General features: G+C 60.6%; 44 protein-coding genes, 1 tRNA gene and 3 pseudogenes (2 of these 48 cut by a window edge). 29 read left to right on the top strand and 19 right to left on the bottom strand.

The features are described from left to right. Positions 1-1,210, bottom strand: the 5' portion of a protein-coding gene (locus tag SO156_RS17210; RefSeq protein WP_458148114.1) for a sugar ABC transporter ATP-binding protein. 425 nt of this gene lie to the left of the window's left edge; the window shows 1,210 of its 1,635 coding nt (coding positions 1-1,210); its start codon is at positions 1,208-1,210; the stop codon falls past the left edge of the window. Positions 1,211-1,382: 172 nt separating this feature from the next. Here SO156_RS17210 and SO156_RS17205 point away from each other — a divergent pair, with 172 nt between their 5' ends. Further along, the gene (locus SO156_RS17205) at positions 1,383-2,096 is read left to right on the top strand and encodes a GntR family transcriptional regulator (protein WP_498535616.1); all 714 of its coding nucleotides are present in this window, start codon (positions 1,383-1,385) and stop codon (positions 2,094-2,096) included. Positions 2,097-2,141: 45 nt separating this feature from the next. Here SO156_RS17205 and pxpB read toward each other — a convergent pair whose 3' ends face one another. Further along, positions 2,142-2,882 carry a 5-oxoprolinase subunit PxpB gene (gene pxpB, locus SO156_RS17200; RefSeq protein ID WP_498535615.1) on the bottom strand — a complete coding sequence of 247 codons (741 nt, stop codon included), beginning with the start codon at positions 2,880-2,882 and terminating at the stop codon, positions 2,142-2,144. 144 nt (positions 2,883-3,026) lie between these two features. Here pxpB and SO156_RS17195 point away from each other — a divergent pair, with 144 nt between their 5' ends. The 7 genes from SO156_RS17195 to SO156_RS17165 all read left to right on the top strand — a co-directional run bounded on the left by SO156_RS17195 (position 3,027) and on the right by SO156_RS17165 (position 11,557). After that, the gene (locus SO156_RS17195) at positions 3,027-3,803 is read left to right on the top strand and encodes a LamB/YcsF family protein (protein WP_458148117.1); all 777 of its coding nucleotides are present in this window, start codon (positions 3,027-3,029) and stop codon (positions 3,801-3,803) included. Between the two features lie 112 nt (positions 3,804-3,915). After that, a complete protein-coding gene (gene xylB / locus SO156_RS17190; RefSeq protein WP_498535614.1) occupies positions 3,916-5,361 on the top strand; it encodes a xylulokinase in 1,446 nt (481 codons plus the stop codon). A 141-nt stretch (positions 5,362-5,502) separates the two neighbouring features. Next, positions 5,503-7,026: a sugar ABC transporter ATP-binding protein gene (locus tag SO156_RS17185; protein WP_498535613.1), complete on the top strand. Its 1,524-nt coding sequence runs from the start codon at positions 5,503-5,505 to the stop codon at positions 7,024-7,026. Next, positions 7,019-8,059 (top strand): ABC transporter permease subunit, encoded by a 1,041-nt coding sequence (locus SO156_RS17180; protein ID WP_027524527.1) that lies wholly within the window; start codon positions 7,019-7,021, stop codon positions 8,057-8,059. Before SO156_RS17185 ends, SO156_RS17180 begins: the two co-directional genes overlap by 8 nt. Positions 8,060-8,157: 98 nt before the next feature. After that, positions 8,158-9,105 (top strand): ABC transporter substrate-binding protein, encoded by a 948-nt coding sequence (locus SO156_RS17175; protein WP_458148120.1) that lies wholly within the window; start codon positions 8,158-8,160, stop codon positions 9,103-9,105. 122 nt (positions 9,106-9,227) lie between these two features. Further along, positions 9,228-10,064, top strand: a complete 837-nt coding sequence (locus SO156_RS17170) for an SDR family oxidoreductase (protein WP_458148121.1) — start codon at positions 9,228-9,230, stop codon at positions 10,062-10,064. Between the two features lie 182 nt (positions 10,065-10,246). Next, on the top strand, positions 10,247-11,557 hold the full coding sequence (locus SO156_RS17165; RefSeq protein ID WP_458148122.1) for a solute carrier family 23 protein: 1,311 nt from the start codon (positions 10,247-10,249) through the stop codon (positions 11,555-11,557). A gap of 33 nt (positions 11,558-11,590) precedes the next feature. Here SO156_RS17165 and SO156_RS17160 read toward each other — a convergent pair whose 3' ends face one another. Next, positions 11,591-11,830, bottom strand: a complete 240-nt coding sequence (locus SO156_RS17160) for a hypothetical protein (protein ID WP_498535612.1) — start codon at positions 11,828-11,830, stop codon at positions 11,591-11,593. A gap of 21 nt (positions 11,831-11,851) precedes the next feature. Further along, entirely contained in the window at positions 11,852-12,031 is a 180-nt protein-coding gene (locus SO156_RS17155) for a hypothetical protein (RefSeq protein ID WP_458148124.1), read from the bottom strand. Here SO156_RS17155 and SO156_RS17150 point away from each other — a divergent pair. From SO156_RS17150 to SO156_RS17130, 5 genes are all read left to right on the top strand, one after another. Continuing rightward, positions 12,030-13,118 (top strand): hypothetical protein, encoded by a 1,089-nt coding sequence (locus SO156_RS17150; protein WP_458148125.1) that lies wholly within the window; start codon positions 12,030-12,032, stop codon positions 13,116-13,118. The genes SO156_RS17155 and SO156_RS17150 overlap by 2 nt on opposite strands. Before the next feature lie 427 nt (positions 13,119-13,545). Continuing rightward, complete coding sequence (locus SO156_RS17145; protein ID WP_498535611.1) at positions 13,546-15,108, top strand: 2-isopropylmalate synthase; 1,563 nt, start codon at positions 13,546-13,548, stop codon at positions 15,106-15,108. A 181-nt stretch (positions 15,109-15,289) separates the two neighbouring features. Beyond that, the gene (locus SO156_RS17140) at positions 15,290-16,291 is read left to right on the top strand and encodes a TRAP transporter substrate-binding protein (protein WP_498535610.1); all 1,002 of its coding nucleotides are present in this window, start codon (positions 15,290-15,292) and stop codon (positions 16,289-16,291) included. Between the two features lie 198 nt (positions 16,292-16,489). Then, positions 16,490-17,059, top strand: coding sequence for a Spy/CpxP family protein refolding chaperone (locus SO156_RS17135; protein ID WP_458148128.1), 570 nt, complete (start codon positions 16,490-16,492; stop codon positions 17,057-17,059). Between the two features lie 164 nt (positions 17,060-17,223). Further along, a tRNA-Lys gene (locus tag SO156_RS17130) sits at positions 17,224-17,299 on the top strand. A 313-nt stretch (positions 17,300-17,612) separates the two neighbouring features. Here SO156_RS17130 and SO156_RS17125 read toward each other — a convergent pair. Further along, positions 17,613-19,139: a site-specific integrase gene (locus tag SO156_RS17125; RefSeq protein ID WP_498535609.1), complete on the bottom strand. Its 1,527-nt coding sequence runs from the start codon at positions 19,137-19,139 to the stop codon at positions 17,613-17,615. A 970-nt stretch (positions 19,140-20,109) separates the two neighbouring features. Here SO156_RS17125 and tenA point away from each other — a divergent pair. Next, complete coding sequence (gene tenA, locus SO156_RS17120; RefSeq protein ID WP_498535608.1) at positions 20,110-20,784, top strand: thiaminase II; 675 nt, start codon at positions 20,110-20,112, stop codon at positions 20,782-20,784. A gap of 482 nt (positions 20,785-21,266) precedes the next feature. On the opposite strand, the gene SO156_RS17115 is transcribed toward tenA, so the two are convergent. Then, a complete protein-coding gene (locus SO156_RS17115) occupies positions 21,267-21,644 on the bottom strand; it encodes a winged helix-turn-helix transcriptional regulator (RefSeq protein WP_498535607.1) in 378 nt (125 codons plus the stop codon). An 83-nt stretch (positions 21,645-21,727) separates the two neighbouring features. Here SO156_RS17115 and SO156_RS17110 point away from each other — a divergent pair, with 83 nt between their 5' ends. The 3 genes from SO156_RS17110 to SO156_RS17100 all read left to right on the top strand — a co-directional run bounded on the left by SO156_RS17110 (position 21,728) and on the right by SO156_RS17100 (position 25,507). Continuing rightward, positions 21,728-22,906 (top strand): alkene reductase, encoded by a 1,179-nt coding sequence (locus SO156_RS17110; RefSeq protein ID WP_498535606.1) that lies wholly within the window; start codon positions 21,728-21,730, stop codon positions 22,904-22,906. Positions 22,907-24,215: 1,309 nt separating this feature from the next. Further along, positions 24,216-25,001 carry an ATP-binding cassette domain-containing protein gene (locus tag SO156_RS17105; RefSeq protein ID WP_498535605.1) on the top strand — a complete coding sequence of 262 codons (786 nt, stop codon included), beginning with the start codon at positions 24,216-24,218 and terminating at the stop codon, positions 24,999-25,001. Between the two features lie 83 nt (positions 25,002-25,084). Further along, on the top strand, positions 25,085-25,507 hold the full coding sequence (locus SO156_RS17100) for an OsmC family protein (protein ID WP_458149358.1): 423 nt from the start codon (positions 25,085-25,087) through the stop codon (positions 25,505-25,507). Positions 25,508-26,530: 1,023 nt separating this feature from the next. Here the strand turns inward: SO156_RS17100 and SO156_RS17095 are convergent. The 4 genes and pseudogenes from SO156_RS17095 to SO156_RS17080 form a co-directional block, all read right to left on the bottom strand. Beyond that, positions 26,531-26,779, bottom strand: a pseudogene (locus SO156_RS17095) (GNAT family N-acetyltransferase); the annotation flags it as partial. Positions 26,780-26,830: 51 nt separating this feature from the next. After that, positions 26,831-27,478 (bottom strand): annotated as a pseudogene (locus tag SO156_RS17090) (transposase); the annotation flags it as partial. Positions 27,479-28,015: 537 nt separating this feature from the next. Then, positions 28,016-29,353, bottom strand: coding sequence for an ABC transporter substrate-binding protein (locus SO156_RS17085; RefSeq protein ID WP_498535630.1), 1,338 nt, complete (start codon positions 29,351-29,353; stop codon positions 28,016-28,018). 541 nt (positions 29,354-29,894) lie between these two features. Further along, the gene (locus SO156_RS17080; RefSeq protein ID WP_498535604.1) at positions 29,895-30,863 is read right to left on the bottom strand and encodes an amidohydrolase family protein; all 969 of its coding nucleotides are present in this window, start codon (positions 30,861-30,863) and stop codon (positions 29,895-29,897) included. A gap of 305 nt (positions 30,864-31,168) precedes the next feature. On the opposite strand from SO156_RS17080, the gene SO156_RS17075 reads away from it, so the two are divergent. From SO156_RS17075 to SO156_RS17065, 3 genes are all read left to right on the top strand, one after another. Next, positions 31,169-36,658: a trifunctional serine/threonine-protein kinase/ATP-binding protein/sensor histidine kinase gene (locus tag SO156_RS17075; RefSeq protein ID WP_498535603.1), complete on the top strand. Its 5,490-nt coding sequence runs from the start codon at positions 31,169-31,171 to the stop codon at positions 36,656-36,658. 402 nt (positions 36,659-37,060) lie between these two features. Beyond that, positions 37,061-37,222, top strand: a complete 162-nt coding sequence (locus SO156_RS17070; protein ID WP_498535602.1) for a hypothetical protein — start codon at positions 37,061-37,063, stop codon at positions 37,220-37,222. A gap of 263 nt (positions 37,223-37,485) precedes the next feature. Next, complete coding sequence (locus tag SO156_RS17065; RefSeq protein WP_498535601.1) at positions 37,486-37,848, top strand: hypothetical protein; 363 nt, start codon at positions 37,486-37,488, stop codon at positions 37,846-37,848. A gap of 440 nt (positions 37,849-38,288) precedes the next feature. Here the strand turns inward: SO156_RS17065 and SO156_RS17060 are convergent. The 4 genes and pseudogenes from SO156_RS17060 to SO156_RS17045 form a co-directional block, all read right to left on the bottom strand. Beyond that, a pseudogene (locus SO156_RS17060) lies at positions 38,289-38,417 on the bottom strand (alpha/beta fold hydrolase); the annotation flags it as partial. Between the two features lie 447 nt (positions 38,418-38,864). Continuing rightward, a complete protein-coding gene (locus SO156_RS17055; protein ID WP_498535600.1) occupies positions 38,865-39,311 on the bottom strand; it encodes a cupin domain-containing protein in 447 nt (148 codons plus the stop codon). Positions 39,312-40,742: 1,431 nt separating this feature from the next. Beyond that, positions 40,743-41,201, bottom strand: a complete 459-nt coding sequence (locus tag SO156_RS17050) for an ATP-dependent DNA ligase (protein ID WP_498535599.1) — start codon at positions 41,199-41,201, stop codon at positions 40,743-40,745. Between the two features lie 126 nt (positions 41,202-41,327). Further along, a complete protein-coding gene (locus SO156_RS17045) occupies positions 41,328-41,678 on the bottom strand; it encodes a hypothetical protein (protein WP_498535598.1) in 351 nt (116 codons plus the stop codon). Between the two features lie 68 nt (positions 41,679-41,746). Here SO156_RS17045 and SO156_RS17040 point away from each other — a divergent pair, with 68 nt between their 5' ends. Next, on the top strand, positions 41,747-41,962 hold the full coding sequence (locus SO156_RS17040; RefSeq protein WP_498535597.1) for a DUF3606 domain-containing protein: 216 nt from the start codon (positions 41,747-41,749) through the stop codon (positions 41,960-41,962). A 1,034-nt stretch (positions 41,963-42,996) separates the two neighbouring features. On the opposite strand, the gene SO156_RS17035 is transcribed toward SO156_RS17040, so the two are convergent. After that, a complete protein-coding gene (locus SO156_RS17035; protein WP_458151145.1) occupies positions 42,997-43,806 on the bottom strand; it encodes a substrate-binding domain-containing protein in 810 nt (269 codons plus the stop codon). Positions 43,807-44,486: 680 nt separating this feature from the next. On the opposite strand from SO156_RS17035, the gene SO156_RS17030 reads away from it, so the two are divergent. The 3 genes from SO156_RS17030 to SO156_RS17020 all read left to right on the top strand — a co-directional run bounded on the left by SO156_RS17030 (position 44,487) and on the right by SO156_RS17020 (position 50,111). After that, positions 44,487-45,479 carry a ketopantoate reductase family protein gene (locus tag SO156_RS17030; protein WP_458151144.1) on the top strand — a complete coding sequence of 331 codons (993 nt, stop codon included), beginning with the start codon at positions 44,487-44,489 and terminating at the stop codon, positions 45,477-45,479. A 626-nt stretch (positions 45,480-46,105) separates the two neighbouring features. Next, the gene (locus SO156_RS17025; RefSeq protein ID WP_498535596.1) at positions 46,106-48,505 is read left to right on the top strand and encodes a metallophosphoesterase; all 2,400 of its coding nucleotides are present in this window, start codon (positions 46,106-46,108) and stop codon (positions 48,503-48,505) included. 295 nt (positions 48,506-48,800) lie between these two features. Further along, entirely contained in the window at positions 48,801-50,111 is a 1,311-nt protein-coding gene (locus SO156_RS17020; protein ID WP_498535595.1) for an extracellular catalytic domain type 1 short-chain-length polyhydroxyalkanoate depolymerase, read from the top strand. Between the two features lie 196 nt (positions 50,112-50,307). On the opposite strand, the gene SO156_RS17015 is transcribed toward SO156_RS17020, so the two are convergent. Beyond that, the gene (locus SO156_RS17015) at positions 50,308-50,841 is read right to left on the bottom strand and encodes an Lrp/AsnC family transcriptional regulator (protein WP_458150890.1); all 534 of its coding nucleotides are present in this window, start codon (positions 50,839-50,841) and stop codon (positions 50,308-50,310) included. Positions 50,842-50,925: 84 nt separating this feature from the next. On the opposite strand from SO156_RS17015, the gene SO156_RS17010 reads away from it, so the two are divergent. From SO156_RS17010 to SO156_RS16995, 4 genes are all read left to right on the top strand, one after another. After that, a complete protein-coding gene (locus SO156_RS17010; protein WP_498535594.1) occupies positions 50,926-51,876 on the top strand; it encodes a DMT family transporter in 951 nt (316 codons plus the stop codon). Beyond that, on the top strand, positions 51,873-52,205 hold the full coding sequence (locus SO156_RS17005) for a hypothetical protein (RefSeq protein ID WP_498535593.1): 333 nt from the start codon (positions 51,873-51,875) through the stop codon (positions 52,203-52,205). The genes SO156_RS17010 and SO156_RS17005 overlap by 4 nt, the downstream gene beginning before the upstream one ends. A gap of 111 nt (positions 52,206-52,316) precedes the next feature. Next, positions 52,317-52,649, top strand: coding sequence for a hypothetical protein (locus SO156_RS17000; protein WP_498535592.1), 333 nt, complete (start codon positions 52,317-52,319; stop codon positions 52,647-52,649). Positions 52,650-53,499: 850 nt separating this feature from the next. Beyond that, the gene (locus SO156_RS16995) at positions 53,500-53,706 is read left to right on the top strand and encodes a hypothetical protein (protein WP_458150894.1); all 207 of its coding nucleotides are present in this window, start codon (positions 53,500-53,502) and stop codon (positions 53,704-53,706) included. A gap of 1,237 nt (positions 53,707-54,943) precedes the next feature. Here SO156_RS16995 and SO156_RS16990 read toward each other — a convergent pair. From SO156_RS16990 to SO156_RS16980, 3 genes are read right to left on the bottom strand one after another with little or no spacing between them, the layout of a single operon-like run. Next, positions 54,944-55,747 carry a hypothetical protein gene (locus SO156_RS16990; protein ID WP_498535591.1) on the bottom strand — a complete coding sequence of 268 codons (804 nt, stop codon included), beginning with the start codon at positions 55,745-55,747 and terminating at the stop codon, positions 54,944-54,946. 22 nt (positions 55,748-55,769) lie between these two features. Beyond that, positions 55,770-55,919 (bottom strand): hypothetical protein, encoded by a 150-nt coding sequence (locus tag SO156_RS16985; protein WP_498535590.1) that lies wholly within the window; start codon positions 55,917-55,919, stop codon positions 55,770-55,772. Between the two features lie 33 nt (positions 55,920-55,952). Beyond that, positions 55,953-57,242, bottom strand: coding sequence for a flavin-containing monooxygenase (locus SO156_RS16980; RefSeq protein WP_498535589.1), 1,290 nt, complete (start codon positions 57,240-57,242; stop codon positions 55,953-55,955). Positions 57,243-57,400: 158 nt separating this feature from the next. Here SO156_RS16980 and SO156_RS16975 point away from each other — a divergent pair, with 158 nt between their 5' ends. Next, on the top strand, positions 57,401-57,671 hold the start of the coding sequence (locus SO156_RS16975; protein WP_498535588.1) for a LysR family transcriptional regulator. 629 nt of this gene lie beyond the right edge of the window; only the first 271 of its 900 coding nucleotides appear in the window; the start codon lies at positions 57,401-57,403; the stop codon falls past the right edge of the window.

The following is a 57,671-nucleotide window of genomic DNA, read 5'->3' as shown; positions in this document are numbered from 1 at the left end:
CGAATTGCGACAGCACCCCGATCGACGGCAGCGCGATGTTGTCGCAGATCGATGCGGCCAGATGCAGGCCGCGCTCCTTGCGGTCCTCGCTGACGAGCGCGAGGCCAAGGCGATAGGCATCCGCGGGCGCGTTGATATCGGCGGTCTCACCGTCGATCGTGACAGCGCCGCCGCACCAGCCTCGCGCGACGCCGAAGATGGATTCCAGGATCTCGGTCCGTCCGGAGCCGAGCAGGCCGCCGATGCCCAAAATCTCTCCGCGCCTGAGCTCGAAGCTGACGCCGTGCAGCATCCGCCGCCATCCGCGCGGGCTGAGCGTGTCGAGCGTGAGGTCCTTGACCGACAGGATGACCGCGCCGTCCGCCGCTGCCGCACCGCGGTCGCTTGCGGCCATGTCGCGGCCGACCATCGCCGAGATGATCGCGCCGCGTGACAATTCGCCGATCGGGGCCGTGACCACCCGCCTGCCGTCGCGCAGCACGGTGACGCGGTCGGCGAGCTCGAGCACCTCCTCGATGCGGTGCGAAGTGTAGATGATCGCGACGCCTTCGGTCGCGAGCTGTCGTACGATCTTGAACAGCGTCTCGCACTCCGACGACGACAGCGCGGAGGTCGGCTCGTCCATGATGAGGATACGGGCATCGAGCGACAGCGCCTTGGCAATTTCCACCAATTGCTGCTCGCCGACGCGCAAGTCGGCGACGCGGCTCTCCGCGTCGAGCCTCACGCCCAGCCGCGCCAGCAGGCGCCCGGCCGCCTTGACCATGCGGCGGCGATCGATCAGCAGGCCCGCGATCAGCGGCTCGCGACCAAGAAAGATGTTGTCGGCCACGCTGAGCTCGGGAACGAGATTGAGCTCCTGGTGGATGATCGCGACGCCGGCTTCCTCGGCGTCGCGCACGCCGGCGAACGATATCGCCTGGCCTTCGACCTCGATGATGCCATCATAGCTCGTGTGCACGCCGGCGAGGATCTTCATCAGGGTGCTCTTGCCGGCGCCGTTCTCGCCCATCAGCGCGTGCACTTCGCCGGGGCGCAGATCGAAGTCGACGTTGTGGAGAGCCTTCACGCCGGCGAAGGATTTGGAGATCTGTTCGGCGGAGAGAGCGACGTGACCACCCGGCGCGCCGGCGCGGGCGCCAAGCTCGATCACGCGGGAGGACGCGCGTGATTCGTCCTGCGCTCCGAGAGCACCGCCGCGTGCTTCCATCGCTGCTCCTCCCAGCCCCCGACTCTTCAGTCTGAAGGACATTGAGCCGCTGGGGTGATGGTTGTTGTTTTGCTGATATGCTAGTTATATCAGTCGTCGTTCGTCAAGCCTTCGTCCGCGCAATTGGACTTCGCTAACCGAAAAAGTGAAAAATCAGCCGGGGGATCACAGCATGCATTCAATCGGCGGGCTCAGGGGCGGAACCGTTGCAGCGCGAGGTCGCAGGGCAGGCGGGTCGAAAGTCGACCAGGCGTACTTTGCGCTGAAGCGGGCCATCGTGTCGGGGCAGCTCGCGCCGGAAACCCCGATCGACAAGAACGAGTGGTGCGCCGCCTTCGACGTGTCGCGGCTGTCGATCACGACCGCGATCAACCGGCTCGCCTTCGAAGGCCTCGTCGTGGTCGAGCCGCAGCGGGGCTCCTATGTCGCGCGGATTCACCTCGAGGATGTGCGGCAATGGATGCTGATGCGTCGCGCGCTGGAGGTGGAGGTCGTCGAAGTCTGTGCCGCCGACATGTCGGACGAGGCGATCGCGGCGCTAGGTCAGAATCTCGCTTATCAGAAAGCGGCCATCGCCAGCGGTGATCTTGGAGGCTTCCACGAACTCGACACCAGGTTTCACCGCCAGATGACCGAGACCTTGAATCTTGCGCGGGTTGGCGAGGTGCTTGATCCAATCCGCACTCATCTTGAGCGCGTGCGCCGGACTCTGCTTCCCGAACCCGGGCGGCCCGAGGGGACGTTCCGCGAGCACGAAGCGATCTATCGTGCAATTGCCGCCCACAAGCCGGATCAGGCCAGGCGCGAAATGGCGGATCACCTTGACCGCGTCTCGCGCGAGCTGCAGTCCTTTGTCGCCAAGCATCCCGGCTTCTTCGACGAGTAGGGGCCGACCGATCATTCGAGCGCTGAAGCTGAGCGATGGCGCCGCTCAAACCTCAAACTCGGCGATGATTTCGCCTGCCTCCGAAGCGCGCTCGAGCGCGGCGCATTCGGCGCCATCGATCGGACGAAAGCACAAGAGATCGCCGGCGCGAAACAGGAAGGGTTCGGTTTTGCGGCGGGGATCGTAGGAGCGAACTGGCGTGCGCCCGAGCATATGCCAGCCGCTTGGCGCGGCGATCGGCGGAGAAATAGAAGCCTGCTGGCCACCGATGGAAACACTACTTGGAGGCACCACCAGCCTCGGCTCGGGGCGTCGGTCGACATGAAGCAAGGGATCGAGGCCGCCGAGATAGGTCAGCCCGGGCATGAAGCCGATCATGTAGACGCGATATTCGGCGGCGCTATGCCGAGCCACGATGTCGTCCGTCGTCGTATCGAGGCGTCGCGCAAGCCAGTCGAGATCCATGCCGTGATCGCCGCCATAGGCGACGGGAACAGTCCAGCGGCGGCGAATCCGTCGTTCGGGTGGCGTCGGCGGCCATAGCGCCATCACCTCGGCCTCGATTGCGTGTTGCGACAGCACGGTCGGATCGAAGCAGATGAGCAGCGTGCGGTAGGTCGGCACGATCTCCACGATGCCGGGCATCGCGCGCCCGGTTAGCGAGCGGTCGAGGTCGACGACTCGCGCATTGACGTCAGCATCGATGCCGTCTCCGACTTCGATCATCAGCGCTGCGTCGCCGGACCGGCGGAAACGCGGCAGGGCATAGAGAGCGTTGGATGTCATGCTGGTTGATCGCTCGTCATGAGATTGCCGGCCGCCTATGCTCTTCGAAAAGCGAGGCCGTCGCATGCAAGCCGCGCGCCGGATTGTTCGTGACCCGCGTCGCATGCCATGTCTATATCGCACAGGCGCGAAACGAGGGCTACGATGACTCTGATCGATATGAACTGCGACATGGGCGAGGGTTTTGGCGTCTACTCGCTCGGCGATGACGCCGAGATGCTGCGCACCGTCACCTCCGCCAACATCGCCTGCGGCTTTCATGCCGGCGATCCTCTGGTGATGCATCGCACCTTGACGGAGGCGAAGGCCAACGGCGTGCAGGCCGGTGCGCACCCCGGCTTCCTCGATCTCTGGGGTTTTGGCCGCAGGCCCATTCAGGGCGAGCGTCCCGCCGACATCGAGAAGATCGTTCTCTACCAGGTGGGCGCGTTGATGGCACTGGCATCCGACGTCGGTCACGCCATCCGCCACGTCAAGACCCATGGTGCGCTCGGCAACATCGCTGCCGAGGACCGCGATCTCGCCGAAGCCGTGGCGCGGGCGATACGCACCGTCGATCGCAACCTGATCTTCGTGGTGATGCCCGGCCAGGAGACCGAGCGTGCCGGCGAGAAATTCGGCCTGCCGCTAGTGCGCGAGATCTATGCCGACCGCGCCTATGCCGATAACGGCAATCTGGTGTCGCGTCGTCTTCCGGGTGCCGTGATTCATGATGCGCAGGTCGCTGCCGAGCGGGTCATTCGCATGATCGAGGATCGCGTCATCACCTGCCTGTCGGGAACACGTCTGCCGACTCGGATCGACAGCGTTTGCGTCCACGGCGATACGCCGGGCGCGGTCACGATGGCGCAGCGCCTGCGCGAGCGCCTCGCCTCAGCCGGCATCACTCTTGCACCAATGTCGAAGGTCATCGGCGCTTGATCCCTACGCGTGGGTTCCACGCACATTGAAAATTTCAGGCAGAGTATTATGCGTAAGCCCGACGCGATCGGCCGTCGAAGCTTGATGCCGACGGTGCCTGGCAAGGAGCATCATGTATCTCGGCATCGATCTGGGCACCTCCGCGGTCAAGACCGTCCTCGTCGACGACGCCCAGCGCTTGATCGCGAGCGCGAGCCGGCCGCTCGCGACAGCCTCGCCGCGCCCCGGTTTTTCCGAGCAGGATCCGCGGTATTGGATCGAGGCGGCGTTTGCGACGCTGGATGAGCTGAAGGCAGATCATCCGCGCGAGCTGGCCGGGGTCGAGGGCATCGGCCTATCCGGCCAGATGCACGGCGCGACGGTGCTCGACGCGAGCCTCAAGCCGCTCCGCCCCTGCATTCTCTGGAATGATGGCCGCTCTGCGGCCGAGTGCCGTCAACTCGAAGAGCGCTGGCCGGCTTTGCGCACCACGACCGGCAACAAGGCGATGCCCGGCTTCACCGCGCCGAAGCTTTTGTGGATCGCGGCGCACGAGCCCGAGATCTTTGCGGCGACAAAGCTCGTATTGCTGCCGAAGGCCTATCTTCGCTTGGTCCTGACCGGCGAGGCGATCGAGGATGTTTCCGACGCCTCGGGATCGCTATGGCTCGACGTCGCGCGGCGCGACTGGTCGGATGATGGCCTCGCCGCAACGGGCCTGTCACGCGCGCACATGCCGCGGCTGGTCGAAGGCTGCGCGCCTGCCGCGCGGCTGACGCATGAGCTCAGCGAGCGCTGGGGCATGGTGAAACGGCCGATGGTCGCGGGGGGCGCTGGCGATAACCCGGCCGGTGCCGTCGGCATCGGCGCGATCCACCCGGGAACCGCGTTCATCTCGCTGGGGACATCAGGCGCACTGTTGACGCCCACCGACAGGGTTGCTGCGAACCCGGATCGCGTCGTGCACACCTTCGCACATGCGATCCCCGAAATGTGGATTCAGGCCGGCGCGATTCTGTCGGCCGCGTCCTGCCTTGCCTGGGTCGCGCGACTGCTCGGCGCCCCGGAAGCCGAACTGCTGGCGCCGCTCGGTGCGCGCCCGCAGGCGCCGTCGTCCGTCAGTTTCCTGCCTTATCTTGCCGGTGAGCGGACGCCGCATGACGACCCCAATGTGCGCGGCATGCTCGATGGCCTGAGCCATGACACCGATCGCACGGCGATCGTGCAGGCCGTCCTCGAAGGCGTTGCCTTTGCGCTCGCCGATTGCCGCGACGCGCTCGCCGCCGCCGGCCTTGCAGTCGCAGAGGCCGATGCGATCGGTGGCGGATCGCGGTCCACTTTCTGGCTTGCAGTGCTGGCGAACGTGCTGAACATGCCGATCCACCGGTTTGCAGCAGGCGAGACGGGTGCCGCTTTCGGTGCAGCGAGATTGGGGCGCCTTGCTGTCACGGGTGAGGCGATCGCCGCCGTCTGCACGCCGCCGCGGCGCGTCGAGACTTTTGAACCCGAGCGGGCGCTCGCCAATGCCTACGCCGAACGCCTGCCCGCATGGCGCGAACTGTACCGACCGCGCCATTAGCGTCGTGCGTTCCGCATGTGCACCTCTTCGATATTGTCGGGTTCGGTATTGCCCTGCGCCGCCGCCTTTTGTTTAATGGTCGGACCGCGCTGACAACGAAAGAGACGCGGGTGGGAAACGCATTGTGCGCCGGGAGGCACGATGAACGATCCGATCCTCGAGATGCGCGGGGTCTCCAAATCCTTCTTCGGCATCAAGGCGCTGCGCGCCGTTGACCTCACCGTCTATGCTGGCGAGGTCCACGCCCTGATGGGCGAGAACGGCGCCGGCAAGTCGACTCTGATGAAAATTTTATCGGGTGCCTACCGGCCCGATCCCGGTGGCGAGATCCGCATCGAGGGCAAGCCGGTACGGATCGAAGGCCCGCTCGGCGGCCGCGCCGCCGGCATCTCGATCATCTACCAGGAACTGTCTTTAGCCCCCAACTTGAGCGTCGCGGAGAATATTTATCTCGGCCGCGAGGTCTCACGTTCGGGATTGCTCGCGCGCGGCGACATGCGCGTCGGTGTCGGCCCGATCCTCGAGCGGCTGGGCGCCGACTTCACCCCGTCGACGCTGGTGGCACATCTTTCCATGGGCCAGCGCCAGCTGGTCGAGATCGCGCGTGCGCTGCACGCGCGTTCCAAGATCCTGATCATGGATGAGCCTACTACTGCGCTGTCGGCCGGCGAGAGTGAGCGGCTGTTCGCACTGGTCCGGCAACTGCGCGCCGAGGGGCTTGCCATCATCTATATCTCGCATCGCATGGACGAGGTCTACGCGCTTGGCGATCGCGTCACGGTGCTGCGTGACGGGCGCCTGGTCGGCTCGCTCGACAAGTCCGACATCCGCGCCGACAGCATCGTCCGCATGATGGTCGGGCGCGACGTCTCGTCTTTCTACAAGAAGGACCACGATCCCGAGGCTGGAAAGGGGCATCCGGTGCTCACCGCGACCGATATGTCCGACGGGCAGCGCGTCAAAGGCTGCTCGTTGACCGTGCATGCGGGCGAGGTCGTGGGACTGGCCGGCCTGATCGGCGCGGGCCGCACCGAACTTGCACATCTGATCATCGGCGCCGCGCCGAAGATTTCCGGCCGTGTCGAGCTCGAAGGCCGCCCAATCGACATCCGCACGCCCGGCGAGGCGCTCGAGGCCGGCATCGCCTATCTCACCGAGGACCGCAAGGCGCTCGGCCTGTTCCTGGACATGTCGTGCCAGGATAACATCAACCTTGCCGTGCTTGGGCGCGATGCGAAGCTCGGCTGGTTCCTCGATCGCGAGAAGGCGCGTGAGCGCGCAGACAGGGCTTTCGCAGGGTTAAGTATCCGCGCCGCCAATGCCGGCGTCCCCGCGGGCGGCCTGTCCGGCGGTAACCAGCAGAAGGTGCTGCTCTCGCGGCTGCTTGCAATCGGACCGAAAGTCCTGATCCTTGACGAGCCGACGCGAGGCGTCGACGTCGGCGCCAAGTCCGAAATCTATTCGATCATCGACAATCTCGCCAAGGCCGGCACCGCGATCCTCATCATCTCGTCCGATCTGCCCGAAATTATCGGCATCTGCGACCGTGTCATCGTGATGCGCCTGGGGCACGTCGAAGGCGAGATCAGGCGCACCGCGACACAGCCGCTGACCGAGGAGGATATCATGGCACTTGCCACGGGGATGGAGCACCTCGATGCCTGATCAGGGATCTTCACCAGCAAAGGCGGCCACGGCAAACGGGCTTGCCGCTGCCCAGGAGACGAAACGCCAGCGGGTCAGGCTCCTGATCCAGGCGGCCGGCATGCTGCCGGTGCTGCTGCTCCTGTGCGCCGGCTTTCATTACCTGTCGGACGGGCGTTTCTTCACCGGCCAAAATCTCGGCATTGTGCTGCAGCAGGCTGCCGTCAACACCGTGCTCGCGGCGGGCATGACCTTCGTCATCCTCACCGGCGGCATCGATCTGTCGGTCGGCTCGATCCTGGCGGCATCCGCGATGGCCGGGCTGACGCTGTCAAAGCTGCCCGAGCTCGGGGCGCTGTGGCTGCCGGCCGCCGTCCTCACCGGGCTCGGTTTCGGCGTCGTCAATGGCGCGCTGATCGCGCTGCTGCGGCTGCCGCCCTTCATCGTTACGCTCGGCTCGCTCACCGCCGTGCGAGGTCTGGCGCGCCTGCTCGGCGCCGATACCACCGTGTTCAACCCTTCCATTCCCTATGCCTTCATCGGCAACGGCTCGCTCACCCTCATTCCCGGCGTGATCTCGATTCCCTGGCTGTCGGTGATCGCGCTGCTCGTGATCCTCGTTTCCTGGCTGGTGCTGCGCCGGACCGTGCTCGGCGTGCACATCTACGCGGTCGGCGGCAATGAGAGCGCGGCGCGGCTTGCCGGTATCAAGGTCTGGGCGGTGCTGATCTTCGTCTATGGCGTGTCAGGACTGTTTGCCGGCCTCGGCGGCGCGATGCAGGCGGCGCGACTCTACGCGGCCAACGGATTGCAGCTCGGACAAAGCTACGAGCTCGATGCGATCACCGCCGTGATCCTGGGGGGCACGTCCTTCGTCGGCGGTATCGGTTCGATCTGGGGAACTCTGGTCGGCGCGCTGATCATCGCCGTGCTGTCGAACGGCCTGATCCTGGTTGGGGTGTCCGACATCTGGCAATACGTCATCAAGGGTCTGGTGATCATCGGCGCCGTCGCGCTCGATCGTTACCGCCTGCAAGGCTCGGCGCGCACCTGACGATCGGGGCGCGAAAGTACAGCCACTCGCGCTGTGGGACTCCGTTGCGGCAACTGGTCAGCCGCGCGGGACATCAAATCAGACCAGGGAGGAAGCCAATGTTGAAGACGATCTCGCTTACCAGCGCCGCCGTGGCGCTTGCCCTGAGCTCCGCGCCGCTGCAGGCGAAGGAGCTCAAATCCATCGGCGTCTCGCTCGGTTCGCTCGGCAACCCGTTCTTCGTCGCGCTATCGAAGGGCGCCGAGTTCGAAGCCAAGAAAACCAATCCCAACGTCAAGGTCACGACCGTCGGCTTTGAATACGATCTCGGCAAGCAGGTGACCCAGATCGACAACTTCATCGCCGCAGGCGTCGACCTGATCCTGTTGAACCCCGGCGATCCCAAGGCGATTGGCCCGGCGATCAAGAAGGCGCAGGCCGCCGGCATCATCGTTGTCGCGGTTGACACCGCGGCCGAAGGCGCCGACGCCACGGTGACCACGAACAACGTCCAGGCCGGCGAGATCTCGTGCCAGTACATCATCGACAAGCTCGGCGGCAAAGGCGACGTGATCATCGAGAACGGCCCACAGGTCTCCGCGGTCATCGATCGCGTGAATGGCTGCAAGAGCGTGTTCGGCAAGAACCCCGGCATCAAGGTCCTGTCCAGCGACCAGGATGGCAAGGGCTCGCGCGAAGGCGGTCTCACGGTGGCACAGGGTTACCTGACCCGCTTCCCGAAGATCGACGCCATCTTCGCCATCAACGATCCGCAGGCGATTGGCACCGATCTGGCGGCGCGCCAGCAGGGCCGCTCCGGCATCATCATCACCGCCGTCGACGGTGCGCCCGACATCGAGGCTGCGCTGAAGGACCCGCAGTCGCCGCAGATCCAGGCCTCGGCCTCGCAGGATCCGTTCTTCATGGCGCGCCGCGCCGTGCAGGTCGGTGTCGGCATCCTGGGCGGGCAGAAGCCCGCCTCGACCGTCGAGCTGCTGCCGTCGAAGCTCGTAACGCGCGACAACGTCAAGGACTACAAGGGCTGGACCTCGGACCGCACGCAGTAAGCGGCATTGCGTTTGCCGGCGCCGCCCCCTTGCGGGCGGCGCTGGAACGCTGCAAGACGGGAGGCGTTTTGTGATCGACCGGCATGTGCCGTTCGACAGACCCCCCGTGAGTGGCGACGCCTATGCAGCAATCCGATCCGTCGACCTCGTTCGCATCCCGCCTCGTTGGACGATATGCACTCATAACCGGCGCGTCCCAAGGGATCGGGCGCGCGATCGCCGTTCGCTTCGCGCAGGAAGGGGCGACCGTCGCCATCAATTACCTGGAGCACCGTGCGGACGCCGAACAAACGCTTGCGTTGGCGCGAGCCGCCTCGCGCGAGCGCGGCCATGGCGACCGGGATCACGTCGTCGTCCAGGCCAATGTCGGCGCCGAGGCCGACATCGCGCGGATGTTCGAGACGATTTTGTCGCGCTGGCCGCGGCTCGATTGCCTCGTCAACAATGCCGGCTTCCAGAAGGAATCGCCCAGCGAGGCGCTCGACGTCGAGGCCTATCGGCGCATCATCGACGTCAATCTTAACGGCGCGGTGCTCTGTGCGCAAAAGGCGCTGGCGCATTTCGTCGGCCGCGAAGGCGGCGGCACTATCGTCAATTGCTCGAGCGTGCACCAGATCGTCCCAAAGCCAGGCTATCTCGCCTATTCGATCAGCAAGGGCGGCATGGCGAATTTGACTCGCACGCTGGCGCTCGAATTCGCCGGCCGTGGAATTCGCGTCAACGCCGTCGGGCCGGGCGCGATCGACACGCCGATCAACGCAGCCTGGACGGGGGATGCGAAGAAGCGCGCGGGGGTCGAGAGCCACATTCCGCTCGGCCGGGTCGGAACGGCCGAAGAGATCGCTGCAGTGTTCGCTTTCCTCGCCTCGGACGAGTCCAGCTACATCACCGGTCAGACAATCTACGCCTGCGGGGGTATTACGCTGTTCGGTGAATTCCGCGAGAACTGGGCGAGCTGATCGTCCTGTGTCATAACATTCCAACTCCTCATCCTGAGGATCTCGCCGGAGGCGGGCGTCTCGAAGGATGGCCGCGGTAATATCCGGGCCTGCATGGTTCGAGACGCGCGTTCCGCGCGCCTCACCATGAGGGGCTGACGATGCAATAAGACGCGCTCGCGCCAGAAACGGGGAGGGGGAACATGTCGACGACCACGGGCTCTGATGAGCAGGGAAGCAGCTACTTTCCACGCTGGAAGCTGAAGACGTCGGGCGTGATCTTGCCCGAGGAACGGCTGCCCTGGGGCCAGACCATCATCGCCAGCCTCCAGCACGGCGTCGCGATGTCGGGGGCCACGATCATCGCGCCGCTGTTGATGGGATTCGACCCAAATCTCGCGCTGTTCTTCTCCGGCGTCGGCACGCTGATCTTTTTTGTGGTCGTCGCCGGACGCGTGCCGAGCTATCTCGGCTCCAGCTTCGCCTTCATTGCCGTCGTCATCGCGGCGACCGGCTATTCCGGGCAGGGACCGAATCCCAATATCGGCGTAGCGCTCGGCGGCATCGTCGGCGCCGGCGTGCTCTACGGCATCATCGCGCTGATCGTGATGTGGGCCGGCGTCGGCTGGGTCGAGCGCCTGATGCCGCCGGTCGTCACGGGAGCGGTGGTCGCCGCGATCGGTCTCAATCTTGCGCCGGTAGCCGTGAAGGCGGTGAGCGCGAGCGCCTTCGACACTTGGGTCGGGCTCTTGACCGTGCTGATCATTGGCCTGACCGCCGTGGCAGCTCCGGGATTGTGGCGGCGGCTGCCGATCATCGTCGGTGCCGTCGGCGGCTATCTCCTTTATCTCCTGCTTGCCAATGGCCTGGGTCTCGGCAAACCGGTCGACTTCACCCAACTCTCCGCGGCGCCCTGGATTGGCCTGCCGAGATTCACGACGCCGACCTTTCATGCCGATGCGATCTTCCTCATCGCGCCGGTCGCGATCATTCTGGTTGCCGAGAATCTCGGCCACATCAAAGCCATCGGCGTGATGACCGGCCGAAGTCTTGACGGCTATCTCGGTCGTGCGTTCCTCGGCGACAGCCTTGCAACGATCGTCTCGGCCTGCGGCGGCGGCACCGGCGTCACCACCTATGCAGAAAACATCGGCGTCATGGCGGCGACGAAGGTCTATTCGACGCTGCTGTTCGCGGTGACGTCCGTGGTGTCGATCCTGCTTGGCTTCTCGCCGAAATTCGGCGCACTGATCCTGTCGATCCCCGGTCCCGTGATCGGCGGCCTCTCGATCGTGCTGTTCGGCCTGATCGCGGCGATGGCCGGGCGAATCTGGGTCGAGAACAAGGTCGACTTCTCCAACCCGCGCAACCTGATCACTGTCGCCGTTGCGCTCACCGCCGGCGCTGGCGATCTTACGCTCAAGTTCGGCGCCTTCACGATGGGCGGCATCGGCACCGCGACGTTCGGCGCGATTGTGCTCTATCAGATTTTGGCCACGAAGAACGCGGGGTAACTGATCAGCGGAAGCCGTGATACGCGGATTCCATCAGACCGCCGGCAGCTCGAGCGCGATCACGCCGTCGCCGCCATCTGCGGCCCTGACGCTATTGCGCGCCACCGATTCGATCGCGGGCCATCGTTCGCGGAATAGCGCCGATGCGTCGTGGAAGTTCGGGGCGTCGACCCTGACACAGCAGGCCCGCCGCTTGCCGCCATCCGCTATCTGAAATGAGAAGGTGAAGCCGACCCGCTCCGCATCGCCGTCGATCGCCCGCAGTTTTTGCATCAGTGTCCCCTGATGTTGCATTCACCAGCGCACCTTGCGTTTTCGATTTGGAAATTCCTGCGGCGCGATTGTGGCGCCGATCAAATAGGTTTGCAGTGTTGCAAACATCTGACACTTATCGTGAGGTAGAGCTTCCGGGCCTTGTTCCCGATGACTACGATTGAGGCAACCGGCCGAACGCATGAGCTCGATGGCGGACATGAGACGTCACATCATCGCAAGCGCAACGCTTGTTGTTGCAATCGCCTTGAGTGGGGCAGTGAATGTCGGCTCATCGGCGCGCGCGCAGCCAGCCGCGCTCAGCGCGAAGCAATCAGGGGCGCTCGAGGCCTACAATCGGGCCTTGAATGACTTCAAGGCGATCCTCAGCCAGCGCCGCCGCCAGATCGACGCGCATGAGCCGCTTCCGAACCAGCCAGGGCAAGCCCTTTACCTGGCGCGCGTCGACGTCATGAGCACCTACAAGGATCTCACCGATGCACTTCCGTCGCGGATCGGACGGCCCAACAAATATGAGGTTCCACCGGCCTATTTCGACGCCGATATCGAACCGTTGGTCGACGAGTACAGAAGTCTCTTCGACGTCATGGAGGCGCCGCCCGCGAATGCGCAGGCCTCGTCGACGCCGTTCAAGGACGTCGTCGATCTCGGTAGTGCGATCGCGCGCGCCAAGGGACTTGATGCCAAGGGCGTCGATGCGGCGGGCCGCATCAGCCTGGGGCTTTTCTTCGCCGAGACCAACGGCAAGCAGAATGTCGGCAACGGCCGCGCCAAGACCTATATCGGCAGTTTTCAGACCGGCCCGTCCGAGGACCGCAATGGCCATAAGCAGTGGCAGTCGATCAAGGCATCGATCGCCGCCTTCGATCCGCAACTGATCGCGCGCGACGACAGGGAGGAGGCCCGTGCCGCCGGCCTCGACCACCGGCTCAATCACTGGACCGCAGTGCGGGACGGCCTCATGAACGCGCATGCGGATCTCTTCGCGCAGATACCCGACATCGCCAGAACCCTGCCGGACCCCATCGACCAGATGAAACTCTTCGAGCTCATTCAGATCATCCCGACCGCGACGCGAGCCGCGCTGAAGTCGGGCAATTTACTTCAGAGCCGAGTCTCCGACCCGACGGTCATGAAATACTTGCGCAACAACAGCATTTTTGCCTATGGACGCGCCGACAGGGCAAGGACGTCGGCGAGCTTCCGCGAAGTCCTGGATGCGATGTGGCTGTTCAATCAGAAGTTCGCGCGGGCGCAGGCGGAGTTTGAACGCGTGCGGGCGCGCTGAGACGACGAGATTGCCGCCCGCGGGCAGGCCAGTTGCGCGAGTTGGCGCGTTGCTCAATCAGGTCAGCTACCCTGACCATCTTTTGGCGTTGCAGTTTCAGCCATTTCTCGTCTAGAAACGCCTCAACGGGCCTCCCGGCAACGAACCGTCAATGGTTTTGGCCGAGGATTTTGCGGCTCAAAGGGTCTGGCAATGCTGATTCGCGGCCAAAATGACGGGATTTCGGGGGAGGCGGCTCTGGCCGCCGGCACCGCCGCGTCCCGGCCCGCGATCCTGCCCACCCTCCTTCTTGGCGAGCTCCTTCTTACCTGCCCCTGAGGGCCGGCTGGGCGAACGCGCCTGGGCACTCAGGGGTTGTACGAGATCACCGGACACCTCAAGCGCTCGAGCCAACTGAAGGGCGCACCAGCTTAAAGGAAATTTCGAAATGGCCCCCGTGAATAAGTCCGAGAAGGACCGCGTCATCATTTTCGACACCACCCTACGCGACGGCGAGCAGTGCCCCGGCGCGACCATGACGTTCGAGGAGAAGCTCGAAGTTGCGGAGTTGCTCGACGATATGGGCGTCGACGTGATCGAAGCCGGCTTCCCCATCACCTCAGAAGGTGATTTCCAGGCAGTCAGCGAGATCGCCCGCCGCTCCAAGAATTCGGTGATCGCCGGCCTGTCGCGTGCGCATCCAGCGGACATCGATCGTTGCGCCGAAGCCGTCAAGTTCGCCAAGCGCGGCCGCGTCCACACCGTGATCGCGACTTCGCCGCTACATATGCGGGTGAAGTTGAACAAGACCCCGGAGCAGGTGATCGAGACCTCGGTTGCCATGGTCGCGCGCGCCCGCAATCTGATCGACGACGTCGAATGGTCGGCTGAGGACGGCACCCGCAGCGAGATGGACTTTCTCTGCCGCATCGTCGAGGCCGTCATCAAGGCCGGCGCAACCACGGTGAACATCCCCGACACCGTCGGCTACACCACGCCGGACGAGTACACCCACTTCATGAAAACGCTCATCGAGCGCGTGCCGAACTCGGACAAGGCGGTGTTCTCCGTGCACTGCCATAACGACCTCGGCATGGCCGTTGCGAATTCGCTGGCCGGCATCGTCGGCGGCGCGCGTCAGGTCGAGTGCACGATCAATGGCATCGGAGAGCGGGCGGGCAATGCCGCGCTCGAAGAGATCGTGATGGCGATCAATGTGCGCAACGACAAATTCCCGTACTGGAACAAGATCGACACCACGCAGCTCACCCGCGCTTCAAAGGTAGTGTCTGCGGCGACCTCGTTTCCGGTGCAGTACAACAAGGCGATCGTCGGCCGGAACGCCTTCGCGCATGAGAGCGGCATCCACCAGGACGGCGTGCTGAAGGACGCTTCGACCTACGAGATCATGCGGCCGGAAATGGTTGGTCTGAAGCAATCCTCGCTGGTGTTGGGCAAGCATTCCGGTCGTCATGCCTTCGTGCACAAGCTGGAGGAGATGGGCTACAAGCTCGGTCCGAACCAGCTGGAAGATGCATTCGCGCGGATGAAGGCGCTGGCCGATCGCAAGAAGGACATCTACGACGAGGACATCGAGGCGCTAGTCGACGAGGAAATGGCGGCCTCGCACGACCGCATCAAGCTGACCTCGCTCACCGTGATCGCGGGCACCCATGGTCCGCAGCGCGCGACCATGAAGCTCGATGTCGACGGCCAGACCAAGATTGAGGAAGCCGAGGGCAACGGTCCGGTCGATGCCGTCTTCAACTGCATCAAGGCGCTGGTGCCGCACGAGGCCAAGCTTGAGCTGTACCAGGTCCACGCGGTCACCGAAGGCACCGACGCGCAAGCCGAGGTGTCGGTCCGTCTGTCCCATGACGGCCGTTCGATGACGGCGCGCGCGGCGGATCCGGACACGCTGGTGGCTTCCGCCAAGGCCTATCTCGGCGCGCTCAACAAGATCGTCATGAAGCGCCAGCGCGATACGGTGCAGACGGCGGCGGCGAGCTGACAAATGAAGCTTGCCATTCCGGGTTCGGCTCTTCGAGCCTCCCCGGAATGGCAGTGTTAGTCATGAATAGCAGCCCTGCTAACGGCCAATAGCGCCTGTGCGCGCCGCCCTGTATGGATGCACCCGCTCGAGGAAGGCCGCCCGCGCGCCGGGCGGCCCAATCAATAACATGGGAGGCATCATGCGCATCTTCGCGATCGCGGCATCCGTCGCGGCTTTGGTTCTAGGGCTTGCCGGTTCGGCAGCCGCCGACCCGATCGTCATCAAATTCAGCCATGTCGTCGCGACCGATACGCCGAAGGGCAAGGCGGCGGAGAAGTTCAAGGAGCTCGCCGAGAAGTACACGGGCGGCAAGGTGAAGGTCGAGGTCTATCCGAATTCGACGCTCTACAAGGATAAAGAAGAGCTCGAGGCGCTCCAGCTCGGCAGCGTGCAGATGCTGGCGCCGTCGAACTCCAAGTTCGGCCCGCTCGGCATCCGCGAGTTCGAGGTGTTCGATCTGCCCTACATCCTTCCCGACCTGAAGACGCTGCGGAAGGTGACGGAGGGACCGCTCGGCGCGAAGTTGCTTAAGCTGCTGGACTCCAAGGGCATCACCGGCCTTGCCTATTGGGACAACGGCTTCAAGCAGATGAGTGCCAACAAGAAGCTCGTCACGCCGGCCGACTATCAGGGCGTGAAATTCCGTATCCAGTCCTCGCGCGTGCTTCAGGCGCAGTTCAAGGCGCTGGGATCGCTGCCGCAGGTGATGGCGTTCTCCGAGGTCTATCAGGCGCTCCAGACCGGCGTCGTCGACGGGCAGGAGAACACCTGGTCCAATATCTACACCCAGAAAATGCACGAGGTGCAGAAGTACATCACCCAGACCAATCACGGCTACATCGGCTACGTCGTGATCGTGAACAAGAAGTTCTGGGACGACCTTCCGGCCGATGTGCGCGACCAGCTTGCGAAGGCCATGAAGGAAGCGACCGATTTCAACAACGCGCAGTCGCAGAAGGAAAACGACGACGCGCTCGCCGAGATCAAGAAGAGCGGCAAGAGCGAGATCATCGCGCTGACTTCAGAACAGGACGAGGCGATGCGCAAGGCGATGGAGCCGGTCTACAAGGATGCCGCGAGCCGGGTCGGCCAGCCGTTGATCGACGAATTCCAGAAGGAAGCGAAGAGCGCGACGAACTGAGTTCGTGCGCCGTTGCGCCGCGAGAAGGGCTTCCGTTCGCTAGGCGGAAGCCCTTCTCTGTTTCAGCCATGTTGCGAATGATTTCAAAGTGCAGCCGCGGATTACATCTTGGTAAGACTGCTCTCTCTATCGAAGTTGTAAGTTGAACCGCGTGCAAATGGCGCCCATCTTCATGGAACCTTGCAAGAGGAGGTTCGTATGAGAAAGTTCGCCATCGCCGCCATCGCCGTGCTCAGTATCGCCGGCTCCGGCGCAGTCTACGCGCAATATCACCGCTTCTCCGACCACATGCGCCATATGCGCATGAATCCGGAAGACCGCGCCGCCTTCGTCGACGCGCGGATCGCGGCCGTGCATGCCGGCTTGAAGCTGAATGCCGACCAGGAGAAGCTGTGGCCGCCGGTCGAGGCCGCCGTGCGCGACTTAGCCAAGCTGCGCATCGATCGCGCCAACGCGCGGATGAACGCTGATCCCGGCGATGCCGACAAGCCGGATGATCCGGTCGCCCGCCTGCGCCAGCGCGCTGACGACATGGGGGCCACGTCCGCGGCGCTGAAGAAGATCGCCGATGCTGCAGACCCGCTCTACAAGACCCTGGATGAGGGCCAGAAGCGGCGCCTGGCCGTCCTGACCCGTCACCAAGGCCCGTTCGGCGGTGAAGGCGGCTGGCACCATCGCTTCATGGAGCGCGGCATGGACCGCATGATGGACCGTTTCCACGGTGGCGACCGAGATGGCGGACCGGATCGGGACGGCGGGCGCCTGTAAGGCCCCGCAAATCTCCGGGCATGGCGAGCGAAGCCGCTGGAATCCGGCGGCTTTTCCCTTTTTGAGACCCGGTCATGAAGACTTGGAAAACCTCGTCCACATCGCTTGCCTTCCCGGGATCGCTTTGCTAAACGACCGGCCTCGCAAGGCGTTACCCGCCTTTCGGGCGCATAGCTCAGTTGGTAGAGCAGCTGACTCTTAATCAGCGGGTCCCAGGTTCGAGCCCTGGTGCGCCCACCATCCTTAAGCGATTGGCCCGTAAGGGCTTTTTTAAATTGTTCTGCAGAACAAACCGGGTCTCGTGCGACGCTTTTAGTGGTCGTACGTCGCACGCCGTGCGACGAGCCGGATAATTTGGTAGGAATGTTCACCGGGCGCGGGCGGTCGTTGATGGCTCGTCCGCTTGTTCACGGATAACCCAGTGCCGAAGCGCTTGGCTTGTTCTAGGAATGACTTGAAACACAGAACGCGAGATTGGCGGCGCGTTGCGCGCCCTGGTTTCACCTGAGGGCTTAGGGCCGGAGCCCATGCAACGCTGAAACAAGCCAGCCATTCAGCCCTTCATACCTTCCTTCCGCACCTGCAATTCAAGCCTATCGATGCCGGAATCGGCGCGAGCCGCATTGCGGGCGCGGTAATGCTTCACGATGGTTTGCGCGCTTCGGTATGAATGCCCAGTGATGTCGCAGATCGTCAGCAAGTCGCAGCCAGCCCGATCGAGAAGCATGACGCAGGTATCACGTAGGTCTTGGTCGTGCTTTTGGTCGAGTTCGCCGGCGCCATTGACGAATACCAGACCGGGGCAAGGCTTCAGACGCCATGCTGTCTCATGGCCATTGCTGTCGCGTGCGGTCTGCGCATCCAGCCATTCCGCTAAAGCGCGCTTGCGCTGATCGACCGCTCGAGCGCGCTGCGCCTTATTCTCCTCATCGAGAGGGAAAGGGGCGAACAGCCTGTCGACATTTTTAATCAGCTCGGCGTTCAGTCGCTCGGCGCGGACAATTGCCTGGCGCGCGTTGTCGCGCGCGAGAAAGCCGAAGATAGCGACGGCCCGGGCAGTCGACACCCAATGGCGATAAGTACTCTCGTCATAAGGCTCACCATTGTCTTCGTTGACCACGAGCTCGGGTGGCACCTTATCCAACTGAAGCCGGAGCTTGAGTTCCTTTATTCGTGCACGCGAGGCATTTAGCCGTGCGCTCAGTTGTGGCGCCTCTTTGATGTCGACAAGCTCGCCGGTCTTGCTCTGTCGAAACGCGTGCCGGCCCTCAACGTCGCTCTCGTTGCGCATAATCAGACGGTCGGTCTGGCGCTGTCCGGTGAACAATGCCAGATGGAAGCTGTCGCCGACCGACGGCCGTTCGATCGCATCGGCTGCAGCGACCCAAGCGGAAAATTCGGACATCGCAACCTGTACGATGCGTCCGTCCGGGTGATCGAACTCCATGCCTTCTCGCGGGTTAGGTCCGAGACGCCACAAGATGCTTTCCTGTCCCCAGGTAAATGCCGCTGAGAGCGTGGCTATCATCGAGAGCGCCATATGATGGCCGCGAGCCGATTTCGCATAGTTATAGAAGGCTCGGAACTCTGGTTTGCCGATTGATGTCGGAGTTGCAGTTGCGATCGCCTCGAGTTCTCGGACTGGCTCTGCTACGCCGAGCAGTTTGGCGGCACGGATTTCGGCACGCATCTTCGCCGCAGATTCGCGTGATTGCGGTCGGTACAAGATAGCGGAGATGCATTTGCGATAGGAAGATTGCGAGGCGGACGACAACGCCTTGAACTCAACCGACTTGCTCCAATCGTCTAGAAGATCTTCGATCGTTGAACGCTTCCGGATCGTGATCTTTTTCGGTAGCTTGCCGGCGCGGCGCGCCGCCTCGATTTCCGACTTTCGCTTGTCTGAAAAATCTGAGGCTTCCTGAAGATTGAACCACGCACCGACCGGACGGCCTTTTTCATCATGCGGCGGATGGCGCAAGTCGGCGTCGACAAAGCCGAGTGCCCGGGCATAAGCGCCATGAGACGAGCGAGGACGGCCATCGCGCCACCTTACATGAGGAAATTTGGGATCGGCCATAAAGAGCCTCAGTGCCAGTAAGAGATGGCACCCATTGGAATCTAGCGCGATCTAGTCTGTCAAGCGGTGTGCTGGCCGTAGGCCCTCCGCAGCCGCTCGCGGTGTCCCTCGTCGCTTGCTGCTGGCGGCGGCGCGAATGCGTCATTAGCAATCGTCTTTGGGGGCATAGGATGATGTCGGGTAAGCCAAGCATCGAAGCCGGTGCGTTCCCATTTCAGCGGTCCTCGCTCGCTGATCGGCGAAGGCAAGCCGTCGCGCTCATGCCTGAGGCGGCGCGTACGATAGAATGTATCTAGCGAGATGCCAATCGCCGTGGCCACCTCGGTTGAAGAATAGGGTGGCTGCATGCTCTGGGGACGCAAACGCATAATGCCTCGCCACTCTTGGCTTTTTGAGCGAACAGTTGGTGAAGCAAAAGGAACAGATAAAGATACAGGCGGGAAGCACTTCCCACCGCCCGTAGGGAATTCGGCTTCTTTGGAGTACGAACAGGATACCCCGCCACTAACACGTTGGACATTCATTCGCCGCCCTTAAGGATTCACGATGGAGGCGTAACGGATGCGGTGAGCCCGCCACCGCTTCATGGGGCTGCAGATTTCACTGGCCGGTCAGTGAACTCGAAGATGCAACTAGACCGTTATGAGCGGCGGAATACTGATCAGCTTCGTTGATTTTCCTACGCTTTTCGTGGAATTCGACGAGTTCGCTGCGCCTCGTGCGGGTCGTTTCTGGTGCGAAACTGGTGCGGTTCGTCTGCAATCGAAACCTGGACTTAGGGCATGTGCCTTCTGTTCGTGATAACGTGAGAACACAAGTCAATCCCGGCGAACGACGGCAAGCGAATTCCCTACGCCATCGTACCGGCTGATCGCGGCGACCTGTCAAGGTCAGCGTTCACGCGGTTCGCAATGCGCTATCGGTAGCGAGCCGAGACGTTCATGGAAAAGCAAGCAAGGCGAAAAAAGTCGTGAGTTTCTTCGAGCGTCTAAAGATAGAAGCATCTGCTGAGTGGCGGGCCTACACCGAGCATCCCTTCACGAGCGGATTGGCAGACGGCTCGCTCCCCGAAGCGGCGTTTCGTCACTACCTCGCCCAGGACTACCTGTTCCTCATCGAGTTTGCTCGCGCCTACGCGCTCTCGGTCTACAAGTCGCCCAAACTTGCCGACATGCGCGAAGCAGTCGCCGGCCTCTCGGCCATCCTTGATGTCGAGATGAACCTGCATCTGAAGCTCTGTGCCGGTTGGGGTCTGTCCCCGAGCGACCTTGAGCAAACCCCTCCGGCGGTCGAGATGCTGGCCTATACACGCTACGTGCTCGACGCAGGAATGCGCGGCGATTTACTGGCACTCAAGGTGGCGCTTGCCCCCTGCGTGATCGGTTACGCGGAGATCGCAACGCGGCTCGCCTCGCGACCCACTGCGGACGCTGTGACGAACTCCTATCGCGTTTGGATCGCCGAGTACGCTGGCGTGCCGTATCAGGAGGTCGCGGCGAAAGCGCGAGCGCAACTGGAGCAGCTCGCTGACCTCTACGCCACGCCGGCCCGCGAGGCAGAGCTGATTGCGATCTTCAAGGAAGCCACCCGACTTGAGGCAGACTTCTGGGAGATGGGCTGGCGCGCGGGCCAGCGTGTTGAATAACCGTCGGGCATCTAAAGGGGGTACGAAACGATACCAAGGTTTATGGCGCTCGCGCCTAAAGCCACACTTTCCGCATAGGGTCAAAGCCCCGGTTTGACAGTTTACCCGTCATTTCTGGTCCATTTTGAACAGCAGACGTTGAGACCGGCCGTTGGCAGGTCTTCGAAAGGACGTCAAGCGACCTGCGTCGTTCGCCGTCAACGCCCCGCCTCGCGGCTAAACTGGTTCATGCTGTGCCAACGCGAAGCCGATAGCACCATCGGTTTCCGCGCGTTCAGGGTGCTTCGCGAGATGCAAGCGATGCCGTCGAAAAGGAAACCCACCCTGCGAGCGGCGGTGACGACGGTCTCCCGAGATTCCGACGACTCTGGCAGCAGGTATCAAAGGTTGCAGGCCTTCTTACCAAGGATAAAGCTTAGATATCCCACCGACTCGGAAGCTGCGACCATCGCAAGACTCTCGGACAGCGATAGCCAATAGGGTCAGGTAGTACGATCTCGAACGACAGCATCGCATGGCAGAAGCCTATGGACCTCATCGAGCTCCTTGGCGTGATGAACTCCCCATTCGATGAGGGAATCCAATACGGGCCGCAGGCTTTCGCCGAGCGGGGTGAGCAGATATTCGATCCCCTGACTATCGCCGGCGCTGGGCTGCCGGCTCACCATTCCATGTTCCTCGAGCGCTCGCAGCTGCTCGATCAACACCTTCTGCGAGATGCCGACAATGCGCTTTTCGAGCTCACATGTGCGTTGCGGGCCATCCAGCAACACATCGAGGATGACCGCCTTCCAGCGTCCCGAAAGGACGCCTAGCGCGCGCTCGACCGGTAAGCCCGGTAGTCTCTTGATGATCTTCATCCGCCACTGACCAAAGGGTTTGTAGATTGGAATGACTACCGAAGAATATAACCTTCGGCAGAAATCTGCTCGAAGGGTGATTTATGATCGACTTGTTCGGATCTCAACTGCTTGGCGGTGCCGTTCCGCTGAGGAACCGCATCGTCATGCCGCCCATGACCCGCACGCGAACGTCCGAAGGCGACCTCCCGACCGATGGTGACCTCCCGAACGAGCTTATCGCCACCTATTACGGCCAGCGGGCCAGTGCCGGCCTGATCATTACCGAGGCCACCGACGTGGATCAGTCCAGCCACGGTTACGCGAGGACACCCGGAATCCACTCGGAAGCCCAAATGCAGGGCTGGCGTCTGGTGACCGATGAGGTTCGCCGTCATGGCGGCACGATCTTTCTGCAGTTGTGGCACGTCGGCAGGATGGCTCATTCCTCGATTCTGCCGAACGGCCAGGCCCCGGTGGGCGTAACCGAGCAACGGGCAGAGGGCTCATCGGTGTTTGCCCACGGCCCGGACGGCAGGTTGGGTCATATGTCTGCGGAGGCGCCGAGGCCCCTCAGCACGGATGAGGTGTCGGCCATGGTGGGCACCTTCGCCAAAGCCGCCGCCAATGCACGGGAGGTCGGATTCGATGGTGTCGAACTCCATGCGGCCAACGGCTATCTTTTCGAGCAGTTCATGAACTCGGTGCTCAATACGCGCACCGACCGGTACGGCGGCGGCAGCATGGAAGATCGTACGCGCTTCCTGATGGAAGTCGTCGATGCGGTGGTGGCTGAATTCGGTCCGGGGCGCGTGGGTGTTCGCTTGTCTCCGTTCGGCAAGTTCAACTCCATGCCGCCGGAGCCGCTTGTCGAGGAAACGTTTCTGTATCTTGCCGAGCAACTGGGGCGCCGCGGCGTGGCATACATCCATCTGCTCTACGAGTTGATGCCCGAAGGAAACATGGAGACGGCGGAGTTCAAGCCTCGGTACCTCGACCACGCTCTGCTTGCCAAGGCTCGGGCGGTGTTTCCTGGCGCCTTCATCTGGTGTGGCGGCTTTGATGACCGCGAGCGCGCCCAGGCTTCGCTCGACACCGGGTTGGTGGACCTGATCGCCTTCGGCAGACCATATATCGCAAACCCAGACCTTGCTGAGCGTCTCAAGCACGGCTGGCCGTTAGCCGAAGCGGACCGATCAACTTATTACACCCGACGCGGCGAGGTGGGTTACACGGACTTCCCTGCTTATCCGATTGGTAGTGCTGCACGCGACGCAGCCTGACCGCGACGGTGGGTCGAGCAGGCATTCGGTGCCGGGCGGTTCTGCCGACGCCTGCTGGTCGACTGAAACCCTACCGCACGCTCTGAGTCTCTTCTTGGCCCAGAGCGTCGGTCAAGCACTTTCAGACTGTCCGCCACTGCAGTGTCGATGTCGCTCACGGGCTCGCGCTTCTCTTCGGAATCGGTACCAGGGCCCTTCCATCATGGGATTCGAGGACGAGGTATCGCGCGGCCTTGTCGTCAGTTTGAACGGCAGGTTCAAGCGGACATGCCGTCTGGCCGTGGTCAGGTCGACACCACCGTGATGATGGTGCCGACCGACCCCGAGCCCAATATCAAGCGGCCATTTGCAACTCGTGCTTGGCGCTGCTGTCGGGGAAGTCGCAGTGACGGAGGACGCGGGGGGTATCCTCAAGGGTAACGTCTCGCGTTGTTACCAGCAACCGGGCGAGAATATTAGACTTGCGTGGCGCTATGGCCGTTTGCTCTTGATGCCGCTGGGTATCGTCTGGGGTAACTCGTCGCGTCGTTACCAGCAACTGGGCGAGACAATTAGTCGGCATCTGAATTCTCCCGTTGTCGTTGATACTGAGCAAGCTCACCGCCTCTGTGGTGGCAGTACCGATCATGACTCCGCTCGATTTCGTAGGAACGTCGAGTATCGTCGATTTGGTTTCGGAGGAATGTTGCGTATCGTCTATTTGGTTTCGCTTGTATTGCGGACCCTGTCCTTACCTACTCCGCGGTGCGAAGCGCCGGAGCGGGCCGCGGGACTTCGACGGGGGAGGGTCAAAAAATAAGCATTTCCCGAATTTCCGAGCGGGGCGGCGCTGCGACGTTAGCGGGCTTTTGCCAGCAAAATTTTTCTACGGTAGCTGGTCGCGATGGTCGCGGTCGTTCATGCGGCATCTCCGAACGGCGCGCATGTGCCCTCGGCCGTCCGCCTGACCTGTTTCCAAACATGGTCGCAATAGGTGGGGCTGTACGAGAAACGCTCACCAGCGGCGTCCGCAGGACCCTTGCGCGGGCCGTACAGATCGATGCGCGGCAATGGCGGGACGTGGCCGATCGGAATGCAATCTCTCGGGATCATGGGTCAATCCCTCGCCATCTCGCGGTCGTTCATGGTCTGCTCTCCTTTACAGGTTGGGAAAGGCGGTTGGCTGAACCTTGGCGTGGTGCGCTTCCCAATAGAGCAGCGGGCTGAGTACGGCGGCGCACGCGATTGTCAGGAAGATGATGGTCATCGGCGTCCCCATCGGGCTCAGCAAAGCGTGTCTTGGATCATGAAGTTCTAAGAACACCAGGCCGTGTTGACTGTGCCGCCCATCACACTTATCAGCGCTGAAAAGAAAAGGGCCCCGGACAACCAGGGCCTTTATGCGGTTCTGCAGGGTTCAACTCAAGGTATTTGGCGAGGTGAGCTGATTGAGAGCTTCCATTTCCGCTGCATTACTGCCAGAGAACGCGGTGTCAACCACGAGCTTCGGGCACTCTGGAAGCCTGAGAGAGATCGAATTTCAGGGCTCAGGCTTGCACACACAAGTACAGTGCCAAGGCAAACGTCAAAGGTCTCAAATTCGCCGAGATCGCTATTGGCCTCGATGGAGCCTCTGGACCGATTCGGTTTCGTCGACAGACGAGCTCTGGAGGAAGGTGCGCGCGCGATCCTGACGCGACTCGGACATTCGCTCGATCCGCGCGCCAAGGTAAAATCCCTGACGGTCGCCGATCAGCAGATGGTGGAGATCGCCAAGGCATTGGTGGGCGAAGCAAAGCTTCTAGTGCTCGACGAACCGACCGCCGTCATCTCGGGCAGGGAGGCCGAGCTTCTCTTCGACACCGTGAGACGGCTAAGGGACCACGGCGTCTGCATCGTCTACATTGGGAGCACGCCTGTGGCTGGCGGGGCACTCCGGTCGTTAGACAATCATATTCTCGTCTTGCCAAATGTCCGATCGAGATTGTTTTTCTCAGCGACGGATTTTATCTACACAACGCTTACTCGCCCCGAGGACGCAAATTCGGATGCCGTCACGAGGAAATGCCGGCCCGACTGGGACATCACCACACCCGAACTGCGGACGGCATGGTAGCAAGGACGCAAGGAGCAGTCTTATCCTTAAGGAAAGACCTACATCAAATCTCTCCGTGAACAGCAATAGGAAAGGAGCGTCACATGATCCGTAAGGCAAAAGCAGTCTGGCACGGTACCGGCCGCGACGGGAACGGCTATCTCTCCAGCGATTCCGGCGTGCTGGCCGAGACTCCCTATTCCTTTAAGACCCGTTTCGAGAATGAGAAGGGGACCAATCCGGAGGAGTTGATCGCGGCTGCCCATGCAGGCTGCTTCACGATGGCGCTGGCCTTCGGTCTCCAAGGCGCGGGCTTTACGCCTACCGAGCTCTCGACGGAGGCCGCGGTCACGCTGGAGCCCGAAGGCAAGGGATTCAAGATCAGCACGTCGGCACTCACCTTGCGCGCCAAGGTGCCGAATCTCGACGATGCGGGCTTCGCCCGCTTCGCTGACGAGGCCGAGAAGAATTGTCCGGTGTCCAAGGTGCTCAACGCCACAATCACGCTGGACGCGAAGTTGGTCTAGTCTGACCAAAGACCTTGGGATCACCAGGAAAGGCGCGCTGATTTGGCGGCTGTTCGACAGGCGTGCACCTCGTGGCGATCACCTTGACGACCACTCCGGCCGCCTGCTCGCGCCATTGCGCGATGCACGGCGCCTTTCGATGCATTTCGAAGGCGTGTCATCCCTCGGCCAAGCTGACCACCGGTTGACCACCGAAACCCCGTGAACAAACGGCGATAAAGGTGGTCAATCGCGAGCAAACTTGATTGTTTTTATTGATCTTTTCGTTTGCTATTTACGTTCGGGACGCAGATGTCGTCCTCGGTCAGATCGCAGCTTGAACCGAATGCCGGTATCGGTGGTTGCGCCTCTGCGATTTGAACCTGCGCGTGAACTTCACTGATCGTTTGCTCGTGGACCAGAGTCTGCAGACGGTTGGATGGTTCACTGTAAGCCATTGATCAATAATGATCGGATTTTGGTTCGGTTGGAAAAATTCTCTTGAAAAATCAACGCTGACAGCGTGTCTCTTAATCAGCGGGTCCCAGGTTCGAGCCCTGGTGCGCCCACCAAAGAAATCCTTTGGTTTCCAATGGCTTCGCCAGATGCCATTGAGGTTCAGTGCGACTTTTCCATAATCGGACGTTGCACGGTTGGATTACCGCGCGACATTTCTCTTTGCCTCTGCATCCTCTCCTTGCCTATGTATCTTCGCGCCATTCGATACAGAGCGCAGATCCGATGGTACAGGGCAATTACTTGCTCGTCGTAGAATGGGATATTGCGGCGAGCAAAGCGGACATTCTGTACGGCCCGTCGTCGCAGGGTACCGCGTGTTATAAGAACCAGATCCGGATCGTTTGTGTCGGAGGTTCGAGTTGCTCCCCGCCATAATCGTAGGACCTTCTACGCCAGTTTACGATCCTCTACGATTTTCGTATTGGCGATGGTGGCGGTTGGCGCACTAGGCGAGAGCGTTGGCCGAACGGACCTGGAAACAGGTTGCCTGTCGCTTCAGTACTTCTCGTCCGATGCTTCACAGCCTCAGCTCAATGCATGACCGGCCAATCCGTAGACCCACGGCTCGTTTTCCTTTCGGTTCAGGAATCGCCGTCCCTTGGACATGGTCGTGACAGTGTCGTTCATCCCGAGGCGGCTCTGCTGGAGAAAGTCCGCAAACAGACCCGTCTGCTCTCGCGTATCCACGCGAACAAACCTTCCGCTGAGATTCTTGAGATGCACGGCTGTGAGATGGATCGCGTCACAATCATTGCTGGCGACGATGGGGCCGATTGTCATTCGGCCTGCAATATTGGCTCTGTAGCAGTTTTGGTGCAGCTCCGATTATTCTGCGCCGATTAGTCTGGCCTGAAGCAGATCGATTTTACTGCGGCCATACATCTGACGTCTGACGAGCTTAAGGCGCGTGATCTGACTTTCAGTCTGTCCGTTTGACCAAGGCGAGGTGATTGCCGCCCTAACCGCCGCTTCATCCCTGACGACGCCGCTCGCGAACGAGGCGACGAGACTGATGCGGGCGCGCTCGATCCATGAGGTAAGCCCTTCCTCAACCTAGCGCCGGATCATCACGTGGAATTCGGCGATGATGTCGCGGGCCTCGACCAAGCTTGGTACGCCAGCTTCGATCGCCGCGATCGTGACGGTCTCCGCTTTCGTCAGCAAGTCCCGGCCGATTGTCATGAGACGAGCGATCGTTCTGGCCGACGGAATCCGTTGAAGGTTTTGCGTGTCGGCCCTTTCAGCTCGTCGTCTGCGGGTCGCCCACTCGCTGATGACGCGAAGCGAGCCTCGGAAGCCTCGCGCCTTCAGGCGGCGCCAAAGTTCAGCTCCGTTGCGACAGCCGGACGCCCGCTGATCGTCGAGCCAAGGCAAATGCAGGTCCAATGAGCTTTGTCGGGGCTGGAAAACATCGTTGCGCTCGCCGCGGATCACGTGCCGAACCAGCTTCCTGCTGTGGCCGGTTTGACGCACATTCCAGCCCGATCTGGATCAGCCGGCGGATAGCCTAGATTTGATTTACGGGCTCATTGGTCGTCCCAATGTAACATCCGGTCAGGTACTTCAGGAAGGCTTGGCAGGCCTCCTCCGCTTCAGTGAGAGTCTTGAAGGGCGAGCCTATCAATTTGATTGCAGGTCTGTTCGGATGGATGGGACGCCACGAGGCTAGAAAGCCGGGTCGTCCGTGAAGACCGGGACCAGTGCGGCTATCGAAGCTGATCACGAACGAAAAGCCGCGGCTGCTCGCGCTCCACACTACCAGATCCTTCACGGGACTCATTATGCGGCTGAATTGCATGATGCATCCGACAAAGGCCCGCACTGCCGGAATCCACTCCGGAGTTGCCGTCGAAGGCCAGATAGCATCCCGGGCGGGCCCGTCGGCTCCGAGGTACGATCGCCTGTACCACCAGGACGTTGGCGAGGGACGCGAGAACGCCGTTGGGCCAGACGACCTGAGGCCGTCCACCCGCGGCTCCGTATCTCAATCGGCACAATCGATCTAGGTGTTCAGCTCCGCATAAACCCTTCGCACTCGCGTTCAGCCCAATTGAGCGTGTCTTCCATCTTCTCGCCATTGGCGTAACGCAGCGCCATCTTGGTCAGGGTGGCGTGGGCATAGATCTGCTGAGCAATTTTTGGCGGCGCAGGAGCGGCCGCGATTGATAGCCTCTGATGGTTGTAGGGGTTCGGATAGTGGTAGAGCGTGCCCTTCGGAGGACCTTCCTCGGCCCACGTCTTCAGTGTCGCCAAGTTCGCATAGGCTGGCAGGTCGTAGCCACCGCTGGCCGTGACAAATTTCTCGATCGATGACCGCTCCGACAAATGGGCGAGCAGGCTCTTGGCCGCCTCCTTGTTCTTGGAGAATGCCCAGATGGCCCAGAAGCAAGGTACATAGGGCGCGAAGCGCCCCTTTGGGCCGGCCGGGAATCCGTGGGTCCAGCATTGCTCCGCAACTTGCGGGGCGTCCCGCTTGGCGAGAGCCCAGGCGCTCGGTGGGTTCATGATCAGCGCGCCGCGTCCGGAAATCAGCCATCTGTTGTTCGAGGCATCGTCCCATGAAGGCGCGCCGGGCGGTAGAAAGGCGATCAGCTTCTTGTAATATTCGAGAGCCTGACGAACCTGATCCGTCCTCACCGTGAGATCGCCCTTGGCATCGACGAGCTCGCCGCCGAACGACTGGAAGATCGCACCTGCCGTGTCGACGTTGTCTGGGGTCTCGCCAAGGCCAATCCCAAACATGAAGCCACCCTTCTGGCAGGCTTCGGCCGCCTTCAAGAACGTATCCATCGTCCAGCTGTCGGCTTTGGGCGGCGCTCCCGCAGGGTACAGTTCCTGGATGTCGATACCCGCATATCTCTTCATCAGATCGATGCGAGAGCAGGGCCCCTTGATCTGGCTTCCCGGCGTTGCGGGGACCGCGAGCCATCTGCCCGCTGCCTGACCGAGATATCTCACGGTGCCGTTCACCTCACCGTGCTGCTTGATCGCAGGCTCAACGACGTCGTTCACCGCCTCGAAATGCTCGGCATAAGCTTGCGGCCACCAGCTATCCATATAAAGAATGTCGTGGCCAGATTTGGCCTGAGCTTCGGCCGCAACGATCAATTCGATCTTCCTGCCTTGGCTCGTGATGTAGTCGATGGAAACCTCGATCTTCTCCTTTAAGGCCCACTCGTTGACGAGGGCGGTTGATGTGTCGTTGGCGCCGGGCACCCAGTGATCCCAGAGGCCGATCGACAATTTGCCGGCAGCATACGCGCCGCGCACATATGGCGTTGTGATCAGCGCTCCTGTCGAAAGCGCGGTCGCGCTTACAAATTCTCGCCTTGAGAGCTTTCGTGATATTTGCTCACTCCATGCTGATCAAGTTGGTATTCTGTATTCCCTCTGCTTTGCAGCGCGAACAACGAGGCCGGAGACGCGCCAAAACATTGCGTGAAATTACGGCCTTGTGCCGGCAGCGTAATATCGCGGAATTCAATGCCCAAAATTGTATGAGAGCAAGCGGTGAAGCGCAACAGTCATCCTGTTCAAACGCCGATCACCGTCATCGGATCGTTTCAGAGCTGCGGAAGCGAGAGTCTGACTGCTCTCAAATGAGGTGCTTCCGTTAATATGCGGTGGAGACATAACGCAAGTCTGGCAGACGCCGGAAATCGGGAGCAAGCGATTACAGAATAGCACGCATCACTTCGCAAGCTTTCCTTGTGCCCGAAGACATCCGTCAACTGCTCGATGCGACCGGAAGTCCGCAAAGCGATAACAATTCGGGTTTCCACCTGCTTCCGTTCGGCGGTTTGCGTAAGGCCGGCAACTGGCTGCGCGCTTACTCGCAGAGATCGCTGCAGCCGGCCGTGACGCGTTCGCCCGAACACGCTTGGCTCGGTTAGGCGAACCCGTACAGCCGCGCCGGATTGTCCGCCAGGATCATCTTGCGCGTCGCGGCATTCGGAGCCCAAACCGAAACCAGGTTGAGCAAGCGGCCGTCGTCGATCTGTTGAAGCGGCGTCACGTCGGTGATCTGCTTTCCGGGTGGAGTGACGGAATTCGGATGCGGCCAGTCGCTGCCCCAGATGATGCGCTCGGGATTGGCCGCGATCAGCGCCTTGGCGAGCGGTACGATATCGGGATAGTCAGGCGGCTGCTTCGAGGCACCATAGGCGCCTGAGATTTTGACGTAGGCCTTGCCCGATTTGACGAGGTCGAGCAGGTCGGAGAAGCCGGGCTGGTCGACACCAAACTCGGCTTGCGCGCCGCCGAAATGATCGAACACCGCAGGCACGGGCGAGGCAAGCACCAGCGGCTTGATCGCGGCGATCATCGGGAGGCTCGTGAAGAGTTGCACATGCCATTTGCGCGGCGTCATACGGTCGACCGCGGCCGAGAACCGCGTCTTGCCGACAATGGGATCGTTGACGCCGCTGGTTGCGAGATTGAGGCGGATGCCGCAGAAGCCAGCCTGAGCCATGGCGTCGAGATCCACCTCGCTGGTCTTGTCGTCGATCACGGCGACCCCGCGCGCGGCTGGCCCGCGCGCTTTCATGCCGAACAGCGTGGCCGAATTGTCGGAGCCATAGACGCTCGGCGTCACGATCACCACGCGCTCGATATGCAGCGCCTTGTGGAGCGCGCTCATCTCCTCCGGCGAGGCCAGCTCCGGTGTGTAGACGCGACCGGCGAAGAACGGGAATTTTGCCGGATCGGCGAAGATGTGAGTATGGCAATCGCATGCGCCGGCCGGAACATCGAAATTCACCGGAGTCGAAGGCTGCGCGGTCTTGGCGAATGCACCTTTGCCGGTCATGGGAACCCCCGCCGCTACGGAGGCAAGCAGGATACCGCGTCGCGTCAGCATGATCTCATCCCTCGTTGAGAGGTAGTCTATCGAGGGTTGACCGGGACGGGAAGGGCGGCGCACACGCGAGGCCCCGAACACAAGGCGCGGCCCAAGTGCGTCCGTTGCTTCTCGTAAGCTGATTTACTCCAATTTACGGCGCTTTACGCGGCTACTGGTACGCCGCTGCTTAAGATTTGCATATCTGTTCTCACCCTCGGATGATATTGTCGAGGTCGCTGGCGCTATTTTTCTGTAAAAGAGGTAACAATAGGCCTTAGTAACGGCATGACATCTTGCCGCCTCACTCGGGACCGGCGCAAAAAATGGATGCAGCTCGCTTCGCCAAAATTGCGAATGGCAGCTTCCACGTTGCGTGGAAAGACGACGAGCGCGTCTTCTACCGGGGATGGCAGAGCGACTCCGACGGCCGCCTTGCCCCCATACTAGTCGTGCGACCCTCCTCTGAGCATCCCCATCCCGCCATCATCGATCGCCTTACGCACGAATATGGATGGAAAAGCGAACTGGATTCAGCGTGGGCGGTACGGCCGCTCGACCTCCTTCAAGAGAGCGGTCGGACTGCCCTGGTCCTTGAAGATCCCGGTGGGGCGCCGCTCGCCGCGTCGATCGGCGCATCCTTGGACGTCGGAAGCTTCTTGCGCCTCGCCATCGGTATCGCTGTTGCGGTGGGCAAGCTGCACCGGCGGGGTCTCGTTCACAAGGATATCAAGCCGCAGAATATCATCGTAGATCCCACGAGAAGCGAAGTCAGGCTGACGGGATTCGGGATTGCGTCGCGGCTTCGGCGTGAACGACAAGTCATCCAGCCGCCTGAGACCATTGCGGGCACGCTGGCGTACATGGCGCCCGAGCAGACCGGCTGGATGAATCGCTCCATTGACTCACGCAGCGACCTCTATGCACTGGGCGTCACTCTGTACGAGCTGTTGACCGGGAGCTTGCCGTTCGCTGGCTCTGATCCCATGGACTGGGTGCACTGCCATATCGCGCGAAAGCCGATGACCGCTACTGATCGTCTAGGTAGTGTCCCGTCGGCGCTGTCGATGATCATCATGAAGCTGCTCGCCAAGACAGCCGAGGACAGATATCAGACCGCCGCTGGGCTCGCATGTGATTTGCGGCACTGTCTTGCGGAGCTCGAAGATCGGGGTCAAATCGAAGAGTTTCCTCTGGGCCTACACGACACATCCGACCGGTTGGTAATTCCAGAAAAACTGTACGGACGCGAGCGCGAGATCGAGACCTTGCTCGCCTCGTTCGATCGCATCGTAAAGGGCGGAGTGCCGGAGCTGGTGCTAGTGTCCGGCTATTCCGGTATCGGCAAGTCTTCAGTCGTCAATGAATTGCATAAAGTGCTGGTGCCGCCCCGCGCACATTTTGCATCCGGCAAGTTCGATCAGTACAAGCGTGACATTCCGTACTCGACTCTCGCGCAAGCCCTTCGGGGGTTGGTCCAACTGCTCCTAGCCAAGAGCGATGCAGAGTTAGCCGGCTGGCGGAACGCTTTTGCGGAGGCGCTGGGTTCGAGTGGCCGGCTGATCGCCGATCTCGTCCCCGAATTGTCCCTCATCATCGGCGAGCAGCCGCCGGTCGCAGAACTCGAGCCGCAGCAGGCGAAAGCGCGGTTCCAGCTCATGGTCCGTCGCTTCATCTCTGTCTTCGCCAAGCCCGAACATCCCTTGGCCTTGTTTCTTGACGATCTGCAATGGCTAGATGCAGCCACGCTCGAGCTTGTTGAGGATTTGCTGACGCAAACAGACGTCGGGCATCTGATGCTGATTGGCGCCTATCGCGACAACGAGGTCGACGCGGCTCATCCGATGGCGCGAAAGCTCGCCCTGATCCGGAGCTCCGTGGGGAAGGTGAGCGAGATCAAGCTTGGTCCTCTGCAGCAGGAGCAGGTGAGCCTGCTGATTGAGCACATGCTTCATGCAATGCCAAAAGACGCGGCGTCGCTGGGCAAACTAGTGCATGCGAAGACCGCCGGAAACCCGTTCTTCGTCATCCAGTTTCTCCACGCGCTTAACGCGGGGGGCTTGCTCGTATTCGATCATGATGTTGCACGCTGGACGTGGGATCTCAACCGTATTCGTTCCGAGCGTTACGCGGACAACGTAGCCGATCTCATGGCTGGAAGCCTCGCCCGCCTTCCGGACAAAACTCAACAAGCGCTGCAGCAGCTCTCCGTCGCTGGCACGGTTGCGGACGTCGCGACGCTTGCAATCGCGCTCGAATCGTCGCCCGACGGTGTGCACGCGGCGTTGTGGGAGGCACTCCGGGAGGAGCTGATAGAACGGCTGCCGAATGCTTACAGGTTCGCCCACGACCGGGTGCAGGAAGCCGCATATGCGCTGATCCCCCAGGGTGCGCGAGCGGCGGCCCATCTCAGGCTCGGCCGGCTTCTCATTGCGCAAACGCCGACGGAGAAGCGAGACGAGGCGATCTTCGATATCGTCCATCACCTGAACCGGGGCGCGGAGCTTATCATCTCCTGGGATGAGCGCGCGCGCCTGGCTGAGCTCAATCTGATCGCAGGCAAACGGGCGCACGCCTCAGCCGCGCACGCCTCGGCCATCGGCTATTTCGCTACTGGCACCGAAATGCTTCACGAAAGCCGGTGGCGGTCGCATTACGACCTTGCATTCGAACTCGAACGACTCCGAGCCGAGTGTGAGTTCCTTACCGGAGAAATCAGAGCTGCAGAGAAGAGGTTGTCGCTCCTCACCGGCCTTGCGCGAGACGGACGGGATCGGGCTCTGATCGCGTGCCAGCGCATGAGACTTTTGGCTGCAGTCGACAGAAGAGAGGAAAGTCTCGAGATCGGCCTAGATTGCCTGCGGTCTCTCGGCGTCGTTTGGTCATCTCATCCGTCCACACAGGAGATTGAAGAAGAATACCGGCGCCTATGGGATCTCATTGACGCTCGTGGGATTAGCAGCCTGATCGACTTGCCCGTCATGAATGATCCGTTGGGGCGAGCCAAGATGGACGTCCTCCTGGCCCTTAGCGAGCCTGCCTTTTGGACAGCAGACGGAAACCTGACGTGTCTGATAGTGGCGAAGGCGGTAAGCGTCAGCATTGAGCAGGGAAACACGGACGTATCCTGTTGGGCCTATGTCTGGTTCGGCAAGCTGCTGGGACGATTCGGCCGCCTTCGGGAGAGCATCGAATTTGGTCGCCTCGGTGTCGACCTGATGGAGAGACGCGGGCTGCATAGATTTCGTGCACGCGTCTATCGCGAGTATTCGCATGTCGTCGATCCGCGAGAGCGGGTGGCTGTGCTTCGGCGAGCTTTCGACGCCGCCAACGAACTCGGCGATCTCAATAGCGCCGGATATACCGCGTCCGGCCTGATCTCAGCGATGCTGGCGGCGGGGGAGCGCTTGCAGGATGCCCAGAAAGAAGCGGAACGACTGCTCGATTACCTAAACAGCGCCCATTTTGCTCTCTTGGCAAATATCGTCGCAGGGCAGCACGGTCTTATCCTCGCTCTCCGGGGCGTCGAATCGAACTTCGACGAGAGTCGGTTCGAGGAGCCGTTGGGACAACATGCGGGCCGCACGGTCGAGCTCGCCTGGCTTTTGATACGCAAGCTGCAACGCCTGTTCTTTTCGGGGGATCATTTGGGAGCCACTCTTGCGGCGCGAAAGGTCGAGCCGCTTCTGTGGTGGGCTGTCCCCTCCCATATCGCGGTATCCGAATTTCATTTCTATGCGGCCTTGGCGCGCGCTGCCGGCGCCGAGACTGTGTCGAGCGAGGAGCGAGGCGCGCTCGTAGAGGAGCTAAAGGTCCATCGCGATCATCTGGCATACGCGGCCGCTATCTACCCGGAGAGTTTGAAGAGCCAAGTTGCACTTGTAGCCGCTGAAATCGCTCGGATCGAGAGCCATCTGCTCGACGCTGAACAACTCTACGAGGAGGCGATCAGCTCGGCCGGAGCAAACGGCCTTGTTCATATTGAGGCGCTCGCAAATGAGCTCGCGGCGCGCTTCTATGGGAAGCGCGGATTTGAAAAAATAGCGCGCACCTATCTGCAGGAGGCTCGCTTTGGCTACCTACGTTGGGGCGCCGGCGGGAGGGTGAGACAACTCGAGGAACGGTATCCGGATCTGAGGGCGCAAGAGCCTGCGCCAAGTCCGACGGAAACGATTGGAGCGTCGATCGAACATCTCGATCTCGCAACCGTGATCAAGGTTTCGCAAGTCGTCTCTAGCGAGTTGGTGCTCGAGAAGTTGATTGATACCCTGATGTGCATCGCCATAGAGCAGGCTTGTGCCGAGCGGGGTTTGCTAATTCTTGCGCGTGGCGCTTCGCCACGGATTGTCGCAGAAGGCACCACTGCCGATGATCGGGTGGTTGTGCATCTGTGCGATGTGGCTGCAACGGAGGCCCTCTTGCCAGAGGCCGTGCTCCGATATGTCTTGCATTGTCAAGAGAGCATCGTCCTCGATGACGCCACCGAATCTGCGTTCGCAGCAGACCCCTACATCGTTAGTAGCGGAGTGCGGTCCGTTCTCTGCCTGCCCATGGTAAACCGGGGCGAACTCGTTGGCGCGCTTTACCTCGAAAACAACCTGACTCCCAGCGCCTTCGCACCGGGCCGTATGACCGCGCTGAGACTACTCGCGTCGCAGGCGGCTGTCTCCCTGGAGAATTCTCGACTTTATGGCGATCTGCAGAAGCAAGAGGCGAAGGTTCGGCGCCTCGTCGAAGCCAACATCATCGGGATCGTTTTCTTTGAACTTGATGGTCGCATCACAGAGGCAAATGATACCTATCTCCGCATGCTGGGAATCGACCGAAAGGAGTTGATGTCCGGTAGTGTGCTTTGGACGGATTACATACCGCCAGAGTGGCGCGACCGAATTGCGGAGGAGAGTGAGAACATAAAGATTGCTGGCACGGTGCAGCCGTACGAAAGGGAGTATTTGCGGAAGGATGGCGGCCGCGTGCCCGTGCTGGTCGGAGCAGCTCTCCTCGACAATGAGAATCAAGCCGTCGCTTTTGTTCTCGATTTGACTGAGCGGCGGCGGGCAGAGGCCGAGGCGCACGAAAGCGAGCGACGCTACCGCGAGACTCAGATGGAGCTCGCGCACGCGAATCGCGTCGCGACCATGGGTCAACTTTCGGCTTCGATCGCCCATGAGGTCAATCAGCCCGTCACGGCAATAATCGGCAGCGCTGAAGCGTCGCTGCGGTGGCTTGCCCATCAGCCGCCAAATCTAACGGAAGTTCAACGGCTATTGGAAAGGATCACCGAAGATGGCCGTCGGGTAGGTAGCGTTGTCGATCGTACACGCAATCTCGTAACAAAGGCACCGCTGCGGGCGGAGCGCATAAAATTCAACCAAATTGTCTCTGAAGTCGTTGAGCTCACGCGTGGTGAAGCCGCACGGAGTCACATCTCTATCCGTACGCAGTTGGCGAACGGCTTGCCGTTCGTTGAAGCCGATCGGACCCAGATGCAACAAGTGGTGCTCAATTTGATTGTCAATGCCGTACATGCCCTGGAAGAGGTCGGCCAAGCGCGCCGCGAGCTCTTGATCAGTTCGACTATGAAGGGCTCGGACGGCGTACTTGTATCCGTGCGAGATACGGGGAAGGGCATAAACCCCGAGCAACTCGACCGGCTCTTCGACCCATTCTTCACAACCAAGCCGGGCGGCATGGGAATGGGATTATCGATCTGTCGTTCAATCGTAGAGAGCCATGGAGGAAGAATTTGGGCGGAGGCAAATCTTCCGCAAGGCGCTGCCTTTCATTTCACCATCCCGAAGGCTCGGCAACAATAGCTCCGAAGACTGCACGCCAGAGGTCTCTGGTGTAGTCCCCAATCCGGACCCGGTACTTGCGCGCATCAACTCGCTGAATGTCCGCGCCCTGGCGTATGCGGTTCATGAGGCCTTGCGCGGTTGGTGTGCTCGCCGATGGCGAGACGAGTAATTTGCTCAATGGCATGTCGTTTCTTCTTCAATGCCGTGTTCTTACCCGCCGCAATCCCATCAAACGGACTCATGACTTAGATTCGCCGTTTCCTCGGCCGCGCGTGGATCGGAAGTTTCGCTGGCCCGCGGCCGGCGAGCCACACTTGGAGCCTGTCCAGGTACAGGTAACCACGGTGACTCCGGTCCAATAGTTCTACGGGACGCGAGGCGGTGTATGCTCAAACTTTCTTATATCGTGAGTCTTTTCGAATGAACGTCAAAGCCGTTATGGCGAAAATCCTACAAGCGGAGCTACTGGCACGCGGCGTGGATTCGCTAGCGCCGTCCGACTACGAAGCGATTGTAGAGCGGATGGTTGAGCAAATCAGTGAACTAGATTTGAAGTTGCGAGACATGAACGACGAGCCGTGAGAGACTGGCAACGGCAGGGGTTACCACTTTTTCCCGACGGTCTAGCTGAGAAGCATGTATTGTGTTATCTTTGCTCTTAAGGCGGACGGCAGGCTTACGAACTGTTGCCCGTCTGAATATTTGAGCCCTCGTGCCCCCGCCTCCGGACGTATTTCAAACAGTCCGTGGGGCAATGCTTAAGTCATTTCCCTCCGTCTTCCCAAACTCGGAGGCGGGTCTTTTTTCAGTGTTTTGGCCAATTCAATTTTGATGGGAGTCATTTTTTGAGAACCAAATCCCTGACGGTCATTTTGTCGCTAGTGATGTTGGCATCAAATTCGGCGTTAGCTCGCGATCCAGACGAAAAGTATGCGCAAGCCGATCCTGAAATGCACAGGTGGTTTCAGCAGTTGAAATCCGAAGAGGGCAAACCTTGCTGCGCACTCAGCGACGGTAACACCTTGCGAGACACTGACTGGCGAACTCGGGACGGCCACTATCAAGTCTTTATGGATGATGAGTGGGTTGACGTGCCCAACGCGGCTCTTGTTACGGCGCCCAATCGTTTCGGGCAAACAGTCGTTTGGCCATACCACGAAGATGGCCATCCCTTTGTTCGGTGCTTCATGCCCGGAAGCATGATGTAGGGCAATGAACAAGCGCGGATGGCAACGGCCATTTGATGATCCAATTCCGTTACCCGACGAGGAAGCTTCTCACATTGCATGACGCAGCAACATTCATCACGCAGTTGCCGAAGCGAGAACATGACTCGCTAGAATGGCTGGCAGCGATTGAAGCGCTGATGCTCGTTGCCGAGAAGGGCGGCCCGACGATGTTTGCACGCATTGGATTCATGCGTGCGTTGAACCGCGAGAAGAAAACCGAAGAGCGGAAGAGGCGGGAGAGGGCTTATCGGGTGGTGCACAAGCTTATCGCGCTCGGGGCGCCGATTGCATGTCGCCGCTGCCGGTCCCAGCACCGCGTTGTGCGGCGTCGGTGGCATTCCGCAGAGGCTTGTGTTGCGCGGTACGATGCACCGCGCGGGGGTGGATGTGACCGTTCCGCAGGTTCTCTCTTGCGCCGATCAAATCTCGGCAACCTCGACGATGGCCCTGGCGAAGGCCTGCGGCGCTTCCTGCGGCAGATTGTGTCCGATGCCGCCCCTGATGGTCCGGTGCTGATAGTTGCCCGAAGGAGATTGGTGGGGCCTTCCTAGTTCGGGGGCAAGATGATCGCCGAGATAGTATATTTGTCTGCCTTGGCTCTAGCCGAGGCCGCTTGGCTCTATGCTCTTGCAAAAACAACAATGGCGGTTGGCAATTGGATGATGTCCTAAGTGCATCGTCCTCCCAGATGGAATCTTCGGGAGATCAGAGAAGCGTCACCCCGGCGGCCCCGTCGCCGCTGTATTGTCCTAGAACACTCGCGCTTGGAAAGTCACACAGTAGATTTTCAGAATTTTTTCGCGTGGCCCCCCAGCGTGAAAAGCCCAGCCACCGAAGAGTTCGATATGTTGCCAGCATATTGCACCTCTTAGGACATGAGCGGCGCTCGGACCCGCGCCACGACTCTAGCGCTACGCGGTAGGTTAGAATGTGAAAAATATGTCAGGCGCTGCTCGGCTGGAGCTTTGGTCGGGGAGCAATACGGAAGTGCGGTCTTACTGCGCCGGCAAGCCGCGGGGCGGGTTCCGCGCGATCAGCGACTTGATCTTGTTGACGATTCGGATGGCGATGCCAAACGGGAACGGATAGTTCAGGCGAAGGAAGGTGAGCGTTTTCACATAGTCCTCGACGTGCCATCTGGCGTGCGCACCGCTGCGAAAAAATAAGACGTCATCAACGCCATAATGCTTCGGCGGCACGCCCTCGCTCTCAAGCACGATCGATCCTTCGAGGATCACGATGGTCTCGTCGAGATCGTAGTACCAGTTGAATTTGCCTTCGGTGCACGACCAGATCATGGTCTTGGCCGTGTTGCATGCGCTCGTCGACAGTAAGCGCGATCGAGCTTCCGGATTACCTTCGATGATCCAGGATGGCTCAATCGGCGACGGATCGAGATCCACCTTGTTGTAGTGCCACGCTTCAATGGGTGCGAACGGCATCGGTTTCTCCCCACGGCAGAGGATTGCGCGGCACTCAGCTTCCGAGTTTTCACGCGAGTGTGAAGAGGTATCTTTGCCGCGCCTCTAAGGAGGGTACCTCTTGCCTGTCATTGCGACTAGGAACAAGTGGCAATGGGCCGCGTTCGAACGCAGGTTTCGGCCCAGCCGGGCAACCTCGACCGGCCTAGTTTTTTTGCTTTCTCGCCTTGGGGTGAACCCGAACGAGGGCAAATGTCCGGTTCAGCGTTCTGCCGCGCAACAGCAACGAGGTCCTCAGGTTAAGCTTGATTTCGCGACCGCGGGTTAAATCTGGAACTTAGATCAGCGATGATCCTTGCACGACAGATCGGACTCGTTTCTAAGAAAAACTCGCGGGGCCGGGCCATCTCTCGACGGTCGACCAACCCCTAACCGTGCAGGTACGCAGGTCGAGCATCTGACCAACCCGCCCGGCTGCGAGAGACGTTCCTGGAATTGCAGTCGCGCCGCCAGCCACCTTTCCTAACGATCGCAATCATTCGCGCAAAGCAGACGTGGTGGCCGCGACACGAGGTCAGTGGATCTGAGTTTCAGTGAGGAGCGGCACCGGCGCTTGAGGCTGGAGAAACGCCGGTGCCGTCCAGGTGCCCATCCACCGATTCACTATATCGGGAAAAGTAAGCAGGTACGAGACAGCGCCGGTGCCCTAATCAGCGTCCGTTTCATTCTCTTCGTTTTCGGGAGCTCGAACGCTCCTGACGATAAGACCTAAGACGCTGCCTGCGATGATCAGCCAGTGAGGCATCTGCAATTCGGAGAGCATGTCCAGCGCTTTGCTTATTTGCCCTTCTTTGGCGTTCTTTGCTGCACAACCGTCATCAACCGCACCAAGCGCACTATTCGTCGCACGCTGTCGCCGAAGCGCCGCGATGGGGCGTGCTTCTGCATCTTAAAGACCACATTGCGAATGCGACTTAGCAAATGAGGCTCCTCTTACCCTCAGGCCGTGGCGAGGCCTCGACGCTCGGGCCTAGTGAAAGGCCGCAGCCGTCTACGTCGCCGTGGGGGCTCAGGGGGAGCTGAGACCAACTTGCTCGGCCAACCGTGGCTGATCTTGGCCAACATGCCCTAGGGCCGCCCCGCGCGGCGATTGGGCAATCGGTCTAACTCGGATTTGCCGCCTAGGGGTTGAACTAGCGTTTCGCCTTCAGCCCGTCCAGCCTATCCTGCTCGGTTCGCGCGAGGGCTTTAGCGTGTGCCTCGGGTGCGGCTACCGACCATTTTCGGGGCGCGTGTGGCGTTGTCGCCCCAATAGAAAAATCGAGATGAGCGTCCATCCGGAAAGCGCACTTCAAAACCTCCGCAATCGGCCACTGCCTCGTGACGAATGATGCGGATGCGATTCACGCGAAGGCCTCCTTTCGCACGCTATAGAAGGGTGGCTCCGGCTCTTCACCTTGATCCAGTGATCGCACCGGCCGACCTTGTAGGCGCGCTCGCGGTGCTTAGAGACCAAACCCTCGAGCCCCATGCGGTAGGCAGCCTTGAACAGTTCCGGCCCGATCTCACCGTGCTCGAACGGCGCCACGAAGATGCCCTCCGGCCGCCCGCGCAGGAGCTGCGCGCCAAGTTTTGCTTCCGTATAAACAGGGGCAGCCGCCGAATATCGTCGCCGCCTAGCGTCAGGATGTCGAAGGCGTAGAGTTGAACCTCATGGTCAACCTTGCGAGAATGCAGGGCGTTGAAATCCGAGATCCCGTCTACACCCAGCATGACGGCTTCGCCGTCCAGGATAAACCGAGACTGCCGGATCTTCCTCGCCGTCTCGACGATCCATGGATACCGATTGGCCCAGTCATCGCCGCCCTTCGAAAGCAGCCGCACCCGGTCGCCATCACGCTCTAAGCGCACGCGATAGCCGTCGTATTTGATCTCGTGGAGCCAGTCAGGTCCGGCCGGGACTTCTTGGTCACGAGTACGTAGAACTCAATGTGCTTCATGGCGAGCATCTATGCATCGCCAGCCCAAAAGCGAGTCTCAGAACTCTTGCAGCGGCAACAACAGTTGCACGCCAATTGGCCGGCCAGTGAAGCGCTCGATGAACTCCCGCACGGGCTCCGTAACCGCGTGGCCTTCAACGACCCTCTGTTCCAGTTCTTGCGCCACGTCCTCGGAGGCATCGCGCGACCAGCCCTCCAGCGGATTGAAAGCCACCACGCGTAGGGGATGGTCGTACTGACCAGTGAGGAAGTCGCTGATCAGGGTCCGGTAATCAGTTTTGTCCTCGTCGGTCTCGCGCCAGGCCGGGCCGCTGCTGAAATCCTCCAGCACCAGGTACATGTCACGATCGAGCCGATCGGCCGGAATGATCGAGGGCAAGGTACGCATACGCAACTCCGTGACGCGGAACCGCTGATTTCGCCCAGGCGTTGGGCTAGGTCGAAAGGAGAGCCATCATGGCAAAGGCGAGGAAACAAACAAGTCGGGGCCGCAAGCAAGATCGCGCGAGGGTGGCCGGCGGCCAAGGCTACGAGGTTCGTTATGAGGCCAAGAAGACCGGCAGATCCGGTGCAGCAGTGAAGAAGGCCGTCAGAAAGGTTGGTGTTAGCCGGAAGAAAGTCGAGGCAGTCTCGCCAGAGGAAAGCGTTAGTACCCGGGCTGATTGGGCTTAAGTCACTATCACTCACGCATTTCACGCATGCTTCGGCGAACATGGCAGGATGCCGCAATGACTACTCGCGCGAATCCTTACGCTGTCTCCGCTATGCAGTACTTGGTGTGGGCACTAGAGGACATCGAAAAGACCGGCGATCTCAAGGCAGCGCACCACGCTCGCCTTGCCTTGGAAGCGCTGCGCAACCGGCCTAATCGACCAATTGATGGCGAGCATGCGCCATGAGCCTCCGATTTGTTACTAAACTCCCTAATCAGCCGATCTCAGTAGGCGCACGTGCGTGCCGCTCTCCGCCCCTCCCGCTGCCGCCAGTGGCCTACCGGTCGTCCCACGCGCTCCTAGGCGGCTGGTAACCGTTACTATTCCACCAACTCTGAGGCGCCTGACGCCGCGCGGCGTCGTTACTCCACCAGCTATTCGGAACAGAACTTGGAGGGCTCTGCTGGATCGAAAGCCTCTGTTGCGTGATAATTTTGACCCTAGGTGGGCCACCGGCCCCGGCTCCCGGATCGATGCTGTCGGAGCCTCCTCCCATGCCTTGGGCATATGCAAAGCCAATCGGCGCGCCCACCAACAAGGTCGCCACTAGAATCATCTTCATTTCAGGGCCTCCTCGGTTTGTGTCGCGTCAACCGAGCGAGTTCGCACTGTATCACATACCTCCATGTCTGAGGTCTATTGCCGACCTAACACCGGCAATCAACATTGAGTGTTGTTGAGTCAATCCACGAGCGCGCAATGGTGCCGCCGCCGCTTGGTGTTGATGCCGACGAAGAGGGTCATTGATCCCTCTTCGGTTTGCGCCGGCCCAAATGCCGTTCCTTTCTCTTCGGATTGAGCGATTCAGCGTGCAACTATCCGGAGATCTTGGACAGACGACGCAATAGAGCGGCGGCTCCTCACCTCCTGATGCCTCATGGCGAGTCGCCAGTTCGTGCGATGAAAACTGTCACAAGCCCCTAGCTCGGATTTTGGGATTTTGGGCGTTATCGCAACGGAGGCTCAGATTTTGAAGATCGTTTCGCTCATCGGTTAGGGCCGAGCCTTCAAAGTATATGGCCAAAGCGGGACGCGATAAATCTTGAAGCCAGCGATTTCAGGAAACCCGTCCGCTGCGTCCGCAGACACGAGGGCCAGCACAGCAGCCGTCACCTCGCCATTGCTAAGCCGATCGATCGCCGCGGTGTGTCCTGCACTCACTTTGATTGAGACCCTTCCTGCCACAACAAACCCGACCCAAACATCAACGCTGGATGCAGAATACCTTTCATCCATCGCAACATTTTTACCCGCAAGATCGGTTACCGACTTGATCTCCGGACGAGCCATTACAACGGCAACCAAAAGGTCCGCGGGTTCGCCATCGTCATGTGCAGCTGCCGAATCCGCAACCGTCATTCGCTCCGCGACCTCGGTCGCAGCCGCCACCTGCTCCTGTAGGGTTCTGCTTTTAGAATTCGGAGAGAGAACCACAGTGGATTGCCCTATCGTGCCCAAATCCGCAGCGGCTTTGCTTTTCGGCTCGAGTCGCGTCCTCAATGAGGGAGGCGGGAGCGGGATGCGAGTTGCCGTAGGCTCAGTTTTTGCTCTGATGCTTGCAGGTTTTGTTTTCTTGGTGATGAAACGGGAAGCCCTGTCACGGCCCCGAAGAGGCGGCGGCTTTTCGCTCTTGAGCTTGGTTTCTGTCGGCGCATCGGACTTGAATGACGCGAATTCGATCGGCTGATGAGCCGCCGTTCTGGGAAAACAGGCGAACTGGCGTTCGTCAGTGCACGGTACTGTACCCGCCTGCTGTCGTGGTTGACGGCTGCAGCCGACCAAGGTCGCCGCGAGCGCGATCATGAGAAGCGCCCTCAATCAATCCTCCTAGAGGATGAATGTCCGCCGTCATTCGTCTTGCGTATTGATCTCCGCGCTGGGGTCTACCTTTTGTGCAAAAACGTTAAGGGCGCACTAACCATCGGGGTCCTTAATGCGCGATCCCCCATATGGTTAATGTCGGCACGGCCGTGGCAACTTCGATTTGCACCTAGCGAATTTCCGTCGCCTACGTCAGAACCGGCCATATGTCAGCTTGTGTGGGCTGAGTCGCGATGTCCTAGTCTGGCCCCTCGCGTCATTTGCAGCTTCTGCACAAATGCGGGCGCTATTGGGACCGAAGCGGACATCGATTGGTAGCGAGCACTGCCCGGCTCAGTCGCGAATGACCCAACTGCGACATTCTGGTTACGGATCGCTGGCAAGAAGTCGGGCGAAGGCAATGTTTGGCGAAGAAGCCAACAGCTAGGCCCCAGAGGAAATCACCTAGGCGCTCGGTAGCGTTCAAGCTCAGTACAGTAAATGTACCGTGTGTGAGAGATATGCCGTCATTTACTGAGGCTCCGGCGGGCACTCTGGGCAACCATTATCCATTAAGGACCGATGAGATCGGACGACGGACCGCGGGACAGGTGAAGCGTGCTGTTCTGCGCCACAAACGAGCCAATCCAGCTAGAACTGGACAATACCGGGAAAGAGGAACGATGTCCGACCAGAGCAACCAATCATTCGGTGTCGCCGTTCTCGGAGCCGGTGCAATGGGATCCTTATTCGGGGGCAGTCTCTTCGAGGCCGGAGCAGATGTCACCCTAATCGACCTCGATGTCCCTCATGTCGAATCGATTCGCAAGAACGGCCTCAACCTCAAGACAGATGCAGGCGAGCGCCGCATTCACGTCCCGGTGCTGTTTCCCTCCGAGGTGAATGCCATCTACGACCTTGTCATCGTCTTCACGAAGGCGATGCACACGAAGCAGGCACTAACCGCCATACGTAGCTCGATCGGCCCAAACACGGCGCTCTTGAGCCTGCAAAACGGGCTCGATAACAAGCTTGTTCTCACCGAGTTCGCCGATCCTCGAAATGTGCTGATCGGCATCACAACTTACCCCGCCGATATTAGGGGGCCGGGCAGCGTCGAATCTCACGGTCGCGGCGTTGCTCGGCTTGCGGCGGCAGGCGAACCTGCGTCGTCGACGCTGGACCTCCTTCCCGCTCTCTTCGCGCGGAGCGGGCTCAATGCGGCAATCGATCCACATGCCGAAACGGCGATCTGGGAGAAGGTCGCGTTCAACGCCGCTTTGAACGGCCTTTGCGCAATCACCGGATCAGGGGTGGGTCAAATCGGCGCGCACACGGAAACGCGGGCGTTGGCTTTTCAGATTGTCTCGGAGGTTTGTAGTACGGCGATCGCCTGCGGCTTTGCCGTTGAGCAGCAGCATGTGGAAGAGATGTTAGCCGATGCGCTCGCACACCACATCCATCATAAGCCTTCCATGCTTCAAGATGTCATTGCAGGTAGACCCACCGAGATCGAGGCGATATGCGGCACGGTGGTCCGCCATGCAGACGAGCGTGGCATAGCAACCCCTGTTACCCGAACAATCCTGGGGCTCGTACGGCATATCGACTGGCGTGCAGCCACTGCGCGAGATCACCAGACCAGTCCAGCGGTGATCGTTCAGAACGATAGTTAGACTATTAGCGCGGCACCGAATTCCGTCGGTTCAGCGGCAAGCGCGTTCTGCGAGGCATGGGAAGGGCATGCCAATGCGCGGGACCGGCAGGCATTCGTACAGATCGCCTCGATGCGTTTGAGCAGCGTTTTTTGCTGCACTGCATGAGTCCGCAGATGGCCCTTCGCGTCATTTGCTGCGTGCTCAATAGCGGTCGCTATCGGGGCCGAAGCGGACATCGATTGGTAGCGAGCACTGCCCGGCTCAGTCGCGAATGACCTTGAACGGATATTAGGTCGTTGGTGGCCTGTGCAGATGCGGTGACCGAATTGGCTCTCTGCTGTGTTGTTTTCTGGCGTCATCTGCTACAGGTTGCTGTGCTGAAACTCAGGCAGCCGCTCTGTTCTTAATTGCTTCAATGATCGCGGTCCCCAGCACCGCCAGCAACCACGTGCGAAACAATATCGCCGACAGCGTAGGCTGCACCTCGACAGAGGTGAATAATCCGCCTTTGGGGAGCGAAGCAAACCCAATTGTACTCAAGGCGAGTTCTTCGGATTTTGACTCGTGGCAGACCTAGCGACCGTGCACATATCGGCTGTACTCGACGCGGCAGGACCTAGTCCATCGATGGGTAACGGGAGGAGATGGCTGTGCGGCTGGGTTCGCGACCTTTGATATTGCGTGCGGCGGGCATCGCGCTGATAGCCATTGGGTTGTTCGCTCTGACTGCACCGATAGCGGTCGGGCAATGGTCACTCGTTTTGCTAGGCATTCCCGTGATAGCGCTGAGTGTGATCGAAGCTTACTCGGCATTCATGTCGCCGCGGAGAACCGACATGAGCGCGTACATACCCAGTGCGCTGGCGTTGGTGGCCGGGAATCTGCTGCTACTCAGTTCCGCGCTCGTCCTTGACGGCCTGTTAATTCTCCTGATTGCCATCCTGGTGTTCGACGGTATTGCCAAGATCCTACCGGTTGGTCGCGGTGCTTCTCTGGGGTGGGCGCCGACCATCTTGAACGGGTTGATCGACTTCGGGAGTGCCGCTTTGCTGTGGTACCTAAGCCGTGTCGTTGGGACTGAACGTGCAATAGGCATCATCGTTGCTATCTTCATTCTTGCTACGGGTTGGCGATTGGTGATGGCACCATTCGAGACGGCGTCTGTCGCTGCCGCCTCCAGCGATCCGAAGATGCACCCCGACGCCGCGCTCGGGCTTCCTGCAGATGAAACCTTCGCGCGTCTCCAGCAAGAAATCGACAATACGGCACCGGCGGTGCGCTCGACCACCCTGCTCTGGATGTTGACCCTGATCGGCGTCTTCTTCGCCATCCACGCAGGTCGTATGCCAACGTCAGACACCGTGCTTGGCATCATCTCCCCGGTTGTCGCCACGATAGGCGACATCCTTATGACCGTGGGAGTTGCGGCGGTGGTGGTGCTTCCGTTCCGGCTGCTGTTGAGGCGACTCACGAGACCATTGGAACGGCTGGCCTGGTCAATCAGCTTGGGGACAAATTCCAATGCGAGGCCACTGAACCCGATCGCCCAATGGTTCCTGACCAATTGGCTCTCGCAACGCTTCAGCTTTACGTTGCGATTGCGTAAAGCACGAACGTCGCTGTTGTCGGCCCTCGTTCTCGTTCTTTATCTCGGATTGCCATTGACGGCCTTCTTCGTGGCGTTCAATCCAGTGTGGGGTTTCAGCTGGTACTTCAACTCAGAAAGCTGGGCGAGCGCCGTCTACCAGAAGCTAACTGAAGTTCGCGTCGATCCCTGGCGCGCCAGCATGGTTGATGCGGTGAAAACCGGCTACGGAGGTGGCGACGAATTGTTTCGCATCCAACCGGGCGGGGTAGATGGTGCCGGGGATTTCAGCTTCTTTGTTATCGGGGATCCGGGCGAGGGCGACCCTTCGCAATACTCGCTGGTATCCAATTATCTCAGGCTTGGATCGAATGATGATGTAAAATTCTTGGTCGTGTCTTCCGACGTAATCTACCCGGCGGGATCCATGCACGACTATGAAGCGAACTTCTATCTGCCGTTTCACGGTTTCAGTAAACCGATCTACGCAATCCCTGGCAATCATGACTGGTTTGATGCCCTTGAGGGATTCAACGCTAACTTCCTTGAACCGAAGGCAGCGCGCGCGGCACTGGAGGCGCGCGTCCATGCCGACCTCGGGCTGACCACTACAAACCCGAACAGGATTGATCGGTTGATTGCAGAGGCCGCGCGCTTGAGGGATCTCTATCACCTGAAGGTTGGCGCTCAGCGAGCTCCGTTTTTTGAATTGCAGACCGATGGATTTGCTCTGTTGGCCATCGACACCGGAATCTTGCGCTCGGTGGACGAGCGTCAATGGGCTTGGCTCGAACGAGCGCTCGAGCGAGGCCAGGGAAAGTTTATCATGGCCATTGTGGGCCATCCGCGCATCGCCGGTGGACACGATCTTCCGCGAATAGCAGAAGGCCATAGTGTTGCTGAATCAGCAGAAAGACTCGCCGCGCTTTATCGGCTCCTTGCCAAGCATAAGGTAGGGATAGCCATGGCCGGCGATACGCACGATTTTGAGTACTACCGAGAGAGGATCGGCGACGACCCCAGCCGCGTAATGCATCATTTCGTAAATGGAGGTGGCGGGGCTTACCTTAGCATCGGCACCGCACTCGATTTCCCTGATCGGCCGCCCGTTGCCGATTGGGCGTTTTATCCTCGAACCGATCGACTCCGGGCCAAGCTAGATGGAGAAACGCCGCTATGGAAGCAGCCGTTCTGGCAATGGATCAAGTGGCTCAAGGGATGGCCGGTCAGAGTCGAGACTTTGTCCGGGCTCTTCGACTTCAACCGCGCCCCGTTCTTTCAGAGTTTCATGGAGGTCCGGGTCGAGCGATCGAAAGGACGTATCGTTCTCAACCTCTATGGTGCAGACGGTCCGCTGCGTTGGCGCGATCTGCAGGTTGGTGGCGCGCTCCCACCACCAGAGGCAATTCAAGATGATTTCGTTGCGTTCACAGTACCCTTCGAAAGCAGGCCCAAATAGGAAATTTGCTTCTAATTGTGAAGGGTAGCGGAAGATCAACGACAACTCTCAACCTGACTACCTAATGCAAGTGCACGTCCGCTTATGGCCATCGCGCCATTTGCTGCTTTTGTACAAATGCGGGCGCTATCGGGACCGAAGCGGACATCGATTGGTAGCGAGCACTGCCCGGCTCAATCGCGAATGACCCGGAGCCGACTTCCCAAATTACCTGCTCGGTTCTTGACTCCAATCACTAGCCCTACCATGTTGCATTGCACAACAATATTTGCGATGCAATATAGGGGTGCGGCCGATGCGCGATGTCCGCGAGGTTCTTTGCTCTCTTCAGGCGTTCCGAAGCGAATTCGAAAGCCTTCTTTCAGCTGCCCGAAAGAAGGCGGCGCGCGCTGCCGGTGCGCCCGAACGCCCGACCCGGCTGCGCGAACTCACCGGGTTTGGTGCAAATCCAGGCAACCTTCGTATGTTCGCCTACGCGCCCAAAGACCTGCCACCTAAGGCGCCATTGGTGATCGCGCTCCATGGCTGCACCCAGACCGCCGCCGAGTATGACAACGGTACAGGCTGGTCGTCGCTCGCCGACAGCCTCGGCTTCGCGGTCGTCTATCCGCAGCAGCAGGCCATCAACAATCCGAAAAGTTGCTTCTCGTGGTTTTTGCCGGGCGATACCGCACGCGGCCATGGCGAGGCGCTTTCGATCAGGGAGATGGTCGAGCACGCCATCGCGACATTTGCCGCCGATCGCCGCAGAGTTTTTGTGACCGGCCTCTCGGCCGGCGGCGCCATGGCTTCGGTTATGCTCGCAACATACCCGGAGGTTTTTGCCGGCGGCGCCATCATTGCCGGACTGCCCCATGGGTGCGCCAGCAACGTTCAACAAGCATTTGAGGCCATGTTCACGGAGCAGGGACATGCTGCGCGGGCGCTTGGCGATCGCGTTCGGACCGCATCCAGACATCGCGGGCCGTGGCCGAAAATCTCAGTCTGGCATGGCACCAACGATCCGATCGTAAGACCCTCCAATGGTGAAGACATCATTCGGCAATGGGCCAACGTGCAAGGGCTTTCGGAGAGTCCCTCACGTCATGAAATCATCGAGGGCTACCCGCACCGCGTATGGAGCGACGCAAACGGTGAGGCATTGATCGAGGCGTTTTCCATCAGCGGCATGGCGCATGGCGTACCGCTCGCGACGACGACGAAAGAGAGTTGCGGCTCTGCCGGCGCATTTTTTCTCGATGTGGGAATCTCCTCCACACATCACATCGCACGCTTCTTTTGCCTGCACGAATCTCTGCTTGAAATGCCGCGCGTCGCGGCGCTGGTGTTAGCAACTATTGTGACTCCAACTGATCGCCGTGCTTTAGTCATCGCTGGAGCGGCCGCCGAGGGCGCGCACGGTTCGGCCGAAGCCTCGTTTGCCGAGGGTGAAGAGCGGCGGACGCGATACCCGCTCGACCCCAACGCCGTGATCGCGGCGGCCTTCAAGGCCGCAGGTCTCCCTGTTCCGGAGGTTCCCACAGCGCCGCCCGGCACGCCACCGCGCGTTGCACCCGGCCCGATCATCGCGGCGGCCTTGAAGGCCGCCGGGCTGGTGCAGGGTTAATTCCGCCCAACGCTCGCCCTGACAACTGTATAGTGGAGCGAGCGGCCAGCGATGTCGCCTAGTGGCCCCCATCGCGCCATTTCACTGCCGCGCAGTAATTAGGTCGCTTGCGGGGACAAGCAGACATCGAACGGCACGCGAAACTGGCAGCGTCGGTCGAAAATGACCCCGAAGCGGACTCAGTAACCCTGATCGATCAGGAATCAACAGGAAGCTCTGTCGTGGACTTAGTCACAGCCAGAACAATCTCGCTGGTGTAGGCGCGGACGCCGGGGGCGACTTTCAACATCCGCCGCGCAAACTCCTGGTAGTGCGCAACGTCGCGGCTACGGACCAGCAGGATGTAATCGGTGTCGCCCGCGATCAGCATGCACTGCATCACGCGGGGAGACGCCATCATGCGCGCCTCGAATGTGTGCATCATTGCCTCAGTCGGCCCGTCGAGCTTCAAGCGTACGACGGTCAGCAATGGATAGCCAAGCGCCTCGGCCGACAGGAGGGATATCGTGCGCGCGATGACGCCCGCGCTCCTCAAGCGGCGAACGCGCTTTAAGCAGGCCGGAGGCGACAAGCCGACTTGGTCCGCCAAGACTTGGTTTGCGATCAGTGCATCCTGCTGCAAAGTCCGCAGGATTCGCTTGTCGATTTCGTCCAGCGCGAAAGTTTCGCTCGCGAGGGTCTTTTCTTTTCGAAAGTAACTTGGCGTTTTTGCCGCTTTGGATTTCTTCATGCGGTCATTTGTAGGCATTTGGGGCCCCAAAATCACCCCAAAAAAGAAATCTTAAATAGCGGACTCTCGGCTAGTTTGGCCCGCATGAATTCGCAGGCACTTCGGCTCGAACGATCCGCGCCGCTCTCGTCGAGCGGCCTTTCCTTGCGCGGGATCGGCTGGATGCTCCTGCTCGCGGTGATGTGGGGCCTCTCGATCCCGGTCACCAAGTACGGGCTCCAGTCGGCTCCCCCGTTGACGCTGACCGCCATGCGGTTCGCCGTCGCGGTCGTGTTGCTGTTCCTGTGCACGATAGGCAAGCCCGCGCTCGCCTTGAGGGCGCTGCCTCGCGCGGCCGCTCTCGGCGTCTTGGGAATCGGCGTAGGCCAGGTCGCCCAGGCTTTCGGCATCCAGGGCACGACTGCCTCTGTCGGCACGATCATCTCGGCGACGATTCCTATCTTCGTCGTAGTGTTCGCAGCGCTTCGTTTGGGACAGCGGGTCACTAGTCGCCAGCAGCTTGGTCTCTTGGCCGCGTTCGCCGGGATCGGTCTGATCGCGCTCGGACGCGATCAGGCGACCGGCTCGGTGGTCTCATCGGATTTGGTGGGCGCCTTCTGGATGCTGCTCTCGGCGGTCGCGATCGCCTTTTACTACGTCTGGAGCGTCGAACTCACGCGCGAATACGACACCGCCACGATCGCGGCTTGGAGCACGCTCTTCGGCTTTCTCGCGCTCCTGCCATGGTGTGCCTGGGAGATGTCTCATACCGACGTCCACCTCACGGCTGGGGTCGTTGGTGCGGCCGTCTACCTCGGAGTGGCCGTCAGTGTCGCGGGCCTGTTTCTGTGGCTCTACATATTGAAAACGGTTTCCACCCCCGTGGCGGCGAGCGTGCAATATCTCCAGCCGGTATTCGGCATCGCCGCCGCAGCAGCGATGTTCGGAGACGCGCTTGGGCTGCTGTTCGGCGCCGGTGTCGTACTGATCCTGGTCGGTCTCGCTCTGGCGGTGGCCACCCGGCGCAAGGCCGAGGAAGCAGTGCCGCACGAATGAGCCTCATCATCTTCAAGCTGATCCTGACGCCCCTGCTCATCCTGACCGCGTCCTTGGCCGGACGTCGTTGGGGCGACGCCATCGGAGGCTGGCTTGTCGGTCTACCGCTGACGTCCGGACCGGTCGCGGCCTTTCTCGCCGTTCAGTACGGCACGGACTTCGCCGCGACTGCCACCAACGGTTCGCTGGTCGGCACGGCGGCGCAGGCGTGCTTCAGTCTTGGCTACGCCCTGCTTGCCCGGCGAGGTTGGGTAGCCGCCTTGGTGTGCGGAGCCGCAGCCTATGCGGTTGTCGGGCTACAGCTCCAGCTATTGCCGCTGGCACACTAGGGATTTTTTTCGGTCGCCCTGGTCACGCTCACCGCAGCGGCGCGCCTCATTCCGCATCGCTCGGCAATCCGCAACACCGTCCCCACGCCTTGGTGGGATTTGCCTGCGCGCATGCTGATCGCAACGACCATCGTCCTCACTTTGACTGCGGCCGCCGCCTTCGTGGGGGCGAAAACGGCCGGCGTGCTGGCGAGCTTTCCGGTGTTCGGCACCGTCCTGGCGATCTTCGCGCACCGCATCAGTGGGGCCACAATGGCTACCCAGGTGCTGCGGGGCATGGTGCTGGCTCTCTACGGGTTCGCTACGTTCTTCTTCGTCCTCGGTCTTCTGCTGACGACCGCCGGCATCCTGCCCGCGTTCCTTGCAGCCATCGCCGGCACACTGTTGATCCAGACCGGCGCGCTCCGCTTGATCCGGCGCGGTCAGGTACTAAAGGCGGCATGAAACAAGTTGGATAATCCATCGTTTGCAAGATTGCCTTCTGGCCCTAAGCCGATACAGCGCTTAAGCCGTTGTGATGTCAGCTGTCGTCTGCTAAAGCAGACCTATCCACACTCATGACGCCCAGTGGTCCGGCGGCGAACCAATCCCCAATCCATTGACAATCTGACAACCGGCAGCGCCCCGCGCTTGAACAGGGCTGTGCCTCATCTGACCCGCCGCTGCGATCGCAGCGCCCGACAGGAAAACTGGCTGATCTACTACGGCGATGTCCAGGTCGCGAGCATCGGCTCGCGCGCACGCAATCCGACCGAGAGTGACCCGTGGCAATGGCGGCGCGGCATCTATCCCGGATCAGGTCCGGGGCGAATGCACTACTCGAACCGGCTTGTTTCCACGCGACCACTTCCTATCTGGAGCGTATGCAACTCTCCGACATCCACGACCACGCAATCCAAGCCCGAATGGCGGCGGGATGAACGTTGCCATTTTCATTGATCCCTTCCGTTGGCGCGGATTTCGCCTGTTAGCGCAAGCAGAAACCACCCGTCGCTGGACATCGGTTGCCGACCGTAGCTTACGGCCAGCGCATCCGTCACCCGATACATCGCCGGGTGTTGCTGGTTCTTGACCTTCACCCAATGCTTCGATCGGCCGGCTTGATACGGTCGATCGGATGCATCGAGACCACCAGCTCCTCAAGGCCCATGCGGCAGGCCGCCCGGAAGAGCCTAGTCGGTTCAATAGGTTCCTCAGTCCACGGCCTGGACGCAACACGAATTCGCAATTTGGGACACTTCGTCCTATCTCTTCGCGCATGCGTTCATTTGAGTTTTGCCAAGAGGGCAGGGGCATGATCGAACGACCCCATTTCGACTCGTATTCAGTCCCAGCGCGTATCTGTCTTGGCATTGCGATCTTCAGCGCTGCGCTGCTGGTCGCGGCGACACTGCTCATGAATGCCTTCGACATACGTAAGGTCGCGCTCTCCTTATTACGCCCCGCGCCAATGGACATAACGCCAAAGGCCCCACCTCTGGAGGAGAAGAAAAAGAGCTGAGGCGTCTAACCTTGATCAGCGCCCAACCCATCATGCTAGTGCTGTCGATGCCGCCGCCGATCGATCCTTCGACATTCCAGTTGAAATTTGGGCGAACGTCGGCGCCGCGCTTGCCGCAGGCGGTAGCTAAGGTCCAGGGCGCGCGACCGGCTCCCCGTTTCTCATTGGTGGACGATCACGTTTGCGGCCCGCAACGCTCGCCTCAGGCAACGGCCGAGAAGAAAGGACGAATCAGAATCAGAGCGACAGGAACGAGCATTGATCCAAATCAAAGATGGTAAAGGTTGATAGGCATGAAATGGGATTTCGAATGCGCTGGCGTTGGGCGGATGCCGCATGACGACCTACGTTCGTACCTCGTTCCTTTGCACCATAGTGACCCTAGTCCTTTGGAGCGCAGCCGCTGCTCCGTCGCAAGCAGATACCGGTACGCTGCGGGTAATCTTCGGCAAAGGAGGGCTCATCACCGCTGCTGGAGTTGGCCGAGGCGTTCTGACATTTCACAGTAAACAGTATCCCTTTGAAGCGTCTGGCGCGACCGTTGGTACCACACTCGGCGTTTCGGCGAGCGAATTTGGAGGTCGTGCCTTCAACCTTCGCACTCCAAGCGATCTCGCGGGGAGCTACACTGGATTGGGCGTTGGCGCTGCCCTCGGGGCTGGAGCTGGCTGGGTGAGATTGCGAAATGAGAACGGCGTCGTGCTGGTGCTTCGCGGTCCGAAAATTGGCGTGGAGGTGTACGCCAATTGGGGGTGGGTGCGCATCGACATGAAGTAGTCCCGTTCCCGTCCTTCTCTTCGCGCCCTTTTCGATGCAACGAACCTGACGCCGTATTGCACTGGCCGGCGGGACCGACGAGCCGCAACCGCCATGTTCGGACGCCCATGTCGCGCATTTCGCCGAGGGTGATCTTTTGGGATCGCATGGCTCTCGGCCTTACTCTTCCGGCTCTTCCGGTTCAAACCTAACTATTCGAACAGGGCCGTCCCAAAGCTCCACAACGCATTCGTCAACGAGCTGAGGACTGCCTCGCCTGCGACTGCTCACAGCCGCTTGTGGCCCCTCGCGTCATTTGCTGCGTCTGCTCAAAAGCGCTCGCTATCGGGACCGAAACGGACATCGATTGGTAGCGAGCACTCCCGGCTCAGTCGCGAATGACCCGAAGCGGACATCGGGCCGCAAGAGCCTCGGTAAGCCTCGTTTAGACATGATTTAGTTCCTTCCGTTGTCGCCTGCATCATTGGCCTTGGAAGATCGGATCGTCAGGCAACCGCCCGAGATTCTCGAGCTCTATTGCGATGTCGTCGACAAAGATGACGCCGACAAATGTTTCCTTGCCGCGCGACTCGAAAACGACGCGCGAGGCGCCTTGGCCATTGACGACGTACTCGACGCGGAATTTGACCGGACCGCAAAGCTTGGCGATTTCGCTTGCCATCATACCCACGCGTGGCGAAAGCAGCGGGCCCTCGCTCACGGACCCGGTCTGTGACGGCAAGTCGACGCGGAAGAGGTCTTGCGGAACATCCCGTCCGACCATCCTGGCAACGACGCGGCCATCCCTCAAGAACACGCTGACGTCGGCTTCGCCGGCGCGCGCGAACACCCACTGGTCGACGTCGATGCCGAAGAAGGTGTGATGAAGCACGTCAGTCGGTTCTCCAAGAACGCGTCGCACCGCGCTATCTGCCAATCCCGGCCAGGCCTTACGGAGCGAAGAAGAGAGAGCGTCCTTATCCATCCGAAATACGTCGAGCGTGACGCGCGTCACTTTTCCGTCCCTGAGAATGACCTGGCCGCGAATAGCGTCCACAAGTTCGAACTTGCGAATCTGGGCCGTGCCAATGGCGAAATCCGTCTCCCTCGCGGACTTGCCTATGACGCGGATCACATCATCCGCTGTCATTCCCAGATGCAGCTGGCTGGCGGGGGTCGCGACAAAGGTCAAACGCGGCGGCAGCGGCGCCTCGGCCGCCTGTCCCACCGTTAGAGAAAGGCCGATGATCACAGTCGGTGCGAGTAACTTGAAAGTTCTGTGCATGTTGGTCTCCATTGTTGCGCCGTCATCGCTGCCGCGGCGTCGCATCAATAGGCGCGATCGCGGACTCAGACTGATGTGACTGGTTGTCTGGCGTTGCCGGATGGATCCGGGCGGCATGGCCCGCAAAGCTATCGAGCGTCAGTGAGAGCGCGGACGAATAAATCAAGGTCATGACGCGGTCCGCCCACGTCTTGGTCGCACGTGATTACTTGGGCGCGTGCGAAGCGTTTTGCGGCACGATCTCGGTTGGGACGCCGTCGTCAATAGCATCGCGGCGCTCCGCGATGCGGTCGGCGACGTAGCGCGCGTCCTCACTGAGACCGTAGATCAGGCCGGACTTCGCCGTGTGTAGCCATGGCAAGCCGACAAAGAACAATCCGGGAAACGCAGTGACCCCGCGTGTCTGGATCGGAAAGCCATCGCTGTCCGTGACCGGAAGCCTAATCATCGAGAAGTCGAATAAATAGCCGGTCGCCCAGATCACATTGGTGATGCGAGCCGCGCTCAAATCGAGCTCGGTCAGGATTTTCTGATCGAATCCGTCGCACAGAACTGGCAGCGACTCTTCCGGGACTGCCATACTGTTCGCGGCTACATAGGCATCCACCGCCTTGGCGAACTCGGCTTCAGCCCGGTCCGCCGCAGCAAGATTGTCATGCAGGTCGCTGGCGAGCTTCACAATGCCGCCTTCGATTCGTGCAAGGCGGCCGAGCAAGGTGACGCCGTCGCGCGCGAACTGATGCAGGTTGATGGTATGGCCGCCTCTGGTACCGGAGATATGCGGCTTGCCTGCAAACTTCGCCTTCGGTGACGGCAAGTCACTCACATTGCGGTCGTACTGGCCCATCCTGGCGAACCACCAGTTCGCATCCTTGCCGCGGTAGCGCCGCGGCGTTCGCCCAGCGCGGCCGGTCGCGAGATAGACCTTTCGCCCAGACTCATAGAGTTCTTCAGCGATTTGCGCGCCGGACTGCGCGCTGCCGACGACCAGCACGGCGCCGGGCAGAAGTTGTTGCGGATTGCGATATGTGTCGGAGTGAAGTTGGTTGATCTCGGTTGGAAGCTTATGAGCGTGTTGGGGAATCTTCGGCTTCTGATAGAGCCCCGTCGCCACGACGACGTTGCGTGCCTTGATCGTCTCGCCGCCATGAATCGTGACGTCATAGTCAGCTCGCTTGTCGCGCAGGATGCCCGTGACTCGCGCGCCGGTTCGCACCGGCAGGCGGCTTGCCAGCTGTTCGAGATGCGCCACAACCTCCTGCTTCGGCATGAAACCGTGTGGATCGTCTTCGCCATAGCGTACACCGGGAACCCGCGACTGCCAGCGCGGCGTATTCAGCGTGAAGGAATCCCACCGATGGCTGCGCCAGGCATCGCCCGGCCGGTCGGCCTGCTCCAGCACGGCATGTTCGATGGCATGCCTGGTCAGATCGTGGCTGACCGAAAGTCCGGCCTGTCCGCCACCCACGACAAGGGTATTCACTCGTTTGGTCATCGATCATCTCCTCGTCTTCGGGAGCGGCGATGCGGCCGCTCATCGATCGCTTGTCATGGACGCGGAGGTGTTGTCGGCAGGGCGCTGCCACTAGATCGGCATTCGGCATATGATTGTTTACGGAGCATGATAAATCGCCGGAGGCACGCATGGATCGGATGGCGAGCATGGCGGCTTTCACAAAGGTGGTCGGGGCCGGCAGTTTTTCCGCGGCGGCGCGGGACATGCAGGTGTCACAGGCCTTGGTCACCAAGCAGATCCAAGAGCTGGAGGACTGGCTTGGCGCGCGGTTGCTCAACCGCACGACACGGCGCCTCAGTCTGACCGAGGTCGGGACGGCGTTTTATGAGCGCGCCGCGCGAATCCTTGAGGCGGTTGAGGAAGCTAGGAATGCAGCCGGCGCGTTGCATATGGCGCCGCGAGGCAGGC

It is taken from the genome of Bradyrhizobium sp. UFLA05-125 (genome assembly GCF_059803515.1).
The sequence above is the reverse complement of the archived record's forward strand: the minus strand, read 5'-3'. Positions and strand labels throughout refer to the sequence as shown.

Bases quoted from the DNA above. Each gene is read 5' to 3' on its own strand.
- SO156_RS17205 (WP_498535616.1), top strand. From the start codon at position 1,383: ATGCATTCAATCGGCGGGCTCAGGGGCGGAACCGTTGCAGCGCGAGGT.
- pxpB (WP_498535615.1), bottom strand. From the start codon at position 2,882: ATGACATCCAACGCTCTCTATGCCCTGCCGCGTTTCCGCCGGTCCGGC.
- SO156_RS17195 (WP_458148117.1), top strand. From the start codon at position 3,027: ATGACTCTGATCGATATGAACTGCGACATGGGCGAGGGTTTTGGCGTC.
- xylB (WP_498535614.1), top strand. From the start codon at position 3,916: ATGTATCTCGGCATCGATCTGGGCACCTCCGCGGTCAAGACCGTCCTC.
- SO156_RS17185 (WP_498535613.1), top strand. From the start codon at position 5,503: ATGAACGATCCGATCCTCGAGATGCGCGGGGTCTCCAAATCCTTCTTC.
- SO156_RS17180 (WP_027524527.1), top strand. From the start codon at position 7,019: ATGCCTGATCAGGGATCTTCACCAGCAAAGGCGGCCACGGCAAACGGG.
- SO156_RS17175 (WP_458148120.1), top strand. From the start codon at position 8,158: ATGTTGAAGACGATCTCGCTTACCAGCGCCGCCGTGGCGCTTGCCCTG.
- SO156_RS17170 (WP_458148121.1), top strand. From the start codon at position 9,228: ATGCAGCAATCCGATCCGTCGACCTCGTTCGCATCCCGCCTCGTTGGA.
- SO156_RS17165 (WP_458148122.1), top strand. From the start codon at position 10,247: ATGTCGACGACCACGGGCTCTGATGAGCAGGGAAGCAGCTACTTTCCA.
- SO156_RS17160 (WP_498535612.1), bottom strand. From the start codon at position 11,830: ATGCAAAAACTGCGGGCGATCGACGGCGATGCGGAGCGGGTCGGCTTC.
- SO156_RS17150 (WP_458148125.1), top strand. From the start codon at position 12,030: ATGAGACGTCACATCATCGCAAGCGCAACGCTTGTTGTTGCAATCGCC.
- SO156_RS17155 (WP_458148124.1), bottom strand. From the start codon at position 12,031: ATGTCCGCCATCGAGCTCATGCGTTCGGCCGGTTGCCTCAATCGTAGT.
- SO156_RS17145 (WP_498535611.1), top strand. From the start codon at position 13,546: ATGGCCCCCGTGAATAAGTCCGAGAAGGACCGCGTCATCATTTTCGAC.
- SO156_RS17140 (WP_498535610.1), top strand. From the start codon at position 15,290: ATGCGCATCTTCGCGATCGCGGCATCCGTCGCGGCTTTGGTTCTAGGG.
- SO156_RS17135 (WP_458148128.1), top strand. From the start codon at position 16,490: ATGAGAAAGTTCGCCATCGCCGCCATCGCCGTGCTCAGTATCGCCGGC.
- SO156_RS17125 (WP_498535609.1), bottom strand. From the start codon at position 19,139: ATGGCCGATCCCAAATTTCCTCATGTAAGGTGGCGCGATGGCCGTCCT.
- SO156_RS17115 (WP_498535607.1), bottom strand. From the start codon at position 21,644: ATGAAGATCATCAAGAGACTACCGGGCTTACCGGTCGAGCGCGCGCTA.
- SO156_RS17110 (WP_498535606.1), top strand. From the start codon at position 21,728: ATGATCGACTTGTTCGGATCTCAACTGCTTGGCGGTGCCGTTCCGCTG.
- SO156_RS17100 (WP_458149358.1), top strand. From the start codon at position 25,085: ATGATCCGTAAGGCAAAAGCAGTCTGGCACGGTACCGGCCGCGACGGG.
- SO156_RS17080 (WP_498535604.1), bottom strand. From the start codon at position 30,863: ATGCTGACGCGACGCGGTATCCTGCTTGCCTCCGTAGCGGCGGGGGTT.
- SO156_RS17075 (WP_498535603.1), top strand. From the start codon at position 31,169: ATGGATGCAGCTCGCTTCGCCAAAATTGCGAATGGCAGCTTCCACGTT.
- SO156_RS17070 (WP_498535602.1), top strand. From the start codon at position 37,061: ATGAACGTCAAAGCCGTTATGGCGAAAATCCTACAAGCGGAGCTACTG.
- SO156_RS17055 (WP_498535600.1), bottom strand. From the start codon at position 39,311: ATGCCGTTCGCACCCATTGAAGCGTGGCACTACAACAAGGTGGATCTC.
- SO156_RS17045 (WP_498535598.1), bottom strand. From the start codon at position 41,678: ATGCGTACCTTGCCCTCGATCATTCCGGCCGATCGGCTCGATCGTGAC.
- SO156_RS17040 (WP_498535597.1), top strand. From the start codon at position 41,747: ATGGCAAAGGCGAGGAAACAAACAAGTCGGGGCCGCAAGCAAGATCGC.
- SO156_RS17035 (WP_458151145.1), bottom strand. From the start codon at position 43,806: ATGATCGCGCTCGCGGCGACCTTGGTCGGCTGCAGCCGTCAACCACGA.
- SO156_RS17030 (WP_458151144.1), top strand. From the start codon at position 44,487: ATGTCCGACCAGAGCAACCAATCATTCGGTGTCGCCGTTCTCGGAGCC.
- SO156_RS17025 (WP_498535596.1), top strand. From the start codon at position 46,106: ATGGCTGTGCGGCTGGGTTCGCGACCTTTGATATTGCGTGCGGCGGGC.
- SO156_RS17020 (WP_498535595.1), top strand. From the start codon at position 48,801: ATGCGCGATGTCCGCGAGGTTCTTTGCTCTCTTCAGGCGTTCCGAAGC.
- SO156_RS17015 (WP_458150890.1), bottom strand. From the start codon at position 50,841: ATGAAGAAATCCAAAGCGGCAAAAACGCCAAGTTACTTTCGAAAAGAA.
- SO156_RS17010 (WP_498535594.1), top strand. From the start codon at position 50,926: ATGAATTCGCAGGCACTTCGGCTCGAACGATCCGCGCCGCTCTCGTCG.
- SO156_RS17005 (WP_498535593.1), top strand. From the start codon at position 51,873: ATGAGCCTCATCATCTTCAAGCTGATCCTGACGCCCCTGCTCATCCTG.
- SO156_RS17000 (WP_498535592.1), top strand. From the start codon at position 52,317: ATGCTGATCGCAACGACCATCGTCCTCACTTTGACTGCGGCCGCCGCC.
- SO156_RS16995 (WP_458150894.1), top strand. From the start codon at position 53,500: ATGATCGAACGACCCCATTTCGACTCGTATTCAGTCCCAGCGCGTATC.
- SO156_RS16990 (WP_498535591.1), bottom strand. From the start codon at position 55,747: ATGCACAGAACTTTCAAGTTACTCGCACCGACTGTGATCATCGGCCTT.
- SO156_RS16985 (WP_498535590.1), bottom strand. From the start codon at position 55,919: ATGACCTTGATTTATTCGTCCGCGCTCTCACTGACGCTCGATAGCTTT.
- SO156_RS16980 (WP_498535589.1), bottom strand. From the start codon at position 57,242: ATGACCAAACGAGTGAATACCCTTGTCGTGGGTGGCGGACAGGCCGGA.